Below are 56925 nucleotides of genomic sequence, written 5' to 3' on the forward strand. Positions count from 1 at the left end.
GCGGGTCGAAGAGCCGGCGCACGACCGGGCTGTCGACAGCCCACCGAGCGAGCCGTCGGAGCGCGGCAAGCAGTTCCGTCCGAGCGAGGAGCGCGTCCAGCGCATCGGGTTGTTGCCACCACAGCGCACTGTCCGCAGTCGACTCGAGCGCGACCACGACGTCGTCCTCGCCCACCGGCGGCAGGGACACCGCCGCGAGAGCGCTCGCCACCGCTGCCAGGTCCGGAGCCGGCTCGGGTTCGACCGCACCACCGATGCCGAAGAGCGTTCGGCCGTCGCCGCGTTCGACGCCGAGATGATGCTCCGCCCAGAAGAGCAGGTCGCCGAGTCGCTGGGCGGCCGGGTCGTCGGGGTCATGGACACCGCTGACGAGTTCCAGGCAGAAGCGCCGGCCACGCGGGTGGGCGAGCAGGTCCGAGGCATCGATCACCGAACCAGGCTAGTGACGGCCGCTAACGCACCCGTCGCACCCGCCGATAGTCCTCCGTGCAGGCCCACGGACGGGCCCGCATCCCGCCCCACGGACGGCGGCGGGACGATCGAGAACCAGGACGGGCCATGATCGTCGTCACACGACTGAACGGCAGCGGATTCGCTGTGAACCCCGATCTCGTGGAGCGCATCCAGGAGACGCCGGACACGACGCTCATCATGGTCGACGGCGCGAAGTACATCGTGCGGGAGTCGATGGCCGACGTCATCGACCTGATCGCCGCGTACCGCGCCCGCATCGTCGGGATGGCCTACGGCACCGACCAGGCCCCCCGCTCGAGCACGAACACCGGCCCGCAGCCCACGCTCGCCCCGGTCGCCGCACTCCGCTCCACGCAGCACGGCCGCGCGCTGGACGGGGGTCGCTGACGTGGACATCGCAACGATCGTCGGCATCCTGCTCGCCTTCGGCGCCCTGTTCGGCATGGTCCAGATGGAGCACGTCGAGCTCGGTGGACTCTTCCTGCCCGCCCCGATGCTGCTCGTGTTCGGCGCCACCATCGGCTGCGGCATCGCGAGCACCACGCTGAAGGACGCGATCGCCAGCTTCAAGGCGGTCCCGAAGGCGTTCACCGGCAAGGTCACCCCGCCGGCGTCGGTCATCGACGACGTCGTCGGGCTCGCCGAGACCGCCCGCGCGAACGGCCTGCTCGCCCTCGAGCAGGAGGCCGACAAGCACGACGACCCGTTCATGAAGAAGGCACTGCAGAACATCGCGGACGGCACCGACGGCGACGAGCTGCGGATCCTGCTCGAGGACGAGATCGAGTCGAACGCGGCCCCGACCCGGAGCGCGAGCGCGTTCTTCATGGGCCTCGGCGGCTTCGCCCCGACCGTCGGCATCATCGGCACCGTGGTCTCGCTGACCCACGTGCTCGCGAACCTCGGCAAGCCCGACGAGCTCGGACCGCTGATCGCCAGCGCCTTCGTCGCCACCCTGTGGGGCCTGCTGACCGCGAACTTCATGTGGCTGCCGATCGGCGGCAAGCTCCGCAAGCTCGCCCAGCTCGAGTCGGACCGCCAGACGCTCCTGATGGAAGGGCTGCTCGCGGTGCAGGCCGGCAGCCAGCCCCGCCTGCTCGGTGAGCGGCTGAAGGCCATGGTCCCGCCCGCCGCCCGCGCCGACACGGGTGGCAAGGCCGGCAAGGCCGGCAAGAAGGCCGACGCGGCCGACGACCAGCAGCTGGCGGCCTGACCGTGAGCGCCAACCCCCGGGGCCGCGGCCGCGGTCGCGCGAAGAAGTCCCACGACGAGGCCGAGCACCCCGACGAGCGCTGGATGGCGTCCTACATGGACATGATCACGGTGCTGATGTGCATGTTCCTCGTGCTCTTCGCGATGTCCACCGTCGACCAGGAGAAGTACATCCAGCTGAAGCAGTCGCTCGCCACCGGCTTCGGCGAGGTCGACTCGCAGAAGATCGACACCGCGAGCGGGACGGTCGTGACGAAGGACCAGGTCGAGGACGGCTCCGGCTACTCGACGGACAAGTCCCAGGCCGACCACTCGACCGCCTCGTCGGGTACCAAGGACACCAACGTCGACCCCGCGTCGACGGTGGTGCCGACGACTGCGACGAAGCAGGACCTCGCCGAGGCGAAGCGGGAGCTCGACGACCTGACGAAGCTCGAGCGTGCGATCCAGCACAACCTGCGGCGTGCGGGCCAGACCGAGAACGTCCAGTTCACGGTCGATGCCCGCGGCCTCATCGTCCGCCTGGTCGGCAGCGAGACGTACTTCGGCACGAACAGCGCGGACCTGTCCGACCAGGCGCGGTCGATCATGGACGCCATCGCGCCGGTGCTGAAGACCTCCGACCACGACGTCAGCGTCGAGGGGCACGCCGACCAGCGGAACTCGACCGCGCCGTACGCCACCAACTGGGAGCTCAGCGCCGCCCGGGCGACCGGGGTCCTGCGCGACCTGGTCGAGCGGGGCGGGATGCCCGGCGACCACGTGCAGAGCGTCGGCTTCGGGTCGAGCCGACCGCTGGCGAAGGGCGGCACCGAACAGGACCTCGCGCTGAACCGTCGGGTCGACATCGTGGTCCTGTCGAACGCCGACCAGGACGTCAGCGCACTCATGCCGGCGCTGGCGAAGGCACAGGACGGAGCGCAGCAGGGCTGAGACACGGAGCACAGCAGGGCTGAGACAGGGAGCGCGGCAGGGCCGAGACAGGGGTGCAACAGGTCTGAGCCACGGAGCGCGCGGCGCGCAGCAGCGCTGACGCCACCGCCCCACTACGGGGTACAGCACTGACGGGTGCCCCACGGGTGACCGATAGACGCACCCGTGACCGAGACCCTGCCAGCGCCCGAGGTGTACGACTTCGCGCGCCCGTCGACGCTGGCCCGTGAGCATGCCCGGGTCCTCGAGCTCGCCTTCGAGACGTTCGCGCGCCAGTGGGGCACACAGCTGACGGCGAAGGTCCGCGCGGTCAGCCAGGTCACCTGTGAGCAGGTGGCGATGACGACGTACGACGAGTACGCCGCGTCGCTGCCCGCGCTCACCGGCATGGTGCTGCTGCCGATCACCGGCCTGACCCCGAAGGGCGTGCTGCAGGTCCCGCTCGACGCCGCGCTGGCGTGGGTGTCGCACGCGCTGGGCGCCTCGAAGCCGCTGCCGACGCCGGACCGCACCTTCACGCCGATCGAGCAGGCCCTGGTCCGCAAGATCGTCGAGGACGCCCTCGACGACCTCCGCTACTCGTTCGGCGGGCTGCTCGCGCAGGACGTCACGGTCGGCGGGTTCCAGTTCAACAGCCAGTTCGCCCAGGCCGCGCAGAAGGGCGACCTGATGATCGTCGCCTCGTTCTCGATCCGGGTCGGCGACCGCATCGCCCCCGGCACGCTGGCGCTGCCGGCCGAGGCCGTCCTGCCGCAGCTCGGCGAGGCCGCCGCGCACGTGTCGCCCGCCGACGCCCGAGCCCTGCTCGACGCGCAGCTCGAGAGCGTGCCCGTGGGCGTCAGCCTGCGCTTCGCCCCGGCCGGGGTCCTGCCGACGCAGGTCCTGCGGCTCGCGGTCGGCGACGTCCTGCCGCTGCCGCACCCGCAGCACCGGCCCCTCACCATCGCGGTCGACGGCGAACCCGTCGGCACCGCCGCGGTCGGCGCGAACGGCTCGCGCCTCGCCGGCATCGTCGTCACCACCACGAGCACGGAGCAGCACTGATGACCGAAACGACCACCCTCCACACCGCAGCGGCCGAGTCGCTCGCGGCGCAGCTCCCGACGGCCGCCCCCTTGACCGCGGTGCTCCTGCCTGGAGGCGCGACACCGGTCGTGCTCGACGCCGCGACGGACGCCGTGGTCGCGTCGTTCGTCGGCGGCCTGTCGGCCGACCTGGCGCTCGTGCTCACCGACCTCGAGTCGATCACGGCCGCCGGGGGCACCGACCACGGCATCGTGGCCGTCACGGACGTGCTGCGTCCGTCGCTCGAGGCCGCGGCCGGGGTCCTCGGCGTCGGGGTGCTCGGCGAGGCGAACCGCGAGTCGGCCGCGTCGCTGCTGGCCGACCCGGACACCGTCGTGTTCGAACTCACCGCCGGTGGCCTGCCCGCCGGGTGGTTCGGCATCCGGGTCCGCGAGAACGGCACGGTGTCCGCGCCCGTCGTGGCGAACCTGCCCGCCGGCAACCTCGGCCGGATCAACAACGTCGAGATGACCCTGACGGTCGAGATCGGCCGCACCCGGATGTCGGTCCGCGACGTGCTCGGCATGGAGCCCGGCGCCGTCGTCGAGCTCGACCGCAGTGCCGGTGCCCCCGCCGACGTCCTGCTGAACGGCCGCCTCATCGCGCACGGCGAGGTCGTCGTCGTCGACCAGGACTACGCGGTCCGGATCACCCGCATCCTCGACGTCGCCGAGACGGTCTGACCCGCACGTGGACACCCTGGTCGTCACCCTCCGCGTCGCGCTCTCGCTCGGCGTCGTGCTCGCCCTCATGTGGGTGCTGCACCGCGCGAGCCGCAAGCGCTTCTCGGGCAAGCCGTCGGGCCGTCGCGCCGCGACCGTCGAGGTCGTCGGTCGGCAGGGCATCGGTGGCAAGGCGAGCGTCGTCGTGGTCGACGTCGAGGGGGAGCGGCTCGTCCTCGGGGTGTCCGAGCACGGGGTCAACCTGCTCACCAGCGGGCAGGCGCCCGCGCCGGAACTCACCATCGTGACCGGACCGGTGGCACTGCCGGTGCGTCCCGTCCCGTCGGCCGACGCGTTCGGTCGGGAACTCGCGCAGCAGTCGGACGCGGCCACGGGCCTCCCGGCAGGCACGGACGACGTGACCCGGGCGACCGACGCGACCACCGCCGACGCGACCACCCCCGTCGCGCCACTGCCGATGCGCCCGCGCAACCGTCGCCCGCAGCGCGCCGTGCCGAGCGCCCAGCAGCTGCAGGGCTCGATCCTGTCGGTCGACACCTGGCGCCAGGCCGCGGCCGCGCTGCGGAACCGGCGGGCCGGGTGAGGGCGGCAGGGCCGCACCGGCTGGCACGGTCGGGTCGACTCGTCGCCCTCGTCCTGCTCGGCCTGGCGGTCGTGGCCGGGTTCCTGATGCTCACGACGACCGGTGCGCACGCCGCCGGTGTCGTCGAACCCACCGCCCCGGCGACTCCGACCGCCCCCGCGACCGGTGACTTCAGCGTCAGCGTGAACGGCCCGGACGGCACCCCGTCGTCCGCCGTGGTGACGCTCATCGGGATCACGCTGCTGAGCGTCGCGCCCGCGCTGATGCTCATGATGACGTCGTTCACGAAGATCTTCGTCGTGCTCGCGATGACCCGGAACGCGCTCGGGCTGCAGTCGATCCCGCCGAACCAGGTGATCGCCGGACTGGCACTGTTCCTGTCGCTGTTCGTGATGGCGCCGGTGCTCGGGCACATCAACGACGACGCCCTGCAGCCCTACCTGGCCGGGCACCTCGACTTCAACCAGGCGGTCGAGATCGGCACGAAGCCCCTGCGGACCTTCATGCTCCACCAGACCCGCGACGAGGACGTCGCCCTGATCACCCGCGCCGCCGGGCTCGACAACCCGAAGTCGATGGCGGACGTGCCGATGACGACGGTGATCCCGGCGTTCATCATCTCCGAGCTCCGCAGCGCGTTCATCATCGGGTTCGTCATCTTCATCCCGTTCCTGGTGATCGACCTCGTCGTCTCCGCGGCCCTGATGTCGATGGGCATGATGATGCTCCCGCCGGTCATGATCTCGTTGCCGTTCAAGATCCTGCTCTTCGTGCTGGTCGACGGCTGGGGCCTCATCATCACGTCGCTCATCGAGAGCTACCACGTTGTCTAGGGGGCACGCATGAACCAGCAGGCCGTCATCGACCTCGTGCTCCAGGCGCTCCTGGTGTCCGGCAAGCTCGCCGCCCCGGTCCTCGTCACCTCGCTCGTCGTCGGCTTCGCGATCTCGCTGTTCCAGTCGGTGACGCAGATCCAGGAGGTCACGCTCTCGTTCGTGCCGAAGGCCGTCGCCGTCGCGATCGCCCTGGTGATCTGCGGCAACTGGATGATCTCGGAGATGATCGCGTTCACGCACGTCGCCTTCGACATGATCCCGAAGCTGCTCGGGGCCGGTTGATGGAGCTCAGCATCGACGCCGACCGTCTGGAGGCGACCATGCTCGCCGGCGTCCGGCTCGTCGCGTTCTTCGTCATCGCACCGCCGTTCTCGTACCGGGCGTTCCCCGGCACGGTCAAGGTGATCCTCGGGCTGGGGCTCGCCATCGGTGTCGCCCCGCGCGTCGCCGTCGGCTACGAGTCACTCGACACGGGGCCGTTCCTGCTCGCCCTGCTCACCCAGCTCGTCGTCGGGCTGTCCCTCGGGTTCCTGGTGTTCCTGGTGTTCGCCGCCGTGCAGTCGGCGGGTGCGCTCATCGACCTGTTCGGCGGGTTCACGCTCGCGCAGGCGTTCGACCCGCAGTCCCAGGTCAACGGCGCCCAGTTCACCCGCCTGTTCCAGATGACCGCGCTCGCGCTGCTCTTCACCTCGGGCGGCTACCAGCTCATCGTCGGTGGTCTGGTGCGGTCGTTCGACGCCGTGCCGCTCACCGGCACCTTCGCGGTGGACGGGCTCGCGTCGATGCTCGTGACCGCGATGTCGCAGATGTTCCTCGCCACCCTGCAGATCGCCGGTCCGCTCGTCGTCGTGCTGTTCCTGGCCGACGTCGGCCTCGGGCTGCTGACCCGCGTGGCACCGGCGCTCAACGCGTTCCAGATGGGCTTCCCGATCAAGATCGGCCTGACCGTCCTGTTCGCCGGCGCGCTCTTCATGGCCCTGCCCTCGGTGGTGTCGTCGCTGACCGGCGACGCCGTCGAGGCGATCACGGGACGGGGGTGACGACGTGTCCGACAGCGGGGAACGTTCCGAACAGGCAACCCAGCAGCGGATGCGCGAGGTCCACGAGAAGGGCCAGATCGGTCGCTCGCAGGACCTCGGGGCATGGATCGGGATCGCCGTCGCGGCGCTCATGATCCCGGCCGCGATCGGCAACGCCGCGGCCGCCGGGCAGGACCAGCTCCTCGCCGTGCAGCGGGTCATCGAGGACCCGGAGCTCGGTGCCGTGCAGGCCCTGCTCGCCGACGCCCTCGGATCGATGGGGGCGACCCTCGGCCCGATGCTCGCGGTCGTCGCGGTCGCGGTGCTCGCCGCCGCCGTCACGCAGGGCGGGGTGCACTTCCGCAAGATGACGCCGCAGCCCGACCACTTCGATCCCGTCGCCGGACTGAAGCGCGTGTTCGGCACCCAGGCGCTCTGGAACGGGGCGAAGGCGCTGCTGAAGACCGCCGTCGTCGGGCTCGTCCTGTGGTTCGCGGTGCAGGGACTCATGCCGGTGCTGATGACGAGCGGCTCGCTGCCGCTGTCAGCCGTGCTCGAGGCCGCCGCCGCCGGGTCGGGCACCCTGCTGCGCGCCGCGATCGTCGCCGGGCTCGTCCTCGCAGCACTCGACGTGTTCGTCGTGATCCGCCGCAACCGGAAGCGCACGATGATGACCAAGCGCGAGGTCAAGGACGAGAACAAGCGGAGCGACGGCGACCCGTTGGTGAAGTCGCAGCGCCGGTCCCGTCAGCTCGCGATGAGCCGCAACCGGATGATCCAGGCCATCGGCACCGCGGACGTCGTGATGACGAACCCCACCCACTACGCCGTCGCGATCAAGTACGAGCCCGGGAAGTCCGCGCCACGCGTGGTGGCGAAGGGGGCCGGCCCGGTCGCCGACGTCATCCGCTCCCGTGCCGAGGAGGAGCGGGTGCCGATCGTCCGCGACGTCCCGCTGACCCGGGCACTGCACGCCGCGTGCGAGCTCGGGCACGAGATCCCCGTCGACCTGTACACCCCGGTGGCCCGCGTCCTGTCCTTCGTGATGGCGCTCAAGGCCCGCGGCACCGCGGCCGGCACACACGCGCCGCCGCGACCGACCACACCGGACGAGGTCGCGAGCGTCATCGACCCCGCCACCCTGACCGGGGACCTCCGCCCCCGCAAGCTCCGCACACCGCGCATCGCCGAGAACCAGACCGAAGGACTCCCCGCATGAACCGCAAGGACCTGCCGAAGCTCGTCGTCCCGGTGTTCATCGTCGGCATCATCCTGCTGCTGATCCTGCCGGTGCCGTCCTTCCTGCTCGACTTCCTGATCATCATCAACATCCTGCTGGCACTGGTGATCCTGCTCACGACGCTGTTCGTGAAGAAGCCGCTCGACTTCTCGGTGTTCCCGTCCCTGCTGCTCGTCGCGACGCTGTTCCGGCTCGGCCTGAACGTGGCGTCCACCCGGCTGGTGCTCGGCGAGGGGTTCGCCGGTGACGTCATCCAGGCGTTCGGCCACGTCGCCGTCTCCGGGTCGATCATCATCGGCGCGGTCATCTTCCTGATCCTCATCGTCATCCAGTTCGTCGTGGTGACGAAGGGCGCCGAGCGCGTCGCCGAGGTCGGGGCACGCTTCACCCTCGACGCGATGCCGGGCAAGCAGATGGCGATCGACGCCGACCTGAACGCCGGGCTCATCACCGACGAGCAGGCGAAGGAGCGCCGCGCCGCGGTGTCCGCCGAGGCCGACTTCTACGGCGCGATGGACGGTGCGTCGAAGTTCGTCAAGGGCGACGCGATCGCCGGCATCCTCATCATCATCATCAACCTGGTCGGCGGCATCGCGATCGGCATGCTGCAGAACGGGCTGTCCGTCACCGACGCCCTGTCGAAGTACGGCATCCTGACGATCGGCGACGGCCTGGTCACGCAGATCCCCGCGCTGCTCATGGCGGTGTCGACCGGCATGATCGTCACCCGGTCCGGCGCGGAGTCCGAGATGGGTTCCTCGGCCGCGACGCAGCTGTCGCAGTCCCGGAACGCGCTGATGATCGCCGGTGTCGCCGCGATCGCGATGGGCTTCATCCCGGGCATGCCGATCCTGCCCTTCCTGCTCGTCGGTGCGACCCTGCTCGTCACGGGCTGGCGCATCGGCCGGAACGCCGCCCGGGCCGAGGCCGACGCCGCCCAGCAGCAGGCACTCGCGGCGGCTGCACCGACCGGCGACACCCCGGAGGACCTGCTCGAGCAGATGCGCGTGCACGCCCTCGAGATCCTGCTCGCGCCCGACCTCGTCGACATGGTGTCCGGCGCCTCCGACGACCTGCTCGGTCGGGTGCGTGCGCTCCGCCGCAAGATCGCGATCGACATGGGCATCGTCGTCCCGCCGGTACGCACACGCGACTCGATCGACCTGCCGCCGTCGACCTACGCCATCCGGATCGCCGGCGTCGAGGCAGGTCGGGGCACCGCGCCCGCCCGCAGCGTCCTGGCGCTCGGCGACCACCTGGACGGCCTTCCCGGCACCTCGACCGTCGAGCCGGTCTTCGGTCTGACCGGCAAGTGGGTGCCCGCCGAGCTCCGGCACGCCGCCGAGATGACCGGCGCGACCGTGATCGACCGGGTCTCGGTGCTCGTCACCCACCTGCAGGCGGTCATCGGCGACAACGCGGCACGCCTGCTCACCCGCGAGGACGTCAAGGTCCTGACCGAGGGCGTCAAGCAGGTCAACCCTGCCGCGGTCGAGGAACTCGTCCCCGGCATGCTCTCGATGGCCGAACTGCAGCGGGTGCTGCAGGGCCTGCTCGCCGAGCGCGTGCCGATCAACGACCTCGGACGGATCTGCGAGGCCCTCACGCTCCGCGCAAAGGTGTCGACCGACCCCGAGGGGCTCGTCGAGTCCGCCCGTGCGGCCCTCGGGCCGGCCCTCGCCGCCCGGCACACCGACGCCGGCACCCTGCGTGTCATCATGATCGACCCGATGCTCGAGCAGTCGATGCTCGAGGGGCTCCGGCCGTCCGAGCAGGGCAGCCAGATCGTGCTCGACGCGCACCGCATCGAGCAGGTCCTGAGCTCCGTCCGCGACGCCGTCCGCTCCGTGGAGGACCAGGGGCTCTCCGCCGTCCTGGTCTGCGCCCCGCAGCTCCGACCGGCCGTGCACCGCATGGTCGCCGCCCAGTCGAACGGGCTCCCGGTGCTGTCGTACCAGGAAGCCACCGCCGCGGGCTCCACCATCGAGACCGTGGGAGTGGTCCGTGCCGCCGACCCGATTGCAGCGTAGCGGCGCCACGCTCGAGTCGGTCCGCGACGCGGTCCGGACCGAGTTCGGCGCGGGTGCGCGCATCGTCGCGGCCGAACGCGTGACCACGCCGGGCTTCGGCGGACTGTTCCGCAAGGCGCACGTCGAGGCCACCGTCGAGGTGCCGGAACCGGGGGACCAGCCCGTCGTTCGTGTGGCCATCGCCGACTCGCCCGTGCAGCGCGTCGGCATCGCCGCGCTGCTCGCCGACGCCGAGGCGGCCGAGGCACGCATCGCGGGCACCGACGGCACCGCGACGACGCGGGCCGACGCCTTCGCGTCGGTGCTCGACGGGTTCCAGGCGGACGGGATCACGCCGAGCGCCCCGCGCCCGGCGCGCGAGCCGTCCGATCCGGACGTGCACGCCGGGGTCGACCCGCGCCTCCAGGCCGCCGTCGACGCGCAGACGGTGGTCGACACGCAGGCGGCGGCCGTCGCGCAGCCGGTCGTCGAGACCCGGTCGGGAGGCCCGTCCCGCGTCCTCGACGCGCCCTCGCCCGCACCGGTGGCCCGTTCCACCGCGCCGGCCGTCCGGTCCGCGGACGGTGACCTGGTGCTCCTGGTCGGGCGGCCGAACGACGTCGACGCGGCCGCCGGGCTCTTCGCGGTGCGGCACGCGCTCCGGCCGACGGACGCCGCCGACCGCCGTGCGGCGATCCTGGCGCGGGCCGACGGTGTCCGCGACGGTCACGCCGTGCTCGCCGTCGCCGCGTGGGACGACCGGGTGACCGGCGACGCGCTGCAGGCCGACCAGGTGTGGGTCGTGGTCGACGTCGGGCGGAAGCCCGCGGACTCGGCCGCGATGGTGGACGCGGTGGCATCGAGGCTGCCCGTGGTCGGCGTCGTCGCGATCGGTGCGGGCGAGACCGCCACGCCCGGGTCGGTGGACCTGCTGGGGCTCCCCGTCGTGTCGCTAGGCTGAACGGGTGCTGGTACTCACGCGGAAGGTCGGCGAGCGGATCCTCGTCGGCGACGACATCGTCATCACGGTGCTCGACTCCCGGGGCGACGGCGTCCGGATCGGCATCGACGCCCCGCGCGGCGTGAAGATCCAGCGCGAAGAGGTCGTGCGTGCGGTCGCCGAGGCGAACGCCGAGGCCGCCGCTGCCGGTGACGACGCCGAGGCGCAGCTGCGCGCGGCGCTCGGGGCGCGTGGCGGGGCTGCCGCGGACGGCGCGACTCCGTCTGGACCGACCGAGTCCTAGCGGTCCGACGCAGCCACGCCCGTCACGGGCGCGGCTGCGCGTCGTTCACGGACGGCGCTGCGCGTTCGTCACGGGCGGGGCTTCTTCTCCTGCTCGGGCAGCCGGCCCGCGGCGTCCTCGGTGGCGAACCAGGCGCGTGCCTCGTCCTGCCGGGCCTGCTCGGCACCGAGCGCGATCGGTGCGCGGACGTGACCGGGCTCGTACCCGAAGGTCTCGATCAGCTGCGGCACGATGGGCCGGACCCGGGCGACGAGCCGGTCGATGTACGCCGACACCGCACGGGCACGCTGCGCCGACAGACGGCCGTGCAGCAGGTACCAGTCCAGGTGCTGCTCGAGCAGGCCGAGCGCGAACAGGTCGCGCAGCCAGACGAGCACACGACGGGTGTCGCCCTCGGTCACCTCGTCGAGCGCCTCGGTGAAGGCGTCCCACTGCATGAGCTCGGCGTGCGCCTTCGACGCCTCGATGAGCTCGTGCTGCGAGCGGTTCAGCAGTCGGGCGGCGCGGGCTCGGTCCTTGCCGGCCGACGCCAGGCGCATGCCGATCTCGGCGACCATGGTGTCGACCCGACCGGCGAGCAGCTCGCGCTGCGTGCGGGGGTCCTGCAGGTCGGCGACGCTCGCGGCCAGCGAGCCGCGGTCGGCCACGGTCTGGCCGAGGCGGCGGATCCCGGACGCGTCGGCCAGCTTCGACGCCGCGACGGCCGCCACGAACTTCGCGGTCGACGCCGGGTCCTTCGGGGCCTTCGCACGGAACTCGGTCAGCAGGCGCTTGCCGACGAGCTGCAGCAGCACGGTGTTGTCGCCCTCGAACGTCACGTAGACGTCGAGGTCGGCGCGGAGCCCGGTCAGACGGTTCTCGGCGAGGAACCCGGCACCGCCGCAGGCCTCGCGGGCCTCCTGCAGGGTGTCGAGCGCCGACCAGGTCGACATCGACTTGAACGCCGCCGCCTGGGTCTCCAGGTCCTCCCGTCGCTCAGGGGTGTCCTCGCGCCCGCTGAAGACGTCGTCGAAGGTGCGCAGGAGCTTCTCGTGCGCGAACGACTGCGCGAACACCGTCGCCAGGCGCGGGATGAGACGGCGCTGGTGCCGGCCGTAGTCGAGCAGCACGCCCTCGGTGCCGTCGCCGGTCGGGAACTGACGGCGCTGCATCGCGTACGTCAGGGCGATCTGCAGCGCGATCTTCTGCGCCACGACCGCGGCGCCGTCGAGCGAGACCCGGCCCTGCACCAGGGTGCCGAGCATCGTGAAGAACCGGCGGCCGGGCGAGGCGATCGGAGACGAGTAGGTGCCGTCCGCGGCGACGTTGCCGTAGCGGTTCAGCAGGTTCGTGCGCGGGATCCGGACGTGGTCGAACGCGAGCCGGCCGTTGTCGATGCCGTTCAGGCCGCCCTTCGGACCGTCGTCCTCACCGCTGACGCCGGGCAGGAACGCGCCGTCGGCGTCGCGGAGCGGGACGTAGAAGGCGTGCACGCCGTGGTCGACGCCCGCGGTCACGAGCTTCGCGAACACGACGGCGGCGTGGCCGTGCAGGGCCGCGTTGCCGATGTAGTCCTTCCAGGCACCGCGGAACGGCGTGTGGATCTCGAACTCCTCGGTCGCGGGGTCGTACGTGGCCGTCGTGGCGATGCTCTGCACGTCCGAGCCGTGGCCGGTCTCGGTCATCGCGAAGCAGCCGGGGACCTCGAACGAGACGATGCCCGGCAGGAACTCGCGGTGGTTCGCCTCGGTGCCCAGGTGGTGCACGGCGGACCCGAACAGTCCCCACTGCACCCCGGCCTTGATCTGCATCGACGGGTCGGCGGTGACGAGCTCCTCGAACGCCGCCAGGTTGCCGCCGTGGTTGCTCTGGCCACCGAACTCGGCGGGGTAGGGGCGCTGGATCGCCCCGGCGTCCACCAGGGTCCGGAGCTGCTCGAGCACGCGGGCCCGGTGCTCGGGGATCGGCTGGCCCTCGATCTTCTGCATCGCGGGGTCGAGCGCGAGCCGCCGGGAGATCCGGCGGTCCTCGGCCCAGCGTCCGAGCAGGAGTTCCTGCACCAGCTCGACGTCGATGCGGACGTCGGTGTCCGTGCCGGCGGTCGGGGTGCCCGCTGCCGGGTCGCCGGCGGCGTCGGCGTTCGGCGCGTCGACGTCCGTCGCGGTGTCGTTGCCGCTGGCGGGGGTGGTGCGCTGGGCGGGTGCGGTGTCGACCATGGGCGGAGTCCTCCTGAACTGCGGTGTCCGTGTTGCACCGTCCACGCTAGACACCGGTGCCGACAGTGGCGGGAACGCCGTGCGGGCCGCACAAGCCCGTGTCGTCGGTGCCGTCACGAGGTCGTGGGAACCCTCCAAAGACCTGAGCCGTGTTCGACGATTCGGCGTGCGCACCCCGCCAGGGGCAGACTGGCCGCCATGTCACGTACCACCCCCGCGGACCGCGGAAGCCGTCCCGGACGCACCTTCTTCGGGCAACCGTTCGAGCTCTCGACACCGTTCGCCGTGGAGCTCTGGGAGCGGTTCTCGTTCTACGGCATGCAGGGCATCGTCCTCATCTACATGTACTACACGGTCACGCAGGGCGGCCTGGGGATCGACAAGGGCATCGCCACCGGGATCATGGGTGCCTACGGCGGCGCGGTCTACCTGTTCACGATCATCGGGGCGTGGATCGCCGACCGGCTGATCGGTGCGGACCGGACCCTGTTCGGCAGCGCGATCGTCGTGATGCTCGGGCACATCGCACTCGCGCTCATCCCCGGGGTGGCCGGGGTCGGGGTCGGCCTCGTGCTCATCGCGCTCGGCTCCGGCGGACTCAAGGCCACCGCGACAACGATCGTCGGCGGCCTCTACAGCCGCGAGGACCCGCGCCGCGACGCCGGCTTCTCGCTCTACTACCTCGGCGTGAACCTCGGGGCGTTCTTCGGACCGCTGCTCACCGGGCTGCTGCAGAGCTCGCTCGGCTTCCACTGGGGCTTCGGTCTGGCCGCCGTCGGCATGGCCGCTGGTCTGGTGCAGTACGCGATCCGGCGGCGGAAGCTGCCCGACATCGTCCGCCAGGTGGCGAACCCCGTCGACCGCCGCCGCCTGCCGCTCATCGGTGCCGGCGTGGTCGTCGCGCTGGTCGTCATCGTCGTCGCCGTGCTGACCGGCCTGCTCACCGTCGGCAACCTGCCCACCGTCGTGGTGGCGGTCGTCGTGCTGGCCACCATCGGCTACTTCGTCGTGATCCTGTCGAGTGGCATCACCCGTGACGAGCGGTCGCGGGTCTTCGCGTTCATCCCGCTGTTCATCGGCAGCGCCGTGTTCTGGTCGCTCTACCAGCAGCAGTTCACCGTCGTGACGGTCTACTCCGACGAGCGTCTCGACCGCTCGCTGTTCGGCTGGGAGATGCCGGTCTCATGGGTCCAGTCGATCAACCCGGTCTTCATCATCGTGCTGTCCGGCGTCTTCGCGGCGCTGTGGACCAAGCTCGGCGACCGCCAGCCGTCCACCCCGACGAAGTTCGCGCTCGGCACCGGGATCATGGGGCTCGCGTTCCTGCTCTTCCTGCCGTTCACCGGCTCGGGCGAGAACGGCACGCCGCTGCTCGCGCTCGTCGGCATCCTGCTGGTCTTCACACTCGCGGAGCTGCTGCTCTCGCCCGTCGGCCAGTCCGTCGCCACGAAGCTCGCGCCGCCGAAGTTCCAGACGCAGATGGTCGCGCTGTTCTTCCTGTCGGTGTCGCTCGGCACCGCCGTCACCGGGGTGCTGTCCCGCTACTACGACCCGGCGAACGAGGCACCGTACTTCACGATCCTCGGCCTGGTCGCCGTCGTGGTGGGCGTGGTCCTGCTGCTCCTGGCCAAGCCGGTGCTGCGGCTCATGCGCGGCATCCGGTAACCTGAGCGGAGCCACACGCCGACGCAACCAAGGAGTCACCACCCATGCTCGAACTCATCGCAGGGATCATCATCGGCGTCGGCGTCCTCGGCGGCGTCGGGTGCTGCATGGCCGTCGCGGCCATGATGAAGAGCGGCTCCGAGGAGTACTGAGTCCCTGACCCGGACTACTCGCCGCTGTCGGTCGTGACCGGCACCAGCTGACGACTCAGGACGGTCGCGCGCTCGAAGGGGCCGCGGCCGTCCTTCGTGTACACGGGCTCCTCGAAGGCGACGGTCCACGTGCGCTGCGTCCCTCCGATCTGGCTGCCGCCGGGAGCCACGATCACCCCGATCGGCTCGTCGGCCCACTGCTCGCCACCCCGATCGGTGTCGACGACCTGCACGAGGGCCCCGATGCCGAGACCGGGACTGTCGTCGGGGCGGGGACTGGGGGAGCGGCGGCGTCCGAACACGCCACCACCGTAGCGGCGAGCGGTCACGGAACGTCTGTGCGGCACCTGTCGACACGCTGACGGCCCGGCCGCTGGCTGGTCAGGACACCCCGCCTGCGGGCGTCGAGTGGTCGCGAACTGTCGGCGGCGGCGCCGCCAGGCGACGGTTCGTGACCCCTCGGCGAACCTGAGCGAGGTGTTGCGACCGGCGGGACGACGGCCGGGAGGCCCGTGGCGGGCCCGCACCGCGCCTCCAGGCCGCGGGCCGGGTGGTCAGGACACCCCGCCACAGCGCGTCGAGTGGTCGCGAACTGTCGGCGGCGGCGCCGCCAGGCGACGCGTCGTGACCCCTCGGCGGCCCTGAGCGGGGTGTTGCGACCTGCGGGACGACGGCCGGGAGGCCCGTGGCGGGCCCGCGCCGCGCCTCCAGGCCGCGGGCCGGGTGGTCAGGACACCCCGCCACAGCGTGTCGAGTGGTCGCGAACTGTCGGCGGCGGCGCCGCCAGGCGACGCGTCGTGACCCCTCTGCGGAGGTGAGCGGGGTGTTGCGACCGGCGGGACGACGGCCGGGAGGCCCGTGGCGGGCTCGCGCCGCGCCTCCAGGCCGCTGTCGGTCGCGTCCAGTGCGCGGGCCGGGTGGTCAGGACACCCCGCCTGCGGCGCGTCGGGTGGTCGCGAACTGTCGGCGGCGGCGCCGTCAGTCGACGGTTGGTGACCGCTCGGCGGACCTGAGCGGGGTGTTGCGACCGGCGAGACGACGGCCGGGAGGCCCGGGGCGGGGCCGCGCCGCGCCTCCAGGCCGCTGTCGGTCACGTCCAGTGCGCGGGCCGGGTGGTCAGGACACCCCGCCTGCGGCGCGTCGGGTGGTCGCGAACTGTCGGCGGCGGCGCCGTCAGTCGACGGTTGGTGACCGCTCGGCGAACCTGAGCGGGGTGTCTCGACCAGCCGACACGCGCGTCGAGCCGACACGCACGACCAGACCCGGCCGCGTCAGACGGCGGCCGGCTCCGCCCGGGCGATCTCAGTGATGGACGAGTGACCCGTCTCGGGGTGCTTGCGCATCGACAGGAGTCGCTCCATCGACGGTTCGAGCGCCGTGACCTTGTCGAGCGGCGCACTCACGACGAGCTGGAACCCGAGCCGGAGCCACGCGGTGACCGCGCGGCCGGCGAACTCCGAGTCCGCCTTGATGAACGCCTCGTCGAGGAACACCGGCGCGAACCGGGGCCGGGGACGGGTCTCGTCGCCGAGCTGGTAGCGCAGCGCGGCACCGACGATGAACGCCACGAGTTCCTGCGTCTCACCACCGGACTTGTCGCCGAGCGACGAGTACACGCCGAGGTCGTTGCCGTCGGTGTCGTACCGGACGGCCGTGATCTCCATGTGCCGGCGGACGTCGAGCACGGCGTCGCGCTGGGTGGTACGGCCCCGGGCTGCGTCCGGGTCGGGGCGGATGACCGCCATGAAGCGCCGGAGCCGTCGGAACCGGGTCTCGAGCACGTCGTCGGTCAGCTCGGTGTCGACCGACGCCGACAGGGCGCGGAGCTCGCGGCGGAAGGCGGTGACGTCCTCGCGGGTGACCCGGCGGATCTGGATCTTCAGACGGTCCCGGTTGGCACCGAACGGCAGCTCCCGCAGGATCTCGTTCACCGGCTCGAGGCGCTCCTCGATCTCGACGACGGCGCGGTCGAAGGCGCCGGCGAGCGGGACGAGGTCCTCGCCGCTCCACTGCGACAGGCGTCGACGCCACTCGCTCCGACGTGCGTGCAGGCCGGTTGCCACGATCTGGTCGAGGATCGCGTGGTAATCGGGGTACGACGCGACACCGGTGCCGAGGTTCGGGTCGGGCCAGGCGTCCTGGTACCGCTGGAACGTCAGCGTCAACGAGGTCGAGGCCGCGGCGGCACCGTCGAGCGCCTGCGTGAGCCGCTCCTCGAGCCGGCGCTTCAGCCGTCGCGTGGCATCGTCGAAGCCGTCGACGCCGTCCGGGGCGCCGATCTCCTCGAAGGTCTCCTCGAGCAGGCGGGCCTGCTGGTCGTCCGGCAGCGAACCGGGCGAGGACTCGAAGCGCTCCAGGATCTCGGCGGCGGCGTCCTGGCCGTCGACGAGCACCGCGTGGCGCTCCTCGAGTCGCTGAACGGACAGCCGCGCGGCGGAGCGACGGTCGGCCGCCTCGTCGAGGGACTTCCGGAGCCGGGCGACCGAGGCCCGCAGCGTCCGGAGGCCGTCGTCGGCGGCGAGCAGCGCCTGCCGTTCCTCGTCGAGCCGGGCCAGGGACGTGCCGAGCCCGTCGACGTCGATCGCGGCCCACGTGGCGTCGACCACGTGCTGGTGCGCGGCGCGGAGCACGTCGAGCGCCGTGCGGTCCTGCGCGACGTCGGTGCGGCGGGCCTCGAGCGTCGCGAGGTCCTGCGCGATCGAGGCGAGCTCCTGCTCGACCGCGGCGACGCGGGCCTCGTTCGTGAAGCCGATGACGTTCGACTGCCGGCGGTCACCGTGGGCGCCACGACGGCCGTCACGCAGCTGCCCGGACTCGGTGACCCGACGGCCACCACCGCCGAGGTCCGACGCCGAGGCGACACAGCGGGCGTCAGTGCGGTCGGACTCGATCCGCTCGCGCACCCAGGTGCTGAACGGCGACGGCTTGATGGCGAGCTTGCCGGAGACCATCGCCGGGTCGCCGTCGAGGTCCAGGTGCGGGCCGGTCGGCACACCCTCGAACTGCACGCGGACGGGCAGGTGCAGTGCGTCGATGGCTTCGCTGAAGTCGCCGAGGCGGTCCTGGTCGACGAGCAGCGTCCGGGCGACGGGCGCCAGGACGGACTCGATGGCCGTGCGCCAGCGCTCCTCGCCGGGCAGCACGTCGAGCAGTTCCGCCACGAAGGGCAGTTCGGTCGGGTCGATGCCGGCGGCGCGGGCCATCGCGAGCCGGGCCTCGTGCATCGGCAGCGGCATCGCGCCCTGCCGGTGCTCGAGCGACTGGCGCTCCTGCCGCAGGGACCGCTCGCGGTCGAGGAGCGGGTACTCCTCGCGGGTCAGGGCGTCGCGGCGGTCGTCCAACGACGAGCGTGCGTCCGCGTACGTGCCGAGGAAGTCGTGGGACGCCCGCTGCGCGCTGGTGAAGCCCGCTTCCGACGAGAGCGACGCCGACAGCCCGAGCACGGCGGTGCGCTCGTCGAAGGTGGCGCGGGTGCGGACCACCGCGTCGCGTTCACGGGTGAGCCGTTCGATGCGGTCCTCGAGCTGGGCGAGCGCGTTGCCGCCCTGGTCGCGGAGCCGGGCCTCGGCGTCGCGGAGCTCGATCTCGACGGCGGCGTGCCGGGCCTCGGCCGCGGCGACCTCGGCCCGCGATGCCGTGCGCTCCCGGGCGTTGCGCGCGACCTCGGCGTCGAGCAGGTCGCGCTTCCGAGAGGCCGTCCAGTGCGCGAACGGCGACACCTCGGCGCCGGTCGCGATGCCGTCCAGCGCCGCTGCGGCCTCGGTCGCGCGCGCGATCTCGTCGTGCAGGTCGGTGATGGGGGAGAGGATGCGGACCTTGCGCTCCTCGGTGTCCATCGCCTCGTACGCCTCGTCGAGCGCGGAGAAGTGCGCGAGTGCCCGGTCGGCCGCCTCGTACGTGCCGGGGGTCTCGAGCACGAGCGACTTGTACAGCGCGTCGACGGTCGGCAGGTGCTGGCCGGCCTGGATCCGGGCGAGCAGGCGCATCGCTCGGTTACCGCCGCCGGAGTCGCCGATGCCGAGCCGGGTCTGCAGCGTGTAGGCGAGCTCCTGGTAGGTGTCGCGGATGACGAGCCCCGGCACCCGGCCGGTCAGCTCGAGGTGGTGGAACCGCGACGGCACGAACTCCTCGAGCCGGCGCAGGTCGAACGTGTCGTCGACCGTCGCCATGGTCATCTGGATGTCGCCGACCCCGCGGGCGCGCTTCGGCACGATGTACGCACGCAGCACCGTGAAGCGCCGCTCGTCGTCGTTCCGGAACGTGACCGCCGCAGCGCCCCAGGTGGTCTGGTCGTCGCCGCGCAGGTTCACGTCGCGCAGGCTGCCGGTCTCGGGGTCGCGACGGGTGTCGACCTTGCCGCGCAGGTACGTGAGCAGGTTGCGCTGGTCGGCGCTGCGCGCGCGGCCGGTGGTGGCGTCGTTCGAGGCGCCGTTGAACGGCACGTCGGACGGCATCATCACGGCCAGGTAGGCGTCCATCAGCGTGGACTTGCCCGTGCCCGAGGCGCCGGAGATGAGCGTCGCCGTGCCGGACAGCTCGACCTGCCGGTGGCCGTGGAACCCACCCCAGTTGACGACCTGCATCGACTCGGCGCGCCACTGCGCGACCGTGTCGAAGAGCGCCGGGATCTCGAACGTGTCGGTCACGCTTCCGTCTCGCCTTCGTCGTCGGTGTCGGTCTCGGCTTCGCCGTCTGCCGGGAGGCCCGGGTGGTCCCCGTCGGTCGGCTCGCCGCCCGGGGCGGTCGCCTCGCCCTGCGCGGTGGTGGTCCGCAACCAGGCGTCCAGTTCGAGCAGGCGCTCCAGGGGGAGCAGCACCTCGACGACGCTCGCCACCCGGAAGCGGTCCGGGTCGGAGGTGCGGATGAGGATGCGCGCGGTCACCAGGCGCTCGACGGCCTTCGCGACACGGCCCTCGTCGCGGGTGCGGTCGGTCGCGGTCGCCGGACGGAAGCCCGCCACGTGCCCGAGGATCTCGGAGCGGTCCACGACGACCTGGTCCGGGCCCGGTCGGGCGTCGGCGCGCAGTCGCATCCGCAGGTAGACGAGGACGATCGTCTCCTCGCGGGTGTACGGCAGGTCGCGGAGCAGGGTCGGGAACGTGCGGCGCTGGCTCTCCGACCGGGCCTGGCGCTTCCACGCGACCTCGCGGTCACGATCGACGTGCAACTCGAGGAACAGGTCGTTCAGGCGGGACCGCAGCTGGTACTCGGCGTCGAGGACCGCACGCCACTCGTCGGGGTGCGTGCGGGAGCTGACGTACGAGTGCCGCAGCAGGGCCACCAGTGCGCGGCGCTGGTGTTCGTCGAGCCGCCCCTCGTCGCCCTCGAAGAGGGCGAAGCTGGACTCGTCGCGCTCGTCGTCCTGCATCACGGATGCGGGGTCGTCGTAGGGGACCGTGTCGTCGACCGGTGCCGGCGTCGTGTCGCTCACCGTGCCTCCTGTGCGTTCTCGTCGTGTGTGTCGCCGACCGGACGGTGCTCGTCGTCGAGCGCAGCGGTGGGCATGTGGAAGGTGATCGTGGTGCCGTCGGGGCGGACCGTGCGGTGCTCGGCGACGTGGGCGGCCGACTCGAAGTCGTCGCGCCCCGTCAGCAGGTGTGCGAGGCCGAAGAGCTCGACCGGACGGCGCTGCTCGGGCGGCAGCCCGTGGAACGCGTCGACGCTGGAGTCGGCGTCGGCGAAGCGGAGCGCCGCGCGCAGCTCGGTCAGGAGCGGCCCGCCGTGCTTGCGGAGCATCTCGACGTCGAGGTCCTCGAAGACGTCGTCGTCGGGTTCCTCGATGGGCGGCGGCACGGACTCGGCGTCCGGGTCGTAGAAGCGCTCGCGCAGCGTGCCGACCTCTGCCGCCGCGGGCAGGAGCGGCAGCGGGATCCGGTCGCGCGCACCGCCCTGGTCCATCAGGGTGGCGAGGCCGCGGTTGATCGAGCGGAGCACCGCGTCGAGCTCGCGGTCGCGCACCACGTCGTGGGCGACGATCTGGTCGCGGAGCGTGGCGGTGAGCTGACGGCGCTGGGCGAGGACGTCCTCGATGCCCTGGCGCAGGATCGTCACGGTGTTGCGGAAGGCACGACGCTCGCCGGCGCCGAGGCCCTGCGCGAACGGGTGCGCCAGGATCGTCGCGATGTCGTCGCGGAGCCGCAGGAGCAGGGCGTCGTCGCGGAGGAGCTCGAAGGCACCCTCGAAGGCACGGCCCTCGGGCGTCGCTTCCATCAGGTTGTCGGTGCGCGCCAGGTAGTCGTCGAGGATCTCGCCGATCGGGCGGACCTCTTGCCGGAAGTCCTCGACGATCGAGCGGTGCATCGTCGCGACCGCCTCTTCCACGCGCTTGAAGTCGCTCGGCAGCTGCCGGATCAGGTCGGAGATGTTCGTGTACCCGTCGCGCATCCGGTCGTCGTCGACGGCCACGACGTCGTCGCCGTGCTCCAGGCGTTCCCGTTCGGCCTGCAGTTCGGCGATCTGGGCGTCGATCCGGCGGATCTGCACGTCGGGGTCGGGCTCGGCGCGTGCCGCCCACCGGTGCACCGCGTCGACGATCATCGCCAGCCGGCTCTCGCTGATCAGGGCGCGGTCGGCCGACAGGGCGTCGACGAGGCTCAGCGCCTCGAGGGCGTGGCTCGTCAGGGAGTACTGCTCGTCGCCGTCGGGGGAGTTCGAGCGGACGAGCCACTGCGCAGCGACCCACTCGCGGCAGAGCGCGCGACCGTTCGGTCGGGCTTCATCGTCACCCTCGTTCTGCTCGCTCGCGGGGACCCGCGCGCCCGCGGCCTGCAGACGCGCGACGTGCTCCTCGACCTGCAGGTGCATGCGGTCGGCGGGGACGTACTGCACGTCTCGGTCGAACACCGTGCGGAAGACGGCGAGGACGGTGGCGCTGGTCGGCCGGGACATGAGCCGCAGGGTGGGACGGTCGAGGACCGCTCGGACCCGTGCGAACTCGAGGTCGACGTCGGTCATGCGCCCCTTCGTCCGATCGTGCTGGTGGTCCGGCCCGCGAGCGGCGGACCGGGGAGATGACAAGAGCCCGACGCTGCTGCGTCGGGCTCTTGTCGGTGGTGTGCTTCTTGCTACGTGGGCGATACCAGACTCGAACTGATGACCTCTTCGGTGTGAACGAAGCGCGCTACCAACTGCGCCAATCGCCCCCTGCACTGTTCGTGCGGATCGATACTAGCGGAAGTCCGGCGGTGCATCGAACACATCGCGCGGCCCGGGTGTGGCGCGCTGCCGCCAGGGGGTGTCGAACCGCCCCGATCCGCATGAACTCGGGGGACACGCCCGGTGAACGGGGAGGATTTTGGCGGAAGTGCCCCGGTGCGTATAGAGTTTACGTCGTCGCCGCGACAGCGGAACGACAAGTGCGGATGTGGCGCAGTGGTAGCGCATCACCTTGCCAAGGTGAGGGTCGCGAGTTCGAATCTCGTCATCCGCTCGAGTGTGGGTCTTCTCGAAGGCCCGCGACTCACCAGAGGGTATCCCACCGTTCGGGTACTCACGGAGACGTGAACCTCGATGGTGGGGTGGCCGAGAGGCTAGGCAGCGGCCTGCAAAGCCGTCCACGCGGGTTCGAATCCCGTCCCCACCTCCAGATCCACCCTCCAAGACCTTCATGGACCCCGGTCCACGCAGGGACTTGGGCGATTGGCGCAGCGGTAGCGCGCTTCCCTGACACGGAAGAGGTCACTGGTTCGATCCCAGTATCGCCCACCACCACGAAGCCCCCGGCAGGACCATCAGGTCCGGCCGGGGGCTTCGTTCGTCCCCGGCTGCTGGCGTTCCCGGTCATTCCGGCCCGCGATGGTGCGTGGACGCCTGCGACGCTGCGGCCCGGGCCGCCGCGAGCGGTAGCGACGGGGCCCGGTGCCGACCTGAATGGTCCAGATCGAGCCGACCGGCCTCACCGCAGGGCACGCGGTGTTCGCCACGAGGAGCTGGTGGACCAGAGCGCGGTCGGCCAGGGTGGTCACGTGACCGCCCTGTCGACGACCACGGCCCCTCGGCTCGCTCCGCTGTACGCAGCGGGGTTCGTGACCGCCTTCGGGGCGAACGGCATCGCGGCGGCGGTCGGCGGCGAGCACCTCGAGCTCGGCCTGACGCTCGCGTGGCTGGGGCTCTTCCTGGCGCTGTACGACGTCGCCGAACTCGTCCTCAAGCCGGTCTTCGGTGCCCTGTCCGACCGCATCGGCCCACGACCGGTGATCGTCGGCGGACTCGTGGTGTTCGCGGCAGCTTCACTCATCGGCGTCTTCGGGACCGGTCCGTTCTGGCTCGGGCTCGCCCGTCTGCTGCAGGGTGCCGGAGCCTCCGCGTTCTCGCCGGCGTCGTCCGCCGCGGTCGCCCGCCTCGTGCCAGCGCACCGTCGCGGGACGTACTTCGGTCGGTACGGCTCGTGGAAGGGTCTCGGTTACGCCGGGGGGCCGGTCATCGGTGCGGTCGTGGTGCAGTTCGGCAGCACGCAGTGGCTCTTCGGGATCCTCGTCGTGATGGCCCTCGTGACGGCGGTCGCAGTGTTCATCGCCGTCGAGCCGATCGTGCCACTGCCCCGGCAGCGGGCCACGCTCGCCGTCATGGTCCGAGCGGCCACGGACCGCCAGTTCCTGATCCCGGTCGTCGTCCTGGCTGTCGGCAGCGCTGCGATCGGCGCCCTGACCGGGATGCTCCCCGCGCTCGGCACCGCGGTCGGCATCCCGCTCCTGGTGTCGACGCTCGCGGTCGCCGTCCTCGCGGTGACGTCGTCGCTCGTGCAGCCCGTCGCCGGACGTCTGCACGACGCCGGGCGTCTCGGCACCGGGGTGGCGGGTGTGGCCGGGACGGCCGCGGTGGCCGCTGCGTTCCTGGTGGTCGCCGTCGCACCATCGGCGGTGGCCGTCTTCATCGCGGCCCTGCTCGCCGGAGCCGGTGTCGCCACGCTGACACCCGTCGCGTTCGCGCACCTCGCCGGCACGACTCCGCCGGACCGCCTCGGTCGCACCATGGGCTCAGCGGAACTCGGACGTGAGACCGGGGACGCCGTCGGACCGCTCGTCGTCGGTGGTGTCGGCAGCACGATCGGGCTGCCGTTCGGGTTCGCGGCGTTCGCGGTGGTGGCACTCGTCGGGACGCTCGTGGCATCGCGGTTGCCGTCCGGAGCCGGCCCCGATCAGGACCGATCGCAGGCCTGAGGTCATTCGCCCTGCAGCAACGCTCGGCAGTACCGTGGGCTCAGCGACGGCCGCGACGGCTCGTCCGACGAGGGGGCACCATGAGGATCCTGAGCATCCTGAGCATCCTGGCACGGGCACTGGGCTGGTTGCTCACGACCATCGCGAAGACGATGGGCGGGATGCGGGGCGCGAAGCCGTTCACCGATTCGCACGCGGCGCAGGTCCCGCCACGTCGTGAGGACTACCGCCCCTAGGGCCTCGCACCAGACCGCTGGTTGGATGGTTGCATGCCCAACGCTGGGTCGACCGTGGGACTGGTCATCCTCCGCCGATCGCGCAGGGCCGGGGCGCGTCAGCCGTCACCGTAGGATCGTCGAGCCGCATCCAGTGGAACGACGGGGGAGCACCTGATGGAACAGCACACCGAATCACGCACGCGACCGCGGGTCGTCACGATCGCCGTGGCGCTCTGGTGGGCGTCCGTCATCATCAGCCTCGTGGCCGCGGCGCCCGGCATCGTCGTGTCCATGCGTGAAGCCGGCGGCGCGATCATCGGTGCTTCGCTCGGGCTCCTCTTCGTCCTCGCCTGGTCCGCACTGTTCGTGTGGCTGGCGACGCGGATGGGACGAGGCTCCGGCAACGCGCGACTCTGGCTGGCCATCATCGCCGGGCTGACCGCCTGCAGCGCGGTGGTCACGATCGTCACGGACGGCGCGGACTGGGGCCTCGTCGATGCCGTGTGCATCGTCGTCGCGGCGGTGCTCAGCTACCTGCCCAGCGCTCGACCGTTCTTCCCGCGCGAGGAACGACGCCCGCGAGCAGCGGAGCCCCGCACCGTCGGGTGGGACCCGACGACCGGTGAACGCATCGTCGAGACGCCCCCCTCAGGCGACCGCGCCCGCTGACGCGTACCCTGCGGAACAGCCGGAGAACGCGCGTTCCCCGTTGTGGGGGTACCGCTGGCAACGGCTGGGTGGTTCCATTCAGTGGTCGGCATCCCCGGATGCCGAGCAGCCACGGACCGTCTCGCGTCGCAGTGAAGGCGGTCACCCCTGGTTAGGGTGACCGCGAGGTGCCGGCGTGTCGATTCGGGTTCGACACGGCGGCGCCTCCCACCCGCCGATGGACCGCTCGACCAGGAAGCAGCACGATGCGATCGCTCGTCTACACCAGCACCCAGACCCGTCCGATCACGGATTCCGAACTCGCCCAGATCCTCGCGGTCGGGCGCGAGAAGAACACCCGGCTCGGGGTCACGGGCATGCTCGCGCACCGCGACGACAACTGCATCGGGATCATCGAGGGCGAGGACGACGTCGTCCGGCAGCGCTTCGAGCAGGTCCGGGCCGATCCGCGGCACACCAACGTCCGGGTGCTGCTCGACGAGCCGATCACCCAGCGCTCGTTCCCCGACTGGTCGATGGCCTTCCAGTCCCTCGATCCGCTCATGCACGACGTCCCGGGGTTCAGCGACCTCTTCAGCGCCGGCCGTCCGACCGACCCGGCGTTCGGTGCGTCGCGCGCGCGTGCCCTGCTGGACTGGTTCCGGAAGCACCCGCTGGCCCCGCTGACGAACCAGAACGCCGTGGATGAAGAGGTTCCGCGCACCCGAGCGATCAACGGTGCGATCGCGGTCATCCACGACGGAGGACTGTCCCGGTTCTCGCTCGACAGCGTCGCGTCCCGGTCGGGGATGCGACCCGCAGAGATCCTCGAGCTCTTCCCGTCCGAACCCGCGTTGCTGGCCGCCGCCGTGATGCGGTGGACCCGCGCCGTGTCGGCCCCGCTGCTGCCGCTCGCGGGCGAGAAGGGCACCGTCGCGTTCCTGCACGCGCTGCTCTCCGCACACGCTGAGGACCCGGCGCTCATGCGTCTGATCGCCGCGACGCTCGCCATCTCGACCGACCCGTCGACGGACGGCGCCGACTACTACCGGTCCGCGTACGGGCAGTTCCGGGAGACCGTGCGGACAGCACTGCGGGAGGACGTCCGTGCCGGGCGCGAGCCGGCCACGATGGACCCGATCCGCGGTGCGCAGCAGCTCCTCGCCCTCTACGACGGGCTCCGTCTGCAGGCGCTCCTCACCACGGACACCGACGTCGTCGACGCGTTCGACCGCGCCGCCGCCCGTATGCGCCGCGGGTGGTCCGAGCAGTACGAGGAGACCACCGTGTGGGACATCTCCGCGCCGGCCGTGGACTGACGCTTCAGCGAACCAGGCGGACGGTCCGCGGGATGGGGCCGAACGCCGACTCGGCCCCGTCGGGTGCGAACCCGTTGCGCCGGGAGAAGGCGTGCGCACGCGGGTTGTCCGCAGCCACCCACAGCGACGCCGGACGATCGGCGAGCACGGCGTCGAGGAGCGCCTGGGCGGCTCCGGTCCCGTGCGCACGGGCCAGGACGGAGAGCGTCGTCAGCTCCTCGGGGCGGACGGCATCCGGCTCCGGAGTCGACTGCGCTGCGGCGAACCCCACGAGTCCGGTGCGGTCCAGGGCGACGCGGACGCTCCCTCGGACACCAGGGCTCGCGAGCGTCGACCGCCACATGTCGACCCGGCGACCCGCGTCGAACCACGGGCTCGCGTCCGGGTCGTCGACGAACCGTCCGTAGGTCTCCCGCCACGACACCGTGTGCAGGTGGGCGATTGCATCCGCATCGGCGCGCGTCGCCGGCCGGATCAGCGTCGTGACGTCATCCTCGTTGCCCACACGGTCAGGGTAGCGATCGGCCGCTGGCACTCAGAGCCGGAGGTCGAGGTCGAGGACCCCCGCACCGCCGAGGAACAGCGGCACGATGATCCCGAACAGGGTCAGCGTCGCCCCGATCAGGATCGCCGCGAACGCGATCCCGTCGCCCCGGTCTCCGGTCAGTCGGACGTCGCGCCGCGCGAGGAACCCGACGACGAGCCCACCGATCGGTGCCACGAACGCGAGGGCGATCGCCACCACCGCGAGCAGGCTCAGCGGTGCAACCGCTGTGGTCGTCGCCGGGGCCGTAGCGGGAGTGGCGGCTGGTGCGGTGTGGGTCACGTCGGTGGTCCGTTCAGGGAGGCGAGGAAAGCCCGGTGGGCCGGGCCCGATGCCCAGCGTACGGCGAGGAGGACCGGCTGGGCAGTACCCCGTCGTGGTGGTGTTCCCCGCGGTGTCGGTCGGCGCCGCTAGCGTCCGTCACATGCGCCCGATCCGCCTCCAGGTGTCCGATGCCGATCTCGACGACCTGCACGCCCGTCTGCAGCGGGCGAGCGTTCCGGGACCCATCGGCGATGCGGCAGCCGGCAGCGCGCTGTCGATGGAGCGCCTGTCCGGCTTGCTCGAGCACTGGCGGACCGCGTTCGACTGGCGTCGCGTCGAGGACGAGCTGGCTACCGTGCCGCAGTTCCAGGCGGAGGTCGACGGGCAGCAGCTGCACTTCGCCCGGCTGACGGCGGCTGGGGACCCGACGGTGCACATCCCGGTGATCGCGTTCCACGGCTGGCCGTACTCGTTCGTCGAGATGCTCCCGTTCGCCCGTGCGCTCTCCGGACGCATCGTCCGGCTCGCTGACGGCCGGACCGCGGGGTTCGACGTCGTCGTCCCGTCGCTGCCCGGTTTCGGCGCCTCGGCTCCGCTTGCGGGACGCCCGTTCACAGGCCCCGTGGTCGCCGAGCTGATGCACGCGCTCATGACGGAGGTGCTCGACCACGATCGGTACGTGACCTACGGGGAGGACGTCGGGTCGACGACGAGCGACTGGCTGGCCGCGCTGCACCCGGACTCGGTGATCGGGCTCTTCGCGACCCATGCCGCGTTCCCGCCGCCGTCACGCGCACAGGGCCTGACGGACGAGGAAGCCGGATGGCTGCGGCAGCACGACGCCGAGTGGGCGAGTGCGCTGGGCTACGCGAAGGTGCAGGCGACCCGGCCGGAGGTCCTGGCAGCGGCCCTGATGGACTCGCCGCTCGGCCTGGCCGCGTGGATCACCGAGAAACTGCTCGCCTGGTCCGGCGAGGGATCGTGGTGGACAGACGACGAGCTGCTGCGCACCGTCTCGCTCTACTGGTTCACCCGGAGCACGGGGTCGTCCTTCCGGCCGTACCTCGACCACCCGCGGCAGCCGGAACTCCCGATCGTCGAGGTGCCCGTCGCGGTTGCCGTGCAGACCGGCGAGCGCGGGTTGCCCCGGTCGTACGGGGAGCGCACGTACCGCGACGTCCGGAGCTGGCACGACCTCGACCAAGGTGGCCACTTCACCGCGTGGCAGGTCCCGCGCACGCTCGCCGACGAGGTCGCCGCCTTCGCGACCGCGATCGGAGCAGCGGCGCCGGTCGGACCGGGCGCGGCGGTCGGCCCCGCTCAGGTGGGCGGTCGCAGCGCGCCCTCGACGTAACGCACGAGCGCATCCCGCCGCCGGTCGTGCTCGGCAGGGGAGTCCTCCGCCGTCGCGACCACGGTGATGGACCCCTGGGCCCAGGTCGCCGCGCTGGCGATGAGCAGTGCCCAGAGGTCGACCGGATCGAGGTCGTCTCGCACACGTCCGGCGCGCTGTTCGGCCGCGATCTCCCGCAGGTGCTGCTCGTCGTGCTCCTCGAACCCCGGGTACAGGTACCCGGCGCCGTCCTGCTCGAGGCGCTTCCACATGAGGAGTCGCACGAGCGCCGGGTCGGCCAGGTAGTCGTCGTACAACCGTGCCGCGTACCCGGGCAGGTCGGCGGCGTCGAAGGGCACGCGGTCGCCGTTGCCGAGGACGTGGGCGCGGAAGACGGCGTCGAAGAGCGTGCTCTTGGCGCCGAAGTACGTGTAGATCATCGGCTTGCTCATGCCGGAACGCTCGGCGATGCGGTCGACCCGCGCGCCGGCGATGCCGTGCGCCGCGAACTCGGTGGTGGCCGCGTCGAGGATGCGTGCGCGGGTGTCGTCTGCGGTGCTCACACGATCGATCCTAGGCGTCTACCAACTAGTAGGTAGTATCGAGTCCATGCTCACCACCGCACTCGTGTCCGACTCGCTCCACGATCCCCTCCACCCGGCCCCGCTCCTCCGACGCGACCTCCGTCCCGACGACGTCGACGTCCGCGTGACGTTCTGCGGGGTCTGCCACAGCGACCTGCACGCCCTCGCCACGCCACCGGAGCAGGGCGGCACCTTCCCGCTCGTGCCGGGCCACGAGTTCGTCGGCGAGGTCGTCGCCGTCGGCGCGGCGGTCACCGGCTTCCGCCCCGGGGACCCCGTCGCGGTCGGCAACATCGTCGACTCGTGCGGCACCTGCGCGATGTGCCGCCGGGGCCAGGAGAACTTCTGCGTCGAGTTCCCGACGCTGACGTACGCGGGGCGCGACCGTGTCGACGGTTCCGTCACAGCCGGTGCCTGGGCGGGTCGGTACGTCGTGCGTGACCGGTTCGTGTACCACCGTCCGGCCGCGCTGGACCCGGCGTCCGTGGCACCCCTGATGTGCGCCGGCATCACGGTCTGGGAACCGATGCGTTCCGTCGGGGTCGGCCCGGGGACCCGCCTCGGCGTGATCGGGATCGGCGGTCTGGGGCACCTCGCGGTCCGGCTCGCGCGAGCGCTCGGCGCCGAGGTCACCGCGTTCACCACGACGCCGGCCAAGGCCGCGGACGCCGAGCGGCTCGGGGCCGACCACGTCGTGGTGTCGACCGACGCTGCGGCGATGCACGCCGCACGCGGCTCCCTCGACGTCGTGCTCGACACCGTCGCCGTGGAACACGACCTGGGCCCGTACCTCGGGGTGCTCGACCTCGACGGCACGCTCTTCAGCCTCGGACACCTCGGCCCGGTGACGATCGCGACGACCGACCTGCTGATCGGGCGCAAGCGCCTCGCGTCGGCGGGTAGCGGCGGCCACCACTGGACCCAGGACCTGCTCGACTTCTGCGGCGAGCACGGCATCGTCGCGGACGTCGAGGTCCTGCCCGCCGCCGCCGTCGCCACGGCCGTGGAACGCCTGGCGCGCGGTGACGTGCGCTACCGCTTCGTGCTCGACCTGCACGACCTCGACGCGCCCGAGTCGGCCTGACCCCGGAGTGGCGAGCGGAGGTCCTGCACCTCGTCGAGGGTGATGCCGAGCCCCGCGTCGGCTCGGCGACGAGGACGAGGACCGCTCCCTGCTGCGTTCGCCGACGACGACCCGTCAGTACGACGTGCGACCGGTGGCCGCTTCGCCGAGCACCGCGGCCGCGCCGTGGGCGAGCAGGGTCCCGTCGGTGACGACGGCGACGCGGTCGAACCCGAGTGCGCGGAGCCGTTCGGCGCGGTCCAGGTCACCGGCGAAGGCGCCGGTGTGCTTGGCCGCGCGGCGGGCTGCGGCGACGATCGCGGGGAGTGCGGCCGGGCGGTGCTGGCCGTCGGCGAGGTCGTCGGCAGCTACGGCTCCGTCGTCGGCTGCGAGCAGTGCGTCCAGCTCGATGCCCAGTCCGATCGACAGGTCGAAGGGACCGACGAACACCGCCGTGACGCCCGGGATCGCCAGGATCTGCTCAGCGGCACGGAGGCCTTCGGGTGTCTCGAGCATCACCCACACCTCGGGGTCGGCAGCGGCGGCGGACGGTGCCGCACCGCCCCAGAGTCCCGCCATCGGCCCCCAGCTCCGTCGGCCCCGCGGCGGGTAGTGCGCGGCACGGACGGCGTGCTCGGCCTGCTCGGCGGTTTCGATCATCGGGACGATCACGATGTCGGCGCCGAGGTCGAGTGCACGGCCGATCGCGGCGTCCGAGCCCTCGGCGACCCGGACGGCCACGGGGACCTGCCGTGCGACCGCGGCGAGCGCCGGCATCGTCGCCAGGAGTGTGGCGTCGTCGAAGGCGCCGTGCTGGGCGTCGAGACCGAGCCAGGCGAACCCGTTCTGCGCGATCTGGGCGGTGGTGCGGGGTTCGCCGAGCGTGCACCACACGCCGTCGGCGCGGCCGTCTCCGAGTGCGGGCATCGTGGTCCTCCGTCTGCTCGTGGTCCACCGGTCAGCGTACCGACGTGCCGTGGCACGGCTCGTGGCACCGGTACCGTTGCGTCCGTGACCGACGACCCCGATGCCGCCATCGCCCAGCACGTCCACAACGCCTGGGACGGTTCCCTGCGCCTGGTGCACATCACGATCTCGGACGAGGACGGTGACGCCTACCCCGGGCAGGACGTCGACCGCTGGGTGATCGACGTCCGCGTCCCGATCACCGACGACGAGACCGAGGCGGTCTCCGTCGCCGAGGTCACCGCGTTCAGCAGCCGTGCGCCGGAGTCGCTCGAGGCGCTGGTGCTCGGCTACCAGGTCTCCGACGTCGCCGGGTCCTTCGCGTCCGCCGTCGCCGCGCAGGACGCGACGGGGGAGACGTTCTTCTCGCTGCAGACCCACGCCGCCGAGATGCTCGGCAAGCCCGACCTGCTCGCCGTCGACCGGCTCACGGTCCGTCCCGCGTACCGGGGGCTGCCCGGACTGCTGCCGGCGATCGTCGACGCCGTCCGCCGCGGTCCTGCCGGTCGCACCGCGTCGTGGGTGCTCGCGGACCCGACGGCGTGGGACGTGCCGTTCGGCGAGGACGACCGGTCCGCCGGCGCGTTCGTGCAGTGGGCCGACACCGCGGTGCTCACCTCGATGAACGCCGCGCCGGACGACCTGGAACGCCTGTCGCTCGCGCCGTCGGCCGGTGGCATCGTGATGGGGTCCCGGTCGGACGAGGTGCACCTCGGCGACGCGATCGACCACGCGATGACACAGCCGGCGATCGCGGTGCCGTTCGACCTGCCGCCGAAGCTCCCCGCCAGCATCTGGGCCGCCGCGCCCGAGGACGTCCACGGCGTGCACGCGGACGAGACCACCGGGTCGATCACGGTCGAGACGCACGACGAACAGCTCGAGGTCGTCGGTTCGCCCGGTACCGCACCGCAGCTCGTGGGGATCTCGGCCTCGGCCGACGCCGCGACCCAGGAGTGGCTCCGCACCGTGCACCAGCGCTGGTGGCAGTACGAGCCGGACCTGCACGCCCGCATCCACGACGTCGTCGACGAGTACCTGTCCACCGGGCACATCGAATCGGCGTCGGACGAGCTCGCCGGGCACCTGCACGCACCCGACCTGCCGCCGTACCGGACGGAGTGGCCGGGCACCGGCACCGTCCTGCTCGAGGAACTCCGCGAGGACACCGAGCCCATCGTCTTCGACGCCGTGCTCGAGGACGGCAGCCGGCACGAGCACATCGGCGTGGTCGTCGTGCACGAGTCCGGACACGTCCGCGCGTTCCTGCACGACGAGTGGGAGCCCGGGTTCCCGGCCGCGGAGGCCGCGGTCGCGCACCTCATCAGCCTCGGTGCCGGCGAGTTCTTCGCGGACGCCCTGCACGACGAGCTGTCAGCGGGTGTCGAGCACGCGATCCTGACGGGTGACGTCCGCGGTCACTGACTGGGCCGCCCTGGGTCGGCTCAGACCGGGCGGTAGATCGCGATCGGCGGGGTGTCGTCGTCGCCCGCGTCGTGGGCGTCTCCCGTCGCGAGCCAGGTGCGGCCCTCGTGCTCGATCGTGGTCGGCAGGTCGCCGTGCACCAGGATCCGGATCGCGGGGGCGTGGCCGTCGACCAGGTCGACGCCGTGGGCCTCGGTCCCGCCGGGGTTGTCGTGCACGTAGCTCATGGTCCGATCGAACTCCGTCGACCTGACGGACGGCCCGCGCCGCGCCGGACACGCCCGGAACCTTCACCGGAACCGGTGATGCCGCCCGTCATCGGGTAGAGTCATCTCCGCACGGCCAGGACGGCGTGCGAATGCGGATGTGGCGCAGTGGTAGCGCATCACCTTGCCAAGGTGAGGGTCGCGAGTTCGAATCTCGTCATCCGCTCGGGTCTGAAACGACCAAGAACACGAGAACGAAGCACCACCGGAACCCCCGATCGCCCACAGCGACGGGGGTTTCGTCGTACGTGGTGGGGGCCCGGCGAGCGCAGGCTTCGGGTACCCGCGCCCACCGGGCGCGGAGGCGACCCTGCCCCCACTGGTCCGCGCCGGGTGGGTGGCCTGACGCAGTTCCGAGGATGTATCCGGAGCCGTCCGCCGGTCGGTTGGGAACCGGATCCAGTGTTGCGGGAACCCGCAAGAAACCCGCACGACGCGCCGCGGGAGCCTTGTGCTACTCGATGCCGTCCGGTGCCGACACCGACATCGTCCGGGCGCCGGGCAACCCCACCCACCGCCGGCCTCCGGACTCGACGACCGTGACGAGCACCGTGTCGCACCCGCGACAGCGCGCGACCGATCCCATCGCGGTGCGGTAGACGGTGGTCTGCCCGAGCACCCCGAGCGAACCGCACCCGGCGCACCGCAGGGCGACCGCGGTCGGCTCGGACCCCAGGCTGTGCGCCAGGGTCCCCGCCAGCGCGTTGCCGTCCACGACGACCATCAGTTGCCCCCGAACCGTTCTGCACGCACGTCGCTCGTGTCGTGCCCGAGTTCGGCGAGCCAGCGCAGCACCTGCTCGACGAACGGCGTCGATCCGCACACGTAGACCAGGGCACCCGCGTCCGGCGGGAACACGGCGGCGGCGAGCGCGTCCCGCGTCAGCCGTCCGGCCGGCACGGACGAGCCTGGAGGCGCGGTGCGGCTGTACACGTGGGACACCTCGAGCGGTGCCCGGCTCGCGAGTGCCTGGTCGAGTTCCGCACGGAAGAACACGTCGTCCGGTGTACGGACGGCCGCCAGGAGCCGGAAGGGCGCCGGGTCGTCCGCCTCGGCGTGGGCGGTCACCATCGCGACGAGCGGCACGATGCCGGAGCCGCCGGCGATGAGCTGCACCGGACGGGTGGACTCGCCCGGCCGCCAGACGAACCAACCGCCCAGGGGTCCGTGGACCTCGAGCGCGTCGCCGACCTCGACGGCGTCGACGAGGAACGGCGAGACCTCGCCGCCGTCCACCCGGTCGACCGCGAGCACGACGTCGGTCGCGGGGCCGGCCGACGCGATGGAGTACGAGCGCTGTGCCTGGTAGCCGTCCTCGGCGGTCAGCCGCAGGTCCAGGTGCTGCCCGGGGTCGTTGCCCGGCCAGGTTGGGACGTCGAGGACGATCCGGCGCGCGTTGGTCGTCTCGCGGCCGACGGACGCGACGGTGGCGGCGTGCCAGGCCGGCCGTCGGCGCGTGGCGGGACGAGCGACGGGGGCGATCCGTGCCTCCAGGCCGGTGTCGGGGAGCGTCACCAGTACCGCTCTTCCTTCCACGGGTCGCCGTGCAGGTTGTAGCCCGCGTTCTCCCAGAAGCCGGGTTCGTCGTCGGACTGCATGACGATGCCGCGCACCCACTTGGCGCTCTTCCAGAAGTACAGGTGGGGGACCAGCAGGCGGGCGGGTCCGCCGTGCTCGGGCGTCAGGGGCTCGCCGTCGGCCTCGAACGCGATCCAGGACTTGCCGTCGAGCAGCTCGTCGAGCGGCACGTTGGTCGTGTACCCGCCGTAGCTGTGCACCATGCAGTAGTCGAGATCGGTCTCGACGTCCGCGAACAGGCGGTCGAGCGGGACACCCCGCCACGGCATGTCGAGCTTGGTCCAGTGCGTGACGCAGTGGATGTCGACGGTGACGTCCTCGACGCCGAGGGCGTGCACCTCGTCCCAGGTCCACTGGTGCAGGCCGGACTCGGTGCGGATCGAGAAGGCCCAGTCGGTCGGCTCGATGTCGGGCGTCGCGCCGGCGGACAGGACGGGCCAGTCGCGGACCAGGGTCTGACCGGGCGGGATGCGTGTGTCGTCGCGGTCGTCGCGGCGACCGCCGAACCCGCGGGTGAACGTGGCCATGGTCCTCCTCGGGGACGTCGGTGCGTTCCCGATCATGCCGCGATCCGGGCACGCTCGTGTAACGGGTTGGTAAACGTTCCAGGCGGGGACGGAACGGTCGTGCGCAGCGGCGGATCCGCGCGGGCTCGCCCATCGGGTCGAGCGCGGTGGCGGTCCGCGCGTCGGGAGCGGGCTTGGGGGATCGGCCGCGGACCTCTATCGTTCACCGGAACGATTACAGGAGGGGTCACCCCGAATGCAGCCCATCGTCCCCGAACCCCGGAGCGCCCACGGTCCGAGCCGTCGAGCGCTCATCACGGGCGCCGCCGGTCTCGCCGGCCTCGGCCTGCTCACGCTCGCCGGGTGCAGCTCCGGCGCGTCCGCCGGCACCCCCACGATCCCCGAGGCCGCGGCCACCGGCGTCGCCCGTCGCGGTGGGCGCCTGCGCATCGCACGGCCCGCCGCGTCCGCCGCCGAGACCCTCGACTCCGCGAGCTCACTGTCGGCGTACGAGTACCTCGGCGCGCTGTACAACCGGCTCGTCAAGCTCGACCAGCAGGGCACCCCGGTGCCGGACCTGGCCGAGGAGTGGTCCGCCAACGCCGACGGCACCGAGTGGACCTTCGCGCTCCGCCGCGGCGTGGTCTTCCACGACGGGTCCCGTTTCACCGCCGACGACGCCATCGCGAGCATCCGGCACATCCTCGACGAGAAGACCGGCAGCCCGCAGGCCGGGGTGCTCGGCGAGGTCATGGACGCCGACTCGATGCGCGCCGTCGACCCGTACACGCTGCGCTTCTCGCTGACGAAGCCGAACGCCGAGTTCCCGTCGCTGCTCACGGCCTACCAGTGCTACATCGTGCCGGCCGACGCCATCGGCGACATCGGCCGCACCGGGATCGGGACGGGGCCGTTCCGGTTGTCGTCGTTCACCCCGGCCGGTGCCGGCAGCGTCGAGGCGTTCCCGGACCACTTCGCCGGCCGCCCGGCGCTCGACGGCATCGACTTCTACTCGATCCAGGACACCACCGCGCGGGTGAACGCCCTGCTCGCCGGGCAGATCGACCTCATCTCGCAGACGAACCTGGACTTCGCCACGGCCCGGGTGGTGTCGGCGTCCGACCGCGCCACCGTCGCGAGGTCGAAGAACGCCCAGTGGTACACGATCCCGATGCTCGCCACGAGCGACGAGTTCAGCGACCCGCGGGTGCGTCAGGCGATGAAGCTCGCCTACGACCCCCGCAAGATCGTCGCCACCGCGCTGCAGGGCACCGGTTCGGCGGGCTGGGACAACCCCGTGCCGCCGCAGCTCGCCGCGTTCGTCGACGACCACCGCGAGTACGACCCGGACAAGGCCCGGGCGCTGCTCAAGCAGGCCGGGCGCGAGGACTTCCGCGCCGCGATCTACACGTCGAGCTACGAGTCGGTGTTCACCCCGATGGCCGTCGCCTACCGCGACGCCGTCGCCGACGCGGGCATCCGTCTGACCGTGCGCAACGCGAGTTCGGACTCGTACTACACGCAGATCTGGATGCAGAAGCCGCTCATGGTGAGCTACTGGTTCACGGGGCGGCCGATCGACCAGCTGCTCAACCAGATCTTCCGCTCGGGCTCGTCGTACAACGAGAGCGCGTGGTCGAACGAGACCTTCGACGGGCTGCTCGACGACGCCCGTGCCGAGATGGACGACGCCAAGCGGCTCACCCTGTACCAGGACGCCCAGCGGCTCGTCGTCGAGGACGGTGCCGACATGACGCCGATGTTCGGCGACCGGCTCGTGGGGTTGTCCCGCGACGTCGTGAACTACTCGGAGTACGGCTTCGAGTTCGACTACCTGCGGATCGGACTGCGCCGATGACGACCACGAACACGCCGTCGGACGTCCTCGTCCCCGTCCTCCGCCGGGTCGGCATCGCCCTGCTGACCGTGGTGCTCGCCTCGCTCTTCGTGTTCCTCGCGGTGCAGGCACTCCCCGGTGACGTCGCCCAGCAGCTGCTCGGGCAGAACGCCACCCCCGACGCCGTCAAGCAACTGCGCGAGACCCTCGGCCTCGACCAGAACGTCTGGCTCCGCTACCTGCAGTGGCTCGGCGGCGCCGTGCACGGTGACTTCGGCACCTCGCTCGTCAGCGGCGAACCGGTCGCCCCGACGCTGTTCACGGCCTTCCGGAACAGCATGCTCATCGCCGTACCCGCGATGCTCGTCGGCGTCACGGTGTCCCTGACGCTCGGTGTCGTCGCCGGTGTCCGCCGCGGCCGTCCGAGCGACAAGGTGATCTCGATCGTCAGCCTGGTCGTGATGAGCGTGCCGGAGTTCATGGTCGCCACCGTGCTGGTGCTGCTGTTCGCGATCGGCCTGCCGGTGTTCCCCGCCGTCGTGCTGCGGGGGAGCGACGCCACCGTGGCCGAGCTGCTGCCCACCATCTGGCTGCCGATCATCGTGCTGACCCTCGCGATGGCCGCCTACATCGTGCGGACGGCCCGCTCGTCGACCATCGACGTGATGGCGTCGGAGTTCGTCACGACGGCCGAGCTCAAGGGCCTCACGATGCGCCGGGTGGTGTGGAAGCACGCGGTCCCGAGCGCCCTGCTCCCGACGCTGAACGTCGTCGCGCTCAACGTCGCGTGGCTGCTCGGCGGTGTCGTGGTGGTCGAGAACGTCTTCAACTACCCGGGGATGGGCAAGCTCATGCTCGAGTCGGTGTTCAACCGCGACCTGCCCACCATCGAGGCGATCGCCCTGCTGAGCGCCCTGATCTACGTCGTGTGCAACCTGGCAGCCGACCTCGTCGCGCTCGCACTCGACCCGAAGCTGCGGACCCGCCAGCGACGACCGCGCACACGCACCCGCAGCGCCCGCAGCACCAGGAAGGCCGCCGCATGACCGCCACCGCACCCCGCCGCCGCGTCGGAGGCGACGTGCTCGCCGGCGCGCTCGCACCGCTGCGCGGGTCGACGGCGCTGAGCATCGGCCTCGGCCTCATCGCCCTGCACGTGGTCCTCGCCCTGCTCGCGCCGGTCATCGCCGGGCACGACCCGGTCGCCACGAACGCCGGCGACGTGCTCGCCGGTCCGACGTGGACGCACTGGCTCGGCACCGACCAGTACGGCCGAGACGTGCTCTCCCGCACCCTGAACGGCGGCCGGTACGCGCTGTCCGTGACCTTCCTCGCCACCACGATCGCGGTCGCGGTCGGCACCGTGCTCGGCTGCGTCACGGCCTACGCCGACAACTGGTTCGACGAGGTCGTCATGCGCGTCGTCGACGCCCTGCTCAGCGTGCCGTCGATCCTCGCGCTCCTGGTCGTCGTGACGGTCTTCGACGCCGGCCTCTGGGTCATCGTCCTCGCCGTCACGGTCGTCTACGCCCCCGCGGTGACCCGGGTCGTCCGCGGCGCCGCCCGCACCGTGATCACGCAGGACTACGTCACCGCGGCCCGCGCCCGGGGCGAGCGGCCGCTGTCGATCGTGTTCCGCGAGATCCTGCCGAACGTACTCGACGTCGTGCTCGTCGAGTACGCGATGCGGGCCTCGTGGATCGTGCTGCTCGTCGCGTCGCTGTCCTTCCTGGGCTTCGGCGCGAACCCACCGACCCCGGACTGGGGCCTGATGGTGCAGGAGAACCGCACCGCGCTCACCGTGGTGCCGCTCGGCACCCTCGCCCCGATCGTGGCGCTCGCCACGCTGGTGATCGGACTGAACCTCGCGGCCGACGGCCTGAGCAAGTCGCTCGGTGTCGACCGTGCGAAGCAGGGAGTCAGCGCATGACCCGCACCGACACCGGCACGACGTCCGCCGCGACGACGACCGTGCCCGACGCGATCGTCCGTGTCGACGGCCTGTCCATCTCGTACGCCGCCGGGAAGCGACGCGTCCCCGTCGTCCGGGGTGTCTCGTTCGCGATCGAGGCCGGTCGCACCCTCGGCCTGGTCGGCGAGTCCGGCAGCGGCAAGTCCACCGTCGCGCGGACACTGCTCGCACACCTACGGGCCGGCTCCGCGATCGACGGCGGGACGGTCCGCGTCGACGGCGCCGACGTCTTCGCCCTGTCGCCGGCCGGCCGCCGGGCACTCCGCGGCGGCACCGCCTCGGTCGTCGCCCAGAACGCCGGACAGGCACTCACCCCGTCGATGCGCGTCGGCGAGCAGATCCGCGAGGCCCTCCGCGCCCACGGCGAGCCCGACGGCCCCGAACGGGTCGCCGAGCTGGTCCGGCTGGTCCGGCTGCCGGACCCCGACGCGATCGTCCGCCGGTACCCGCACCAGCTGTCCGGCGGCCAGCAGCAGCGCATCGCCATCGCCATGGCCGTCGCCGCACGGCCGCGGGTGCTCGTCCTCGACGAACCGACCACCGCCCTCGACGTCGTCACCCAGGCCGCGGTCCTCGACCTGGTCGCCGACCTCGGTCGGCAGCTCGGCATGGCCGTCCTGCTCGTCAGCCACGACCTCGGGGTGGTGTCCGCCATGGCGGACGAGATCGCCGTGATGCGCGACGGCGAGGTCGTCGAGCACGCCGCCACCGCGGCGCTCTTCGCCGCGCCGCAGCACGAGTACACGCGCGCCCTGCTGGCCGCGGTGCCGGACGGCCGACGGCCTGGGCCCACGTCGCCGGTTCCGGTTCGACGGGCCAGCGGCGAGTCGGCCGTGCCGACGGGGGGAGGATCGGGGCACGTGCCCGATGACGCGACCGTCCCCGGGACGGTCGGCTCCACGGCCACCCGCACCGCGCCTCCCGGAAGTCCCGCCCGTCCCGTGGTGACCGCGGACGACCTGGTGGTCCGCTACGGCCGCGGCCTGCCGGCCGCCGTCGACGGCGTCTCGTTCTCGATCGCCGCGCACGAGACGCTCGCCGTCGTCGGTGAGTCGGGCAGCGGCAAGTCGACGCTCGCGACGGCGCTGGCCGGCCTGGTGCCGGCCGAGTCGGGGACGTTCACGTACGACGACGGCACGACCCGCGGCGACCTGCGCGAGCCGATCGCCGGACGCGCGCCCGACCTGCGGCGCGCCGTGCAGCTCGTGTTCCAGAACGCGGACACGTCGCTCAACCCGCGGCGCACCGTGGGTGCAGCCGTCGCGCGGCCGCTCCGGTTGTTCAGCGGCTCGTCCTCGCGCGAGCGCGTCGGGGCCCTGCTCACCCAGGTCGGGCTCGGCCCCGAGTTCGCCGACCGCCTGCCCGCGCAGCTGTCCGGTGGGCAGCGCCAGCGCGTCGGGATCGCGCGCGCACTCGCGGCCGAGCCGTCGCTCGTGATCGCCGACGAGATCACCACGGCGCTCGACGTGCAGGTGCAGGCGGGGATCCTCGCACTGCTGGCCGACCTGCAGCGCGAACGGGGCCTCGCGTGCCTGTTCATCAGCCACGACCTCGCCGTGGTGCGGGGTGTGGCGGACCGGGTCGCGGTGATGACCGGTGGCCGGATCGTCGAGATCGGTCCGACCGAGCGGGTGTTCACCGGCCCGAACCACCCGTACACGGCGACGCTGCTCGCGGCGACGCTCGAACCCGGCAGCACGACCCTGCCCGAGGTCGGTGACGGGGTGCCGCGCTGGCGGCACGCCGACGGCTGGACCGACCACGGCGACGGACACCGCACCCGCAACTGGGAGGACGCATGACGACCGACGACGGCACCGCCGACGGCACCGCCGCCACCTTCACCGCCATCGGCGACCCCGGCTCGCTGCCCGCCGGCGTCACGGTCCGCGACGAGTGGATCCCGATGCCCGACGGTGTGCGGCTGCACGCGCGGATCTGGGCGCCGTCCCAGTCGCCGACGCACCCGGGTGGCCCGAGCAGTCCGACGCCGGTGCTGCTCGAGTACCTGCCGTACCGGCTCGACGACTGGACCGCGCCGCGAGACTCGGAGCGGCACCCCTGGTACGCCCAGCACGGGTACGCCTCGGTGCGGGTCGACATCCGCGGCACCGGCTCGTCCGACGGGTTCTTCGACGACGAGTACAGCGAGCAGGAGCTGCTCGACGGCGAGGCCGTGATCGCCTGGCTCGCCGAGCAGCCGTGGTCGACGGGCGCCGTCGGCATGTTCGGCATCTCGTGGGGCGGCTTCAACGCACTGCAGCTCGCAGCCCGGGCACCCGCAGCCCTCAAGGCCATCGTGACGGTCTGCTCGACCGACGACCGGTACGACAACGACGTGCACTACGTCGGCGGCGCCGTGCTCGGCATCGACATGGCGGCCTGGGGCGCGACCATGTTCGCCTTCAACTCCCGGCCGCCCCGGCCCGAGGTCGTCGGCGACGGGTGGATCGACCGCTGGCGGGAACGCCTCGAGGCGAACCGCCCGATGACGCCGGTGTGGCTGGCGCACCAGGAGCGCGACGACTACTGGCGGCACGGCAGCGCGGCCGAGGACTACGACGGCATCCGCGCCGCGGTGCTCGCCGTCGGTGGCTGGGCGGACCCCTACCGGGACGCCGTGCTCCGGCTCGTCGACCACGTCAGCGCCCCCGTGAAGGGCATCGTCGGCCCGTGGTCGCACCAGTACCCGGACCGTGGCCTCGCGCCGGGGCCGTCGATCGGGTTCCTGCAGGAGACCCTGCGGTGGTGGGACCGCTGGCTGCTCGGGGTGGACACCGGCGTCGAGGAGGACCCCGCACTGCGGGCCTGGATCAACGAGGGCGAGACCCCCGCGCCGTACTACGCCGATCGCCGCGGTCGCTGGATCGGTGCCGAGGCGTGGCCCTCCGCCGCGACCCACGAGCGCGTCCTGCCCCTCGCCGCACTGCGGGGCGGCGACCTCGGGCCGGTCGTCGTACGGTCGCCGCAGCACACCGGGATGGACGCCGGTCGGTTCTTCCCGTTCGGCAACGCCACCGACCTGCCGCCGGACCAGCGCGCCGAGGACGGCCGGTCGGTCACCTTCGACCTGCCGGTCGGCAAGGCGTTCGACCTGCTCGGCAACGTGCTCGTGCGGTTGTCCGTCACGAGCGACCAGCCCCGGGCCACCCTGACCGTCCGGCTCTGCGACGTCGCACCGGACGGCTCGTCGACGCTCGTCACGCGCGGGGTGCTGAACGCCGCGAAGCGCGACGGCATGGACCGCGACGACGTGCTCGTGCCCGGGACGCCCGCCGACCTGCCCGTGCGCCTGGTCTCGACCGGACACCGGTTCGCCGCCGGACACCGGCTCCGCATCGCGGTCTCCTCGTCCTACTGGCCGTGGGTGTGGCCGCACGGCGTCGAGGCCACCGTGACGATCGACCCGACCGCCTCGAGCGTCACCCTGCCCACCTGGACCCGGTCGACCGACGACGGGGTGGTCTTCGCCGAGCCCGAACGGTCCGAGCCCCTCGTGATCGAGCGCGTCGTGCCGGCCGACCCGCTGCCGCAGCGCACGGTCACGCACGACGTCGAGACGGGGGAGTGGACGCTCGACGTCGACCCCGGGTACGGCGGCGGGCGGGTCTACCCGGACGGCCTGGTGTTCACCGAGGACGCCCGCGAGACGTACCGGATCCGCTCCGACGACCCGACCAGCGCACGGGCGAGTTCCCGCTGGGCGATCGGGCTGGCGAAGCCGGAGTGGGCCGCGCGCCTCGAGACGACGTCCGAGGTCACCGCCGACGCCGACACCTTCCACGTCGGCAACACCGTGCGCGCCTGGGCCCGCGACGGCGGACCCGACGAACCCGAGGTGCTCGTCACCGAGCGGACCTTCGTCGACGACGTCCCACGGACGTCGGCGTGACCGCGGCGAGGGTCCGGCAGCGGCCGGAGGTCCGACGCGCGATGATCGTCGAGGCCGCCCGCGCGGTGATCGTCCGGAACGGCGTCGGTGCCACCGGACTGCGCGACATCGCGGCCGAGGCCGGCGTCTCCGTCGGCACCGTGACCTACCACTTCGGCAGCGTCGCGGAGATCCTGAACGAGGTCGTCGTGCTCGAGACGGAGCGCTTCTACGGCGCCATCGTCGCTGCCGTCGACGCCGAACCCGACGTGCTGGTGGGGCTGCGGATGCTCGTCGCCCCGCTGTTCGGTGACACCGAACAGGTCCGGCAGCACTGGCGGATCTGGTCCGACTACTGGACCGCGGTGGTCCGGCGGCCCGAGGTGGCCGCCGAGTACGCCGAACGCATCCGCGTCTGGGAGGCCTGCCTCGTGCGGGTCATCCGGCGCGGGGTGGAGGCCGGGGTGTTCGTCGACGTCGATGCCGACACCGTCGCGCTGCAACTCGCCGCGTACAGCGACGGCGTCGCGACCCAGATCGCCCAGGGCGTCCCGGGGCTGACGAACACCGTCGCCCTGTCCTGGATGTGGCGGTTCCTGTCGCACGAACTCGGTGTGCCCGCTGTGGACATCGCCGGAACCGGTCGTTCCCCCTTGTGATGAGGTAAGGCTTCCCTTACCGTTGCCACATGGCACGGACCCGGCGACAGCCCAGCGAACGCATCCTCATCGCGGGCGGTGCCGAGGACCTCGTCGAGATCCACCGGATGCTCGAGGAGCTCCCGGAGAACGCCTACGGGCAGGTCTTCGTCGAGGTCGCCCTCGACGAGCAGATCCGCATCCTGCCGGCCCCGCCGCGCGTCACCGTGACCTGGCTGGTCCGGAGCGCCCGCGGCTCGGCAGTCGCCCCGCTGGTCTTCGCCGACCACGGCGAAGCACTCGCACACGCCCTGACCGGGTGGGCAGCCGAGTGGTGCGTCACGGGCTGCGAGCCCCGCACCTCGGTGTGGATCGGCTGCGCGGACAGCCCGTGGATCGAGCGTGCACGGTCCGTGGTGCAGCTCGAGCTCACCGACGCGGGCCAGCAGGTCCAGGTCGAGTACGGCGGGTAAGGGCAGCCTGCTCTTCCTTGCGGCATGCAAGAGAGGCGGGCATGGTTGTGACCATCGGCAGCACCGCGCCGGTCCGGACAGGGCCAGGCACGCGGGTGCAGCCACGACGGAGGAGGAAACGACATGACCACGCAGAGCAGCACCACCACACCGAGCACCACGTCCCCGTTCTCGACCACGCCGGAGCTCGCAGCCGGGGTCGCCCAGTTCCTCGCCCCCGTCGTCATCGACCTCGAGGCGCTCGTCGTCAACGGCAAGCAGGCCCACTGGCACGTCCGTGGCCGCAACTTCGTCGGCGTGCACGAGCTCCTCGACGAGATCGTCGAGCACGCGCAGGACTACGCGGACAAGGCCGCGGAGCGCATCGTCGCCCTCGGCCTGCCGGTCGACTCGCGCATCGCGACCGTCGCCGCGAACACCACCCTGCCGCCGCTGTCGCAGGGCTTCCAGAACTCCGACGTCACCATCACCGAGGTGATCGCCCAGATCGACGCCGCGCTGCTGCAGGTCCGCCGTGCGGTCGACGGCCTCGACGAGGTCGACCTCAACAGCCAGGACGTCGCCATCGAGATCGAGCGCGCGCTGACCAAGGACCGCTGGTTCCTGCAGGCGCACCTCGCCGCCTGAGTCGCGACCACACCTCTGACAGGAGGCCCGGTGCCAGCTGGCACCGGGCCTCCCGTCCGTCTGCGGTCACGTCTCGGGCCCGTGAGACGCCGTCGTGTCGCTGCGACGCCGCTTCGTCACCGAGATGCCGCCGCACCCGGCGGGGTCTCGGGATCACGACGGCGTGTTGCGGGGACGATCGCGGGGCGGGCGTCCCGCCTGCGGCTGACGGTACCGAGCACCCGGTCGACCGCGATCCCGAGCCCGGCGGCGACCACCATCGACACCAGGGCGGCGACGATCGGTTCGTGCAGCACGCTCGACGCGGCCAGGGCGATCCCGATCGACACCGCCGACCACGCCAGCCCCGCGATCGCGCTGATCGCGAGGAACCGGCGGTAGGACAGCCGGGTCGCTCCGGCGGTCATGTTGACCGCGACCCGGCCGACCGGGATGAAGCGACCGGTCAGGATGAGGCTGGCGGAGCGGCGCTGCATCTGCCGCTCGGCGAACGCGAAGGCCGCCGCGATCCGTGGTCGCTTCGACCGGGCCAGGCGAGCGAACCCGATCCGGCGCCCGATCCAGTACGCGATCGAGTCGCCGGCGATCGCTCCGAGGGCGGCGGCGACGAGCACCACGGCGAGCACGGGCTGTCCGGACGTCGCGGCGATGGCGGCGATCGCGACGAGGGCGGCCTCGCTCGGCACCGGCGGGAAGAAGCCGTCCACCAGGCACAGGGCGAAGAGGACGACGTAGACGAGCGGACTCGCGGCCAGCTCGACGACGAGCGGGGTGATCTGGTCGAACACGGGGTGCTCCCTCCCGGCGACGGAACTCGTCGACGGGGACGACGCTACGGATCCGGCGCGCCGCAGCCATCCCGCGGTGGTCTCGACCACCCCCTACCGCGGTATGACGTTCCCGCCCGCGAAGACCACGTCGGGCGCATCCACCCGGCGGTCGACGACGGTGGTCGGGGCCTCCAGGTGCACGGCACCCGAGGGCAGGATGCCCGCACCGCCGAACCGTTCCATCACCCGCCACTGCGCGACGACGTCCTCGCCGGCGTGCTCGGGCGGCAGGGTGTCCCAGAACCGGAAGCCCCCGACCTCCTCGAGCGCACGACGGTCGTACAGCGCGCAGGCACCGACCCACGCGACGCGGTAGGGCACCCACTCGCCGGGGTGCAGGTCGAGCTCGGCGGCGACGTGCGTCGGGTTCGCGGCGTTGTGCAGCGACCAGCGGTCGAAGCCGGGGGTCCCGCGGCGCACCACCTCGGGCACGACCGGGCCGTCCCACCGCTCGAACACCGACGTCTCGTGGGGGCGTCGGTCCTGCAGGTACGACAGGCCCTGCACCGCGCTGCCGACGAACCCGCAGCCCAGGGTGCGCAGCGCGTCGAGCATCCGCACGATCGACCCCGGCTCGAGCCAGACGTCGTCGTCGAGGAACAGCACCGCGGCGGCCTCGGCGTGGTCGAGCAAGAACTGCCGGTGCTCTGCCAGGCCACGCCGTTCCGGGTGGGTGAGGAGCGTGACGGGCCGGCCCTGCGCCTCCAGGACGCGGAGCATCGCGGCGACCGCCGGCGCGCTGGCGGCGTCTCCGTCCGCGGACTGGTCGCTGAGGACGACGCGCAGGTCGACGTCGGTCTGGGCGGCGAGGCCGGCGAGCGTCGTGGCGAGCTCGGCCGGCCTGCCGACGGTCGGGATGAGCACGTCGACGTCGACCGTGCTCGTGTCCGCTGGATCGGGGGCCTTCGCCCAGGACCCGGACCAGCGGGCGGTCACGGTGCCGGGTCCGGTTCGGGCCGCGCAGCGGCTTCGCGGATCCGGCGCACGACGGCGCTGGTGGAGTGCTCGGGCACGTAGTCGACCATGACGACCTCGCCGCCGTAGCTGCGCACGACCTCGGTCTCGGTCAGCATCTCGGGGGAGTAGTCCCCGCCCTTGACGTAGACCTCGGGGCGCAGCCGCTCGATGAGCGGGATGGGGGTGTCCGTCGCGAACACCGTGACCAGGTCGACGCAGGCCAGCGCGGCGAGCACGCCGGCGCGGTCCTCGGCCGGGTTGATCGGCCGCTCCGGGCCCTTCAGGCGGCGCACCGAGTCGTCGTCGTTCAACGCGACGACGAGCAGGTCGCCCAGGTCACGGGCCTGCCGCAGGTACGTGGTGTGCCCGCGGTGCACGACGTCGAAGCAGCCGTTCGTGAAGACGACGCGTCGGCCCGCCCGGCGTGCGGCCTCGACCGCGGTGGCGAGCTCGTCGTGGTCCACGACGGTCGCGGCCGGCGCGGTCACCGATTCGAGCAGGGCCGTGGCGGTGCAGACGGACGTGCCGGCCTCGCGGACGACGACGTCGGCCGCGGCCTGGGCGACCGCCACGGCGTCGCGCAGGGGCGCCTGCACGGCGAGGGCGACGGTCGCGGCGGCGCAGAACGTGTCGCCGGCGCCGGAGGCCTGCTGCTCCGAGGCGGGGGTGGCCCGCGTGCGGAACCCCTGGTCGGACCCTGGCTCGAGCAGGACCGTGCCGTCGCGGTCGAGCGTGACCACCGCGGCACGGGCACCACTGCGGGCGAGCACGTCGGCACGGGCGGCGACGACGGTGCCGACGCGGTCGGCACCCGTTCCGAGCTCCGTGTCGAGCAGCGCGGCGGTCTCCCCGGCGTTCGGCGTGACGAGGTCGGGGTGCAGCGCGGCCCAGCGGGTCAGGTCGTGGGCGTCGACCACGACGGCGCCGGGACGGTCACGGTCGAGCACGGGCACGACGTCCTCGGCGCGGACACCCAGGCCGTAGTCGCACACGACGGCGGCGTCGGCGCACCGGACGGCGCGGGCCACCGAGCGGGCGAGGCGTTCGCCGTGCTCGGCGGTCGGCGTCGCGGCGAGCTCGTCGACCCGGACCACGACGCGGTCACCGCCGACCACGCGCGACTTCGTCGTGGTGCGGGCTCCGGGGATCTCGACCAGGAAGGACGTGTCGACGCCGGCTGCCTCGAGGCGCTGGCGCAGGACGTCACCGGCCTCGTCGTCACCGATGAGCCCCACCATGCGGACCCGGGCGCCGAGGGCCCGGGCGTTCACGGCCGTGTTGGCCGCGCCGCCCGGCACCGCGATGGTCTCGGTGACGCGGACGACGGGGGCCGGGGCCTCACGCGAGACCCGCTCGGCCTCGCCGACCGTCCAGCGGTCGAGGATGCAGTCGCCGATGACGACGACGAGCGGTTCGCGGTCGTCGATCGTGGCGACGAGGTCACGGACCAGCCGGACGTCGGCGGTCATCGGGTGCCTCCCACGGTGTCGGCGCTGCCGGCGGTGGCGCCGGCAGCGGCTGCGGGGCCGGTGGCGGCTGCTGCGGCGCCGGTGCTGCCGGTGGCTGCGGTGCTGCCGGCGGCTTCCGTCGACGGCTCGACGGTACGGCGCGGCGGCGCGGCCTCGAGGTGCACCACGGTCGTGGTCGTCATCTCGTCGAGCAGGTGCGGGCCGTACCCGAACCCGGCGCCCGAGGCGCCGCGGGGCTGGGCGCTGCCGCCCGGAGCGCCACCGAACACGGCGTTCACCTTGACCGTGCCGACGGGCAGCTCGGCCGCGGCACGGAGCGCGTGTGCGGTGTCGTTCGTCAGCACGGTGGCTGCGAGGCCGTAGCGGTCGGCTGCGGCGAGCCGGAGGCCCTCCGCGAAGTCCGAAACGACGCGCACCGGAGCGATCGGGCCGAAGGTCTCCTCGGTCAGCACGAGCATGTCGTCCGAGCAGTCGGCCAGGACGGTCGCCGGGTAGAACGACCCGAGCCCGCCGGGCGTGACGCCGCCGGTCCGGACGGCGGCACCGCGGGCGATCGCGTCGTCGACGTGGTGCTGCACGAGTCCGCGCAGCCGGTCGTCCACGAGCGGCCCGAACTCGGCGGCGGGTGCGGCCGTGCGACGCTCCGCCTCGGCGACGAGCGCGGCGACGAAGGGCTCGGCGACGTCCTGGTGCACGTACACCCGCTCGACGCTGGTGCAGATCTGGCCGGTGTTCGCGAAGGCGCCGAGGGCGACCTGCGCGGCGGCCCACTCCGGGTCGACGTCGGCGTCGACGATGACGGGGTCGTTGCCGCCGTTCTCGCGGACGACGTGGGCGCGGGTGGTCGCGGCCACCTCGCTCAGGCGGTCGCCGGTCGCGGTCGACCCGACGTGCGCGTAGACGTCGATCCCCTCCTGCGCCAGGAGCAGCTCGCCGGTGGTCGCGTCGCCGTCGACGCCGACGAGCACGCCGTCCGGCAGGACCTCGGCGAGCAGCGCGTTGAGTCGGGCGAAGGTCGCCGGGCAGCGTTCGCTGCCCTTGTGCACGACGGTGTTGCCGGTGACGATCGCGGCGCCGAGGATCCCGCACGCCACGGCGACCGGGTCGTTCCACGGCGTCAGGGCGAGCACCACGCCGCGCGGGTGCGGCACCGACCAGTCGGCGGCGCCGAACTGCCCGCGCAGGGCCTCACCGCGGTGCACCGGCCCGAGCTCGGCGTACTGCACGAGCGTGCCGATGCCGGCCTCGACCCCACCGAGCGCGTCGCCGGGCACCTTGCCGGTCTCGCGGGTGTTCAGGTCGGCCAGCTCCTGTGCGTGGGCACGGAGGTGGTCGGCCGCGGCGTGCAGCAGTGCACCGCGTTCGGCCGGCGCGGTCCGGGCCCAGGCACCGGCAGCGGCACGGGCGCGGGCGACGGCGTTGCGGACGTCGTCCTCGGTCGAGCGGCGCACGGTGGACGCGATCGATCCGTTGACGGGGTCGGTCACCACGAGGTCGTCGGCGGCGGGGGGTGCGATCGTCATGGGGTCCTTCCGGAGGCGGGCGGGCCTCTCACGGTGCTCGTGCTCTGCTGTGTGCGGTCACGGCATCGCGCTTCTCGTCCATCCGGGGGCGCTGCTGGGCGTCCGGACGGGTCCGACCGGTAGACGTGGAACCGTGCAACAGATCGGTGTGGGCGGAGAACGGTTCGACGGTGTCAGCGAGATCGCGGTGCTCCGCGGTGGGGGACTGGGCGACCTGATGTTCGCCCTCCCGGCGGTCGAGGCGCTGGCCGCGGCCTACCCGGGAGCCCGGATCACGCTGCTCGGGGCACCGACGGCGCGGCCGGTGCTCGAGGGTCGCACCGAGGCCGTCCACGCCTTCGAGGAGCTCCCCGTCGTGCCCGGCGTCCGGGACTCCGGCGAGGGCGCGCCGACCGAGCAGGACTTCTTCGACCGCCTGCACGGGCGCTTCGACCTCGCGGTCCAGCTGCACGGCGGTGGGCGGAACTCGAACCCCTTCCTGCTCCGGCTCGGCGCCCGCCACACCGTGGGGACCGCCACCGAGGACGCCGAGGTGCTGGAGCGCTGGGTCCGCTACGTCTACTACCAGCACGAGGTCGTCCGCGCGCTCGAGGTGGCGTCGCTCGCCGGCGCCGAACCGGTCACGCTCGACCCCCGGCTGCGCGTGTCCGAGGCCGCGCGGGCCGGGGTCCGGCAGCGTCTCGGGGTCCGGCGGCGGCTCGTCGCGATCCACCCCGGCGCCACCGACCCGCGTCGCCGCTGGAGCCCCTCGCGCTTCGCCGAGGTCGCCCGTGCCCGGCTCGCGGCCGGGGACGACGTGGTCCTCGTCGGCGACGACTCCGACGTGCCGGCGTCGTCCGCCATCGTCGCGTCGCTGCCGCTCGAGCTGCGGGAGCGCATGCACGACCTCACCGGGTCGCTGCCCCTGCGCGAACTCCCCGACGTCCTGGCCGCCGCCGACGTCATGGTCGGCGACGACTCCGGTCCGCGGCACCTCGCCGTGGCCGTCGGCACCCCGACCGTCGGGGTGTTCTGGTTCGGCAACGTGATCAACGCCGGACCCTTCGACCGTGGTCGGCACCGGGTACACCTGGCCTTCGTGACGCGGTGCCCGGTGTGCGGCATCGACGTCACCCAGGTCGGCTGGACCGCCGAACGGTGCGAGCACGACCCGTCCTACGTGGACGAGGTCCAGCCGGAGGTCGTCCTCGCCGACGTCGAGGACCTGCTCCGTACGACCTGACGCTGCGCGCGCCGCGCGGTGGGCGCGGCCGGCCGACCGACGGGAGGCGCGGTGCCAGCCCGCCACGCGCCTCCCGTCCGCCCCGTGTCGCGTCACCAGCGCGCGGTGCGAGGTTTCACACTCCGTGTGACGCTCCTGCCCTCGCACGGAGTTCGGAAGCTCGCACCGAGCGGTGAACGCGACCGGCTGCCGGCCTGGAGGCGCGGTGCCAGCCCGCCACGCACCTCCCGTCCGCCCCGTGTCGCGTCACCAGCGCGCGGTGCGAGGTTTCACACTCCGTGTGACGCTCCTGCCCTCGCACGGAATTCGGAAGCTCGCACCAGAGCGCGGCGCGAGCCGCGCACGGCACATGCGGACACGCGGGAGGCGCGGTGCCAGCCGGCACCGCGCCTCCCGTCCGTCAGCGGCGAGCGGCTACGGCCAGCTCGGCTCCGTCGCCGGCATGATCGAGAGCTCGCGGATCTCGCAGCCGGCCGGCTGCGACAGCGCGAAGACGATCGAGTTCGCGACGTACTCCGGCTCGATGAGCTGCGCGTCCGGGCCCGGCTTGTACTGCTCGGTCCGGTCGGCGAAGAAGTTGGTGCGCATCCCGGCGGGGATGATGTTGGTCACGCCGATGCGACCGGCGGTCTCGGCGGCCAGCGCCTGCGAGAACCCGCGGACGCCGAACTTCGACGCCGAGTACGCGGTACCGTCGCCGACGCCGCGCAGGGCGAGCGACGAGGAGATCGTGACGACGCGGCCGTGCGTGGCCTCGAGGGCGGGCAGGGCGGCGCGTACGGTCGAGGCGGTGCCGATCAGGTTGACGCCGACGATCTGCTCCCACTTGCCGGACGAGATCGCGTCGATCGGGGCGGGCGTGTCGATGCCCGCGGCGGTGACGACGGCGTCGAGGCCGCCGTGCCGCTCGGCGGCGTCACGGACCGCCTGCTCGACGGCGTCGGTGTCCGAGACGTCCACGGCGACGGCGTCGACGCCCTCGGGGACGGCGTCGATCCGCAGGTCGAGGACGATCGGGGTGCCGCCGGCCTCGGTGACGGCGGCCACGACGGCGGCGCCGAGTCCGGAGGCGCCGCCGGTGACGAGGACGCGGCCGATGGGGGTGGTGGGGACGGGCATGGGTGTCCTTTGCGTAGTGGTGCGGGATGTGGTCGAGCTGGTGCGGAACGGCGAGCGGACGCTCAGCCGACGCGTTCGATCGCGGCAGCGAGCCGGGTCGTCGAGCGGCCCGGGTGGAACGGCACGGTGACGACGCGGCCACCCCACTCGGCGAGGGTCGCCGTCTCGGGCAGTTCGCTCGCGGTGTAGTCGCCGCCCTTGGCCCAGACGTCCGGGCGGAAGCGGCGCAGGGCCTCGTCGGGGGTGGACTCGTCGAACACCACGACGGCGTCGACGCAGTCGAGCGCCAGGAGCAGCTCCACCCGGTCGTCCTGGGTCATGATCGGCCGGTCGGGGCCCTTCAGTGCGCGGACCGACGAGTCCGAGTTGAGGCACACGACCAGGCAGTCGCCGAGTGCACGGGCGGCCGACAGGGTGCGGGCGTGCCCGGCGTGGAGCAGGTCGAAGCAGCCTCCGGTCGCGACGACGGTGCCGCCGGCACTCCGGACGTCGTGCACCAGGCGCATGGCGTCCCGGTCGGCCCCGGGCACGGCGAGCGGCGCGGGACCGTCGTCGGCGAAGAGCGCGGTGACGCCGCCTGCGGCCAGGTACTCGGAGGCGGCGACCACGCCGGCGGAGACGGCGTCGGGGACGTCCGCGCCGGACGCCAGCGCGACGGCGACGCCCGCGGCGAGCCGGTCGCCGGCACCGCAGGGGTCACCGGCGCTGACGGACGGAGCGGGCACGAAGCGGCTGTCGCCCTGGGCATCGGCGAGCAGCGCGCCGCGGTCACCCATCGTCACGGCGACGGCACCGGCCCGCCACTGCTCGACGAGCTGGGCGGCGGCGACGGTCGCGAAGGGCACACCGTGTCCCTCGACGTCGGTGAAGCGTCGTGCCTCGGCCGCGTTCGGGGTGGCGACGGTGGTGCCGGGGACGGGGGCGGCGCCCTTGGGGTGCGGGTCCCAGACCACCGGCAGGTGCTCAGCCGCACGGGTGAGGGCGTCACGGAGTGCCGGGGCAGCGGCGACCCCGCGGCCGTAGTCGGCGACGACGATCGCGTCGACGCCGTCGAGGGCGGCGGTCATCGCGTCCGTGGCCTCGGGCACGGGCGGGGTCGCGCAGCCCTCGTCGATCCGGACGAGGGCATGGTCGACGACGCGAACCCGGGTCTTCACGGGGGTGGCGACTCCGGACGGCCCGGCGACGACTGTGACGTCGGGGAGCAGGTCGCGGATCTCCCGGGCACGGCCGTCGTCGCTCAGGACGGTGACCAGGGTGACGTCGTGACCGTCGCGGGCGAGCATCGTCGCGACGAGTCCGGCGCCACCGGCGCGGCGGTCGTCGGTGGCGACGTCCACCACGGGGACGGGTGCGTCCGGGCTCAGGCGCTCGCTCGTGCCGGACACGTCGACGTCGAGCAGGGTGTCCCCGACGACGGCGATGCGGAAGCGCGGGGCGCCGGCACGGCCACCGGCAGCACCGGAACGCGGAGCGCCCGCAGCAGCCCCGCTCATCGACGGCCCCCGCGACGCAGCGTCGGCTCCATCGCCTTGCAGAGCGCGTGCACCAGGACGAGCTGCGCCTCCTGCACGTTGGCGGACGGCCCCTCGATGCAGATCGCGTCGTCGACCAGGTCGGCGAGCGGGTTCGGTCGGGATCCGGTCAGCGCGAGGGAACGGGCACCCACGGCACGGGCGGCCTCGGCGGCCCGCAGCAGGTTCGGGCTCTTGCCGCTCGTCGACAGCAGCACGAGGACGTCGCCAGCCCGGGCGTGCGCCGACACCTGCCGTGCGAACACCTGGTCGTAGCCGTAGTCGTTCCCGATGGCGGTCACGGCGGAGGTCTCGGCGTGCAGCGAGATGGCCGAGTACGCCGGTCGGTCGCCCTCGAAGCGGCCGGTGAGTTCGGACGTCAGGTGCTGCGCCTCGGCTGCCGACCCGCCGTTCCCCGCGGCGAGCAGCCGGCGACCGGCGACGAGCCGTCCGGCGATGTCGTCCGCCCACTCGGCGATGTGGTCCCGGTGATCGACGAGGGAGGCGATCACGGGGACCGACGCCGCGACGTGGTCGACGACGACGCGAGCGCTGTCGGTGACGGCGCGGTCCTCGAGCCCGGTCTGCTGGTCGATGGTCATCGTGCGGTCCTCTCCGTCGACTGCGCGGCGCGGGTGACCCGGCCGGCGTGGGTGGTGCGCGAGCGGCCGGTGGCGGGCCCGGCGGTGCTGGCGGACGACGTCGCGCCGGCGAGCAGGCGCTCGTAGACGCGCTCGCTGTCGGCCGCGACCTTCTGCCACGTGTAGCGGGACTCGGCGCGCTGTCGACCGGCACGGCCGTACGCCTCGCGGCGCTCCGGGTCGTCGAGCAGTGCGCCGACGGCCTCGGCGACCGCGGACTCGTCGCGCGGCGGCACGTGCAGGCCGGTGGCGTCCTCGACGACGGTGTCGATGAGCCCGCCGACGCTCGACGCGACCACCGGGCGACCGCACGCCATCGCCTCGAGCGGCACGATGCCGAACGGCTCGTACCAGGGGGCGCAGACGACGACGTCGGCACTGCGGTAGACGGCCGGCATGTCGTGCTGCCCGAGCTGCCCACGGAACGTCACGTGGTCGCGCACGCCGAGCGACCGGGCCAGGGTGTCGAGCCGCTGGTACTCGGGGTCGTCCACCAGGTCGGCACCGGCGACACCGGCCCCGCCCACGACGACGAGCTCGACGTCACGGCCCTGTTCGACCAGCGCGGCGAGTGCGGCGATCGTCGTCCCGACGCCCTTCCGCTGCACGAGTCGCGAAGCGGTGAGCACCCGGAGCGGACGGTCGCGCTGTTCGACGGGGCCGTCCGGACGGAAGAGCGACACGTCGACGCCGCACGGCACCACGGAGATGCGGTGCAGCGGGACACCGAGGGCCTTGAGCTCGAACGCCTCGTCCGAGCACGTCGCGACGACCTGGTCGACGCTCCGACCGACGGCGGGTTCGACCCACTCGCGCTCGGCCGGGCTGGTGTCCGCGGCACCCTGGTGCCGGCGCTTCACGACACCCAGGGCGTGGAAGGTCTGCACCACCGGGATCCGCACCCCACCGGTCCGGGCCTGCACCTGCGTCACCGCGTCGAGAGCGGCGTGGCCCGACATCCAGAAGTGCGCGTGCACCACGTCGGGGCGGTCGAGGAACCACTCGGCGGCGAGCACCGACGCGAACGTCCCCATGAACGGGAACAGCTCGTCCTTCGGCACGGTACGCGCGGGACCGGCGTCGACGTGCACGACGTCCACACCGGGGCGCAGGGGCACACGGACCGGCTGCGACGCGTCGTCGCGCCGCGTGTAGACGGTCACGTGGTGGCCGCGGTCGGCCAGCGCACCGGACAGTTCGGCGACGTGGACGTTCTGCCCACCGGCGTCGACCCCGCCGAGCACGGCGAGTGGACTCGCGTGCTCGGACACCATGGCGATCTTCATCGCAGGCTCCCTTCGAGCGCGGCTCCCGCCGCACGGTTCCGTCGCGCACCGCGCGCGACGGCGTCGCCGAGCAGGTCGTCCCAGTCGGCCAGGAACCGACCGAGCGCGTGCCGTGCGAGCACGGCCTCCCGCGCCACGACTCCCCGTCGACGCGCCTCGTCCGGGTCCTCCAACAACAGCCTGGAGGCCCGCACCAGCTCCTCGACGTCGCTCGCGATCGCCCCGGCTTCACCCGGGACCGTGCGGGCCGCGTCCGTCGTCGCGAGCACCAGGACCGGCATCGCCATGTGCATCGACTCGATGAGCGACAGGCCCAGCGAGGTCCAGCGGTTCGGGTGCACGTAGGCCCGCCGCTCGGCCAGCGCCGCGTGCATGGGGTCAGCCTTGACGTCGCCCTGCGCGACCACGCGGTCACCGAAGCCGAGCTCCGGCAGCCGTTCGGAGCCGATGCCCCAGACGTCGACCGGGGCGACCTCGGCGAAGCGGGGGAGCAGGTCGGTGCCGACGACACGGTTGCGCCGGACGGGTTCGTTGATGACGACGCCGAGACGTTCGAGCGCACCGGTGTAGAGCGGGCCGGGGTCGACGACGCCGTGCTCGACGACGGTGGCCCGCGTGGTGCCGCAGTCCCACATCAGGGCGTTCCAGTGCGTCACGTGCGCGATCGTCAGGTCGTCGCGGTCGCGCATCGGGTGCAGGCTGTTCGGCACGTCGACCCGCGGGGCGTTGTGCTCCACGAAGACGATCGGTACGTCGCGGCCACCGAGCAGACGGCGGGCTTCCTCGAGCTCCTCGGTGCGCTGCAGGACGACCACGTCGACCTCGGCCTCGGCGACGTCGGCCGGGTCGATCTCGATCGCGGTCTCCGGCCAGTCGCGCCCGCCACGGCCGAGTCCCCAGGCGTCGCGAGCCGGGGTGGTCGGGATGAGGTACTCGTGGGGGCCGCGGACGAAGGCGTCCATCCAGCCGCCGTGCACGTGCCACACGAGGATCCGCATGCAGGGCCTTCCGGTCGGTGTCGATGGGGTCGCTCCCCGCCGCTGCCGGAGCAGCAGGAGGAGGAGCAGGAGAAGCAGTGGCGCACGCTACGCAGCGCCTTCTGAGCCGCTCCGCAGACTTCTCCGATCAGTCCGCGAAACGCGGTCGAGGAGCCGTTCGTGGGCGTCCAGGACGTCCTCGATGCGCACTCCGGACAGGCACGGGTGGCCGGGGACCGGGCACTCGCGAGCGCGGCTGAGCCGGCACGGGGCGGCCTGGTCGCCGAGCAGTTCGACCAGCGGGGCGTACGGCGCCCACTTCACGGCGGGGACGACGGGCGAGAACAGACTCACGATGGGCGCCCCGACGGCGGCGGCGAGGTGGGCCGGACCGGTGTTCCCGACGACGACGACCTCGGCGCCGGCGAGGACGGCCGCGAGTTCGGCGGGGCTGGTGCGGCCGCCGAGGTCGATGCCGCTGTCGCCCGCCACGACCGCGGTCAGCGCGCGTTCGCCGGGGGAGCCGGTGACGACGACGGGCACGCCGCGCTCGGCGTAGGCGGCGACGAGCGCACGGTGGTGGGCCTCCGGCCACGACCGTGCCGGGACGCTGGCTCCGGGGTGGACGACCACGTAGCGGTCGAGGCCGGCCACGGGCGGGGGCAGGACGGCGTCGTGCCGTACCGCGAGCCTCCCGTCGTCGTCCGGCGGCAGCCGGAACCCGGCCGCCTCGGCGATCCGCAGCGCGCGCTCGGGCTCGGGGAGGTCCTCGGGCAGGTCCTCGCCG

54 protein-coding genes and 5 tRNA genes (2 of these 59 cut by a window edge) are annotated in these 56925 nt (G+C 72.6%); 34 read left to right on the forward strand and 25 right to left on the reverse strand.

What is annotated here, in order from left to right:
- On the reverse strand, positions 1 to 430 hold the 5' end (the start) of the coding sequence (locus OE229_RS11220; RefSeq protein WP_262138060.1) for a hypothetical protein. The gene continues 650 nt to the left of window position 1, outside the view; the window shows 430 of its 1080 coding nt (coding positions 1-430); the start codon lies at positions 428 to 430; its stop codon lies off the left edge, out of view.
- A gap of 128 nt (positions 431 to 558) precedes the next feature.
- On the opposite strand from OE229_RS11220, the gene OE229_RS11225 reads away from it, so the two are divergent.
- The 13 genes from OE229_RS11225 to csrA all read left to right on the forward strand — a co-directional run bounded on the left by OE229_RS11225 (position 559) and on the right by csrA (position 11298).
- Entirely contained in the window at positions 559 to 861 is a 303-nt protein-coding gene (locus OE229_RS11225) for a flagellar FlbD family protein (protein WP_110863815.1), read from the forward strand.
- A gap of 1 nt (position 862) precedes the next feature.
- A complete protein-coding gene (locus OE229_RS11230) occupies positions 863 to 1687 on the forward strand; it encodes a motility protein A (RefSeq protein WP_071244627.1) in 825 nt (274 codons plus the stop codon).
- A 2-nt stretch (positions 1688 to 1689) separates the two neighbouring features.
- Complete coding sequence (locus OE229_RS11235) at positions 1690 to 2619, forward strand: OmpA/MotB family protein (RefSeq protein ID WP_182065437.1); 930 nt, start codon at positions 1690 to 1692, stop codon at positions 2617 to 2619.
- A 165-nt stretch (positions 2620 to 2784) separates the two neighbouring features.
- The gene (locus OE229_RS11240) at positions 2785 to 3663 is read left to right on the forward strand and encodes a flagellar motor switch protein FliM (RefSeq protein ID WP_262138063.1); all 879 of its coding nucleotides are present in this window, start codon (positions 2785 to 2787) and stop codon (positions 3661 to 3663) included.
- Positions 3663 to 4367, forward strand: a complete 705-nt coding sequence (gene fliN / locus OE229_RS11245; RefSeq protein ID WP_071403904.1) for a flagellar motor switch protein FliN — start codon at positions 3663 to 3665, stop codon at positions 4365 to 4367. Before OE229_RS11240 ends, fliN begins: the two co-directional genes overlap by 1 nt.
- A gap of 7 nt (positions 4368 to 4374) precedes the next feature.
- A complete protein-coding gene (locus OE229_RS11250) occupies positions 4375 to 4950 on the forward strand; it encodes a FliO/MopB family protein (RefSeq protein ID WP_262138064.1) in 576 nt (191 codons plus the stop codon).
- A complete protein-coding gene (fliP, locus tag OE229_RS11255) occupies positions 4947 to 5783 on the forward strand; it encodes a flagellar type III secretion system pore protein FliP (protein ID WP_071244631.1) in 837 nt (278 codons plus the stop codon). Before OE229_RS11250 ends, fliP begins: the two co-directional genes overlap by 4 nt.
- Before the next feature lie 9 nt (positions 5784 to 5792).
- Positions 5793 to 6068 (forward strand): flagellar biosynthesis protein FliQ, encoded by a 276-nt coding sequence (gene fliQ / locus OE229_RS11260; protein WP_182065447.1) that lies wholly within the window; start codon positions 5793 to 5795, stop codon positions 6066 to 6068.
- Positions 6068 to 6826, forward strand: a complete 759-nt coding sequence (locus OE229_RS11265; protein WP_071403902.1) for a flagellar biosynthetic protein FliR — start codon at positions 6068 to 6070, stop codon at positions 6824 to 6826. Before fliQ ends, OE229_RS11265 begins: the two co-directional genes overlap by 1 nt.
- Positions 6827 to 6830: 4 nt before the next feature.
- On the forward strand, positions 6831 to 8024 hold the full coding sequence (locus OE229_RS11270; RefSeq protein WP_182065449.1) for an EscU/YscU/HrcU family type III secretion system export apparatus switch protein: 1194 nt from the start codon (positions 6831 to 6833) through the stop codon (positions 8022 to 8024).
- Positions 8021 to 10075 carry a flagellar biosynthesis protein FlhA gene (locus OE229_RS11275; RefSeq protein WP_262138067.1) on the forward strand — a complete coding sequence of 685 codons (2055 nt, stop codon included), beginning with the start codon at positions 8021 to 8023 and terminating at the stop codon, positions 10073 to 10075. The genes OE229_RS11270 and OE229_RS11275 overlap by 4 nt, the downstream gene beginning before the upstream one ends.
- Positions 10050 to 11015 (forward strand): hypothetical protein, encoded by a 966-nt coding sequence (locus OE229_RS11280; RefSeq protein WP_262138070.1) that lies wholly within the window; start codon positions 10050 to 10052, stop codon positions 11013 to 11015. Before OE229_RS11275 ends, OE229_RS11280 begins: the two co-directional genes overlap by 26 nt.
- A gap of 4 nt (positions 11016 to 11019) precedes the next feature.
- Positions 11020 to 11298, forward strand: coding sequence for a carbon storage regulator CsrA (gene csrA, locus OE229_RS11285; protein ID WP_262138072.1), 279 nt, complete (start codon positions 11020 to 11022; stop codon positions 11296 to 11298).
- A 68-nt stretch (positions 11299 to 11366) separates the two neighbouring features.
- Here csrA and OE229_RS11290 read toward each other — a convergent pair whose 3' ends face one another.
- Positions 11367 to 13493: an acyl-CoA dehydrogenase family protein gene (locus tag OE229_RS11290; protein WP_263344474.1), complete on the reverse strand. Its 2127-nt coding sequence runs from the start codon at positions 13491 to 13493 to the stop codon at positions 11367 to 11369.
- A gap of 198 nt (positions 13494 to 13691) precedes the next feature.
- Between OE229_RS11290 and OE229_RS11295 the strand changes: the two genes are divergently transcribed.
- A complete protein-coding gene (locus tag OE229_RS11295) occupies positions 13692 to 15158 on the forward strand; it encodes a peptide MFS transporter (RefSeq protein WP_262138075.1) in 1467 nt (488 codons plus the stop codon).
- A gap of 166 nt (positions 15159 to 15324) precedes the next feature.
- Here the strand turns inward: OE229_RS11295 and OE229_RS11300 are convergent, their stop codons facing one another.
- From OE229_RS11300 to OE229_RS11320, 5 genes are all read right to left on the reverse strand, one after another.
- Complete coding sequence (locus tag OE229_RS11300; RefSeq protein WP_259577781.1) at positions 15325 to 15639, reverse strand: hypothetical protein; 315 nt, start codon at positions 15637 to 15639, stop codon at positions 15325 to 15327.
- Between the two features lie 942 nt (positions 15640 to 16581).
- A complete protein-coding gene (locus OE229_RS11305) occupies positions 16582 to 19956 on the reverse strand; it encodes an ATP-binding protein (RefSeq protein WP_262138079.1) in 3375 nt (1124 codons plus the stop codon).
- Positions 19953 to 20741 carry a DUF4194 domain-containing protein gene (locus OE229_RS11310; RefSeq protein WP_262138080.1) on the reverse strand — a complete coding sequence of 263 codons (789 nt, stop codon included), beginning with the start codon at positions 20739 to 20741 and terminating at the stop codon, positions 19953 to 19955. The genes OE229_RS11305 and OE229_RS11310 overlap by 4 nt, the downstream gene beginning before the upstream one ends.
- A complete protein-coding gene (locus OE229_RS11315; protein WP_262138082.1) occupies positions 20738 to 22264 on the reverse strand; it encodes a DUF3375 domain-containing protein in 1527 nt (508 codons plus the stop codon). The genes OE229_RS11310 and OE229_RS11315 overlap by 4 nt, the downstream gene beginning before the upstream one ends.
- Positions 22265 to 22379: 115 nt before the next feature.
- Positions 22380 to 22452: transfer RNA gene (locus OE229_RS11320), tRNA-Val, on the reverse strand.
- Between the two features lie 215 nt (positions 22453 to 22667).
- Between OE229_RS11320 and OE229_RS11325 the strand changes: the two genes are divergently transcribed.
- From OE229_RS11325 to OE229_RS11355, 7 genes are all read left to right on the forward strand, one after another.
- A tRNA-Gly gene (locus tag OE229_RS11325) sits at positions 22668 to 22739 on the forward strand.
- A gap of 82 nt (positions 22740 to 22821) precedes the next feature.
- A tRNA-Cys gene (locus OE229_RS11330) sits at positions 22822 to 22895 on the forward strand.
- 47 nt (positions 22896 to 22942) lie between these two features.
- Positions 22943 to 23017 (forward strand) — tRNA-Val (locus tag OE229_RS11335).
- A gap of 257 nt (positions 23018 to 23274) precedes the next feature.
- Positions 23275 to 24468, forward strand: coding sequence for an MFS transporter (locus OE229_RS11340; protein ID WP_262138084.1), 1194 nt, complete (start codon positions 23275 to 23277; stop codon positions 24466 to 24468).
- A gap of 80 nt (positions 24469 to 24548) precedes the next feature.
- On the forward strand, positions 24549 to 24704 hold the full coding sequence (locus OE229_RS11345) for a hypothetical protein (RefSeq protein ID WP_262138085.1): 156 nt from the start codon (positions 24549 to 24551) through the stop codon (positions 24702 to 24704).
- Positions 24705 to 24860: 156 nt separating this feature from the next.
- Positions 24861 to 25355, forward strand: coding sequence for a hypothetical protein (locus OE229_RS11350; protein WP_259577791.1), 495 nt, complete (start codon positions 24861 to 24863; stop codon positions 25353 to 25355).
- 245 nt (positions 25356 to 25600) lie between these two features.
- Entirely contained in the window at positions 25601 to 26653 is a 1053-nt protein-coding gene (locus OE229_RS11355) for a BLUF domain-containing protein (protein WP_209134462.1), read from the forward strand.
- Between the two features lie 4 nt (positions 26654 to 26657).
- On the opposite strand, the gene OE229_RS11360 is transcribed toward OE229_RS11355, so the two are convergent.
- A complete protein-coding gene (locus OE229_RS11360; RefSeq protein WP_262138087.1) occupies positions 26658 to 27158 on the reverse strand; it encodes a GNAT family N-acetyltransferase in 501 nt (166 codons plus the stop codon).
- 30 nt (positions 27159 to 27188) lie between these two features.
- Positions 27189 to 27479: a hypothetical protein gene (locus tag OE229_RS11365; RefSeq protein WP_209134460.1), complete on the reverse strand. Its 291-nt coding sequence runs from the start codon at positions 27477 to 27479 to the stop codon at positions 27189 to 27191.
- Positions 27480 to 27621: 142 nt separating this feature from the next.
- On the opposite strand from OE229_RS11365, the gene OE229_RS11370 reads away from it, so the two are divergent.
- Entirely contained in the window at positions 27622 to 28815 is a 1194-nt protein-coding gene (locus OE229_RS11370; RefSeq protein ID WP_262138089.1) for an epoxide hydrolase family protein, read from the forward strand.
- Here OE229_RS11370 and OE229_RS11375 read toward each other — a convergent pair.
- Positions 28782 to 29357, reverse strand: a complete 576-nt coding sequence (locus OE229_RS11375) for a TetR family transcriptional regulator (RefSeq protein WP_262138090.1) — start codon at positions 29355 to 29357, stop codon at positions 28782 to 28784. The genes OE229_RS11370 and OE229_RS11375 overlap by 34 nt on opposite strands.
- Before the next feature lie 46 nt (positions 29358 to 29403).
- On the opposite strand from OE229_RS11375, the gene OE229_RS11380 reads away from it, so the two are divergent.
- On the forward strand, positions 29404 to 30462 hold the full coding sequence (locus OE229_RS11380; protein ID WP_262138091.1) for an NAD(P)-dependent alcohol dehydrogenase: 1059 nt from the start codon (positions 29404 to 29406) through the stop codon (positions 30460 to 30462).
- A gap of 114 nt (positions 30463 to 30576) precedes the next feature.
- On the opposite strand, the gene OE229_RS11385 is transcribed toward OE229_RS11380, so the two are convergent.
- Positions 30577 to 31368, reverse strand: a complete 792-nt coding sequence (locus OE229_RS11385; RefSeq protein ID WP_262138092.1) for an HpcH/HpaI aldolase family protein — start codon at positions 31366 to 31368, stop codon at positions 30577 to 30579.
- A gap of 84 nt (positions 31369 to 31452) precedes the next feature.
- On the opposite strand from OE229_RS11385, the gene OE229_RS11390 reads away from it, so the two are divergent.
- Positions 31453 to 32832 carry a hypothetical protein gene (locus tag OE229_RS11390; protein ID WP_262138093.1) on the forward strand — a complete coding sequence of 460 codons (1380 nt, stop codon included), beginning with the start codon at positions 31453 to 31455 and terminating at the stop codon, positions 32830 to 32832.
- Positions 32833 to 32852: 20 nt separating this feature from the next.
- Here OE229_RS11390 and OE229_RS11395 read toward each other — a convergent pair whose 3' ends face one another.
- Positions 32853 to 33059: a hypothetical protein gene (locus tag OE229_RS11395; protein WP_262138094.1), complete on the reverse strand. Its 207-nt coding sequence runs from the start codon at positions 33057 to 33059 to the stop codon at positions 32853 to 32855.
- A gap of 133 nt (positions 33060 to 33192) precedes the next feature.
- Between OE229_RS11395 and OE229_RS11400 the strand changes: the two genes are divergently transcribed.
- Positions 33193 to 33264 (forward strand) — tRNA-Gly (locus OE229_RS11400).
- A gap of 288 nt (positions 33265 to 33552) precedes the next feature.
- On the opposite strand, the gene OE229_RS11405 is transcribed toward OE229_RS11400, so the two are convergent.
- Genes OE229_RS11405 through OE229_RS11415 form a run of 3 tightly spaced genes read right to left on the reverse strand, consistent with a single transcriptional unit; the run spans position 33553 to position 35203 of the window.
- Entirely contained in the window at positions 33553 to 33822 is a 270-nt protein-coding gene (locus tag OE229_RS11405; RefSeq protein ID WP_262138095.1) for a DUF6510 family protein, read from the reverse strand.
- Positions 33822 to 34613, reverse strand: a complete 792-nt coding sequence (locus tag OE229_RS11410; RefSeq protein WP_262138096.1) for a ferredoxin reductase — start codon at positions 34611 to 34613, stop codon at positions 33822 to 33824. Before OE229_RS11410 ends, OE229_RS11405 begins: the two co-directional genes overlap by 1 nt.
- The gene (locus OE229_RS11415) at positions 34610 to 35203 is read right to left on the reverse strand and encodes a molybdopterin-dependent oxidoreductase (RefSeq protein WP_209134446.1); all 594 of its coding nucleotides are present in this window, start codon (positions 35201 to 35203) and stop codon (positions 34610 to 34612) included. The genes OE229_RS11410 and OE229_RS11415 overlap by 4 nt, the downstream gene beginning before the upstream one ends.
- A 235-nt stretch (positions 35204 to 35438) precedes the next feature.
- On the opposite strand from OE229_RS11415, the gene OE229_RS11420 reads away from it, so the two are divergent.
- From OE229_RS11420 to OE229_RS11455, 8 genes are all read left to right on the forward strand, one after another.
- The gene (locus OE229_RS11420; RefSeq protein WP_262138097.1) at positions 35439 to 37040 is read left to right on the forward strand and encodes an ABC transporter substrate-binding protein; all 1602 of its coding nucleotides are present in this window, start codon (positions 35439 to 35441) and stop codon (positions 37038 to 37040) included.
- A complete protein-coding gene (locus tag OE229_RS11425) occupies positions 37037 to 38065 on the forward strand; it encodes an ABC transporter permease (protein ID WP_017887398.1) in 1029 nt (342 codons plus the stop codon). Before OE229_RS11420 ends, OE229_RS11425 begins: the two co-directional genes overlap by 4 nt.
- A complete protein-coding gene (locus tag OE229_RS11430; RefSeq protein ID WP_182066852.1) occupies positions 38062 to 38949 on the forward strand; it encodes an ABC transporter permease in 888 nt (295 codons plus the stop codon). The genes OE229_RS11425 and OE229_RS11430 overlap by 4 nt, the downstream gene beginning before the upstream one ends.
- Entirely contained in the window at positions 38946 to 40793 is a 1848-nt protein-coding gene (locus tag OE229_RS11435; protein ID WP_262138100.1) for a dipeptide ABC transporter ATP-binding protein, read from the forward strand. Before OE229_RS11430 ends, OE229_RS11435 begins: the two co-directional genes overlap by 4 nt.
- The gene (locus OE229_RS11440) at positions 40790 to 42883 is read left to right on the forward strand and encodes a CocE/NonD family hydrolase (RefSeq protein ID WP_262138102.1); all 2094 of its coding nucleotides are present in this window, start codon (positions 40790 to 40792) and stop codon (positions 42881 to 42883) included. The genes OE229_RS11435 and OE229_RS11440 overlap by 4 nt, the downstream gene beginning before the upstream one ends.
- Entirely contained in the window at positions 42880 to 43521 is a 642-nt protein-coding gene (locus tag OE229_RS11445; RefSeq protein WP_259577816.1) for a TetR/AcrR family transcriptional regulator, read from the forward strand. The genes OE229_RS11440 and OE229_RS11445 overlap by 4 nt, the downstream gene beginning before the upstream one ends.
- A gap of 29 nt (positions 43522 to 43550) precedes the next feature.
- Complete coding sequence (locus OE229_RS11450) at positions 43551 to 43973, forward strand: SIP domain-containing protein (RefSeq protein WP_209134438.1); 423 nt, start codon at positions 43551 to 43553, stop codon at positions 43971 to 43973.
- 123 nt (positions 43974 to 44096) lie between these two features.
- Entirely contained in the window at positions 44097 to 44600 is a 504-nt protein-coding gene (locus tag OE229_RS11455; RefSeq protein WP_071244661.1) for a Dps family protein, read from the forward strand.
- A gap of 116 nt (positions 44601 to 44716) precedes the next feature.
- Here OE229_RS11455 and OE229_RS11460 read toward each other — a convergent pair whose 3' ends face one another.
- The 4 genes from OE229_RS11460 to OE229_RS11475 all read right to left on the reverse strand — a co-directional run bounded on the left by OE229_RS11460 (position 44717) and on the right by OE229_RS11475 (position 49379).
- Complete coding sequence (locus tag OE229_RS11460) at positions 44717 to 45388, reverse strand: DedA family protein (RefSeq protein WP_262138103.1); 672 nt, start codon at positions 45386 to 45388, stop codon at positions 44717 to 44719.
- A gap of 93 nt (positions 45389 to 45481) precedes the next feature.
- Positions 45482 to 46366, reverse strand: coding sequence for a glycosyltransferase family 2 protein (locus tag OE229_RS11465; RefSeq protein WP_262138104.1), 885 nt, complete (start codon positions 46364 to 46366; stop codon positions 45482 to 45484).
- Positions 46363 to 47856 carry a D-glycero-beta-D-manno-heptose 1-phosphate adenylyltransferase gene (gene rfaE2, locus OE229_RS11470; protein WP_262138105.1) on the reverse strand — a complete coding sequence of 498 codons (1494 nt, stop codon included), beginning with the start codon at positions 47854 to 47856 and terminating at the stop codon, positions 46363 to 46365. Before rfaE2 ends, OE229_RS11465 begins: the two co-directional genes overlap by 4 nt.
- Entirely contained in the window at positions 47853 to 49379 is a 1527-nt protein-coding gene (locus OE229_RS11475; protein WP_262138106.1) for an aldehyde dehydrogenase family protein, read from the reverse strand. The genes rfaE2 and OE229_RS11475 overlap by 4 nt, the downstream gene beginning before the upstream one ends.
- Before the next feature lie 133 nt (positions 49380 to 49512).
- Here OE229_RS11475 and OE229_RS11480 point away from each other — a divergent pair, with 133 nt between their 5' ends.
- Positions 49513 to 50601 (forward strand): glycosyltransferase family 9 protein, encoded by a 1089-nt coding sequence (locus OE229_RS11480; protein ID WP_259577830.1) that lies wholly within the window; start codon positions 49513 to 49515, stop codon positions 50599 to 50601.
- A 414-nt stretch (positions 50602 to 51015) separates the two neighbouring features.
- On the opposite strand, the gene OE229_RS11485 is transcribed toward OE229_RS11480, so the two are convergent.
- The 6 genes from OE229_RS11485 to OE229_RS11510 form a co-directional block, all read right to left on the reverse strand.
- Positions 51016 to 51720 carry an SDR family oxidoreductase gene (locus OE229_RS11485; RefSeq protein ID WP_056068617.1) on the reverse strand — a complete coding sequence of 235 codons (705 nt, stop codon included), beginning with the start codon at positions 51718 to 51720 and terminating at the stop codon, positions 51016 to 51018.
- Between the two features lie 62 nt (positions 51721 to 51782).
- Positions 51783 to 53216 (reverse strand): PfkB family carbohydrate kinase, encoded by a 1434-nt coding sequence (locus OE229_RS11490; RefSeq protein ID WP_259577832.1) that lies wholly within the window; start codon positions 53214 to 53216, stop codon positions 51783 to 51785.
- Positions 53213 to 53836: a D-sedoheptulose-7-phosphate isomerase gene (locus tag OE229_RS11495; protein WP_110859969.1), complete on the reverse strand. Its 624-nt coding sequence runs from the start codon at positions 53834 to 53836 to the stop codon at positions 53213 to 53215. Before OE229_RS11495 ends, OE229_RS11490 begins: the two co-directional genes overlap by 4 nt.
- Positions 53833 to 55161: a glycosyltransferase gene (locus OE229_RS11500; RefSeq protein ID WP_259577835.1), complete on the reverse strand. Its 1329-nt coding sequence runs from the start codon at positions 55159 to 55161 to the stop codon at positions 53833 to 53835. The genes OE229_RS11495 and OE229_RS11500 overlap by 4 nt, the downstream gene beginning before the upstream one ends.
- Positions 55158 to 56159: a glycosyltransferase gene (locus OE229_RS11505; RefSeq protein WP_259577836.1), complete on the reverse strand. Its 1002-nt coding sequence runs from the start codon at positions 56157 to 56159 to the stop codon at positions 55158 to 55160. Before OE229_RS11505 ends, OE229_RS11500 begins: the two co-directional genes overlap by 4 nt.
- A gap of 87 nt (positions 56160 to 56246) precedes the next feature.
- On the reverse strand, positions 56247 to 56925 hold the 3' portion of the coding sequence (locus tag OE229_RS11510; RefSeq protein ID WP_262138110.1) for a glycosyltransferase family 9 protein. It continues 401 nt past the right edge of the window; the window shows 679 of its 1080 coding nt (coding positions 402-1080); its start codon lies off the right edge, out of view; it ends in the stop codon at positions 56247 to 56249.

It is taken from the genome of Curtobacterium poinsettiae, from assembly GCF_025677645.1.
Classification (GTDB): Bacteria; Actinomycetota; Actinomycetes; order Actinomycetales; family Microbacteriaceae; genus Curtobacterium; species Curtobacterium poinsettiae_A.

Coding starts and splice junctions, on each gene's coding strand:
- OE229_RS11415 (WP_209134446.1), bottom strand. CDS start 35,203: ATGGCCACGTTCACCCGCGGGTTCGGCGGTCGCCGCGACGACCGCGAC.
- OE229_RS11500 (WP_259577835.1), bottom strand. CDS start 55,161: ATGAAGATCGCCATGGTGTCCGAGCACGCGAGTCCACTCGCCGTGCTC.
- OE229_RS11495 (WP_110859969.1), bottom strand. CDS start 53,836: ATGACCATCGACCAGCAGACCGGGCTCGAGGACCGCGCCGTCACCGAC.
- OE229_RS11345 (WP_262138085.1), top strand. CDS start 24,549: ATGAGGATCCTGAGCATCCTGAGCATCCTGGCACGGGCACTGGGCTGG.
- OE229_RS11295 (WP_262138075.1), top strand. CDS start 13,692: ATGTCACGTACCACCCCCGCGGACCGCGGAAGCCGTCCCGGACGCACC.
- fliN (WP_071403904.1), top strand. CDS start 3,663: ATGACCGAAACGACCACCCTCCACACCGCAGCGGCCGAGTCGCTCGCG.
- OE229_RS11315 (WP_262138082.1), bottom strand. CDS start 22,264: ATGACCGACGTCGACCTCGAGTTCGCACGGGTCCGAGCGGTCCTCGAC.
- OE229_RS11225 (WP_110863815.1), top strand. CDS start 559: ATGATCGTCGTCACACGACTGAACGGCAGCGGATTCGCTGTGAACCCC.
- OE229_RS11435 (WP_262138100.1), top strand. CDS start 38,946: ATGACCCGCACCGACACCGGCACGACGTCCGCCGCGACGACGACCGTG.
- OE229_RS11405 (WP_262138095.1), bottom strand. CDS start 33,822: ATGGTCGTCGTGGACGGCAACGCGCTGGCGGGGACCCTGGCGCACAGC.
- OE229_RS11385 (WP_262138092.1), bottom strand. CDS start 31,368: ATGCCCGCACTCGGAGACGGCCGCGCCGACGGCGTGTGGTGCACGCTC.
- OE229_RS11505 (WP_259577836.1), bottom strand. CDS start 56,159: ATGCGGATCCTCGTGTGGCACGTGCACGGCGGCTGGATGGACGCCTTC.
- OE229_RS11490 (WP_259577832.1), bottom strand. CDS start 53,216: ATGAGCGGGGCTGCTGCGGGCGCTCCGCGTTCCGGTGCTGCCGGTGGC.
- OE229_RS11440 (WP_262138102.1), top strand. CDS start 40,790: ATGACGACCGACGACGGCACCGCCGACGGCACCGCCGCCACCTTCACC.
- OE229_RS11395 (WP_262138094.1), bottom strand. CDS start 33,059: ATGAGCTACGTGCACGACAACCCCGGCGGGACCGAGGCCCACGGCGTC.
- OE229_RS11475 (WP_262138106.1), bottom strand. CDS start 49,379: ATGACGATCGCACCCCCCGCCGCCGACGACCTCGTGGTGACCGACCCC.
- rfaE2 (WP_262138105.1), bottom strand. CDS start 47,856: ATGACCGCCGACGTCCGGCTGGTCCGTGACCTCGTCGCCACGATCGAC.
- OE229_RS11355 (WP_209134462.1), top strand. CDS start 25,601: ATGCGATCGCTCGTCTACACCAGCACCCAGACCCGTCCGATCACGGAT.
- OE229_RS11290 (WP_263344474.1), bottom strand. CDS start 13,493: ATGGTCGACACCGCACCCGCCCAGCGCACCACCCCCGCCAGCGGCAAC.
- OE229_RS11485 (WP_056068617.1), bottom strand. CDS start 51,720: ATGCCCGTCCCCACCACCCCCATCGGCCGCGTCCTCGTCACCGGCGGC.
- OE229_RS11450 (WP_209134438.1), top strand. CDS start 43,551: ATGGCACGGACCCGGCGACAGCCCAGCGAACGCATCCTCATCGCGGGC.
- OE229_RS11430 (WP_182066852.1), top strand. CDS start 38,062: ATGACCGCCACCGCACCCCGCCGCCGCGTCGGAGGCGACGTGCTCGCC.
- OE229_RS11380 (WP_262138091.1), top strand. CDS start 29,404: ATGCTCACCACCGCACTCGTGTCCGACTCGCTCCACGATCCCCTCCAC.
- OE229_RS11420 (WP_262138097.1), top strand. CDS start 35,439: ATGCAGCCCATCGTCCCCGAACCCCGGAGCGCCCACGGTCCGAGCCGT.
- OE229_RS11350 (WP_259577791.1), top strand. CDS start 24,861: ATGGAACAGCACACCGAATCACGCACGCGACCGCGGGTCGTCACGATC.
- OE229_RS11455 (WP_071244661.1), top strand. CDS start 44,097: ATGACCACGCAGAGCAGCACCACCACACCGAGCACCACGTCCCCGTTC.
- OE229_RS11265 (WP_071403902.1), top strand. CDS start 6,068: ATGGAGCTCAGCATCGACGCCGACCGTCTGGAGGCGACCATGCTCGCC.
- fliQ (WP_182065447.1), top strand. CDS start 5,793: ATGAACCAGCAGGCCGTCATCGACCTCGTGCTCCAGGCGCTCCTGGTG.
- OE229_RS11275 (WP_262138067.1), top strand. CDS start 8,021: ATGAACCGCAAGGACCTGCCGAAGCTCGTCGTCCCGGTGTTCATCGTC.
- OE229_RS11370 (WP_262138089.1), top strand. CDS start 27,622: ATGCGCCCGATCCGCCTCCAGGTGTCCGATGCCGATCTCGACGACCTG.
- OE229_RS11425 (WP_017887398.1), top strand. CDS start 37,037: ATGACGACCACGAACACGCCGTCGGACGTCCTCGTCCCCGTCCTCCGC.